The organism is Dietzia sp. IBK-p2-16D (genome assembly GCF_057773085.1).
Genome location: NZ_JBYMTL010000001.1, coordinates 803,316 through 858,536, shown reverse-complemented (window position 1 = coordinate 858,536; position 55,221 = coordinate 803,316). Strand labels below are relative to the sequence as shown.

Annotated in this window: 54 protein-coding genes and 2 tRNA genes (2 of these 56 running past the window's edge); 23 read left to right on the top strand and 33 right to left on the bottom strand. The window is 69.8% G+C overall.

The annotated features are described in order from the left end of the window. Positions 1-667: the 5' portion of a LysR family transcriptional regulator ArgP gene (locus AC3DE3_RS03970; RefSeq protein WP_488369032.1), read on the bottom strand. The gene continues 230 nt to the left of window position 1, outside the view; 667 of the gene's 897 nt are visible here — the first part of the coding sequence; the start codon lies at positions 665-667; the stop codon falls past the left edge of the window. Between the two features lie 67 nt (positions 668-734). Here AC3DE3_RS03970 and AC3DE3_RS03965 point away from each other — a divergent pair, with 67 nt between their 5' ends. Then, positions 735-1,352 carry a LysE/ArgO family amino acid transporter gene (locus tag AC3DE3_RS03965; RefSeq protein WP_488369031.1) on the top strand — a complete coding sequence of 206 codons (618 nt, stop codon included), beginning with the start codon at positions 735-737 and terminating at the stop codon, positions 1,350-1,352. Between the two features lie 155 nt (positions 1,353-1,507). Here AC3DE3_RS03965 and AC3DE3_RS03960 read toward each other — a convergent pair whose 3' ends face one another. From AC3DE3_RS03960 to glmU, 4 genes are all read right to left on the bottom strand, one after another. Beyond that, on the bottom strand, positions 1,508-2,140 hold the full coding sequence (locus tag AC3DE3_RS03960; protein WP_260488238.1) for a 50S ribosomal protein L25/general stress protein Ctc: 633 nt from the start codon (positions 2,138-2,140) through the stop codon (positions 1,508-1,510). A 236-nt stretch (positions 2,141-2,376) separates the two neighbouring features. Further along, on the bottom strand, positions 2,377-2,718 hold the full coding sequence (gene arsC / locus AC3DE3_RS03955; RefSeq protein ID WP_260489158.1) for an arsenate reductase (glutaredoxin): 342 nt from the start codon (positions 2,716-2,718) through the stop codon (positions 2,377-2,379). Between the two features lie 19 nt (positions 2,719-2,737). Next, complete coding sequence (locus tag AC3DE3_RS03950; RefSeq protein WP_260488236.1) at positions 2,738-3,715, bottom strand: ribose-phosphate diphosphokinase; 978 nt, start codon at positions 3,713-3,715, stop codon at positions 2,738-2,740. After that, positions 3,712-5,208 (bottom strand): bifunctional UDP-N-acetylglucosamine diphosphorylase/glucosamine-1-phosphate N-acetyltransferase GlmU, encoded by a 1,497-nt coding sequence (glmU, locus tag AC3DE3_RS03945; RefSeq protein WP_488369030.1) that lies wholly within the window; start codon positions 5,206-5,208, stop codon positions 3,712-3,714. The genes AC3DE3_RS03950 and glmU overlap by 4 nt, the downstream gene beginning before the upstream one ends. Before the next feature lie 143 nt (positions 5,209-5,351). Between glmU and AC3DE3_RS03940 the strand changes: the two genes are divergently transcribed. After that, entirely contained in the window at positions 5,352-6,635 is a 1,284-nt protein-coding gene (locus AC3DE3_RS03940) for an MFS transporter (RefSeq protein ID WP_260489157.1), read from the top strand. On the opposite strand, the gene AC3DE3_RS03935 is transcribed toward AC3DE3_RS03940, so the two are convergent. Next, positions 6,632-7,243, bottom strand: a complete 612-nt coding sequence (locus AC3DE3_RS03935; protein ID WP_260488232.1) for a flavodoxin family protein — start codon at positions 7,241-7,243, stop codon at positions 6,632-6,634. The two genes, AC3DE3_RS03940 and AC3DE3_RS03935, sit on opposite strands and share 4 nt — an antisense overlap. Positions 7,244-7,378: 135 nt before the next feature. On the opposite strand from AC3DE3_RS03935, the gene AC3DE3_RS03930 reads away from it, so the two are divergent. Then, entirely contained in the window at positions 7,379-9,184 is a 1,806-nt protein-coding gene (locus AC3DE3_RS03930) for a thiamine pyrophosphate-requiring protein (protein WP_488369029.1), read from the top strand. Then, positions 9,181-9,351, top strand: a complete 171-nt coding sequence (locus tag AC3DE3_RS03925) for a hypothetical protein (protein WP_260488230.1) — start codon at positions 9,181-9,183, stop codon at positions 9,349-9,351. Before AC3DE3_RS03930 ends, AC3DE3_RS03925 begins: the two co-directional genes overlap by 4 nt. Here AC3DE3_RS03925 and AC3DE3_RS03920 read toward each other — a convergent pair. Next, a tRNA-Gln gene (locus AC3DE3_RS03920) sits at positions 9,352-9,423 on the bottom strand. It abuts the gene before it with no gap. A gap of 116 nt (positions 9,424-9,539) precedes the next feature. Then, positions 9,540-11,402 (bottom strand): FAD-dependent oxidoreductase, encoded by a 1,863-nt coding sequence (locus tag AC3DE3_RS03915; protein ID WP_488369028.1) that lies wholly within the window; start codon positions 11,400-11,402, stop codon positions 9,540-9,542. 177 nt (positions 11,403-11,579) lie between these two features. On the opposite strand from AC3DE3_RS03915, the gene AC3DE3_RS03910 reads away from it, so the two are divergent. Further along, the gene (locus AC3DE3_RS03910; protein WP_488369027.1) at positions 11,580-12,251 is read left to right on the top strand and encodes a TetR/AcrR family transcriptional regulator; all 672 of its coding nucleotides are present in this window, start codon (positions 11,580-11,582) and stop codon (positions 12,249-12,251) included. A gap of 83 nt (positions 12,252-12,334) precedes the next feature. Here the strand turns inward: AC3DE3_RS03910 and AC3DE3_RS03905 are convergent, their stop codons facing one another. Continuing rightward, complete coding sequence (locus tag AC3DE3_RS03905; protein WP_488369026.1) at positions 12,335-12,901, bottom strand: HdeD family acid-resistance protein; 567 nt, start codon at positions 12,899-12,901, stop codon at positions 12,335-12,337. 115 nt (positions 12,902-13,016) lie between these two features. Here AC3DE3_RS03905 and AC3DE3_RS03900 point away from each other — a divergent pair, with 115 nt between their 5' ends. Continuing rightward, positions 13,017-13,682, top strand: a complete 666-nt coding sequence (locus tag AC3DE3_RS03900; protein ID WP_488369025.1) for a TetR/AcrR family transcriptional regulator — start codon at positions 13,017-13,019, stop codon at positions 13,680-13,682. Positions 13,683-13,695: 13 nt separating this feature from the next. Here the strand turns inward: AC3DE3_RS03900 and AC3DE3_RS03895 are convergent, their stop codons facing one another. The 5 genes from AC3DE3_RS03895 to AC3DE3_RS03875 form a co-directional block, all read right to left on the bottom strand. Next, positions 13,696-14,268 carry a class I SAM-dependent methyltransferase gene (locus AC3DE3_RS03895; protein WP_488369024.1) on the bottom strand — a complete coding sequence of 191 codons (573 nt, stop codon included), beginning with the start codon at positions 14,266-14,268 and terminating at the stop codon, positions 13,696-13,698. Next, on the bottom strand, positions 14,265-15,056 hold the full coding sequence (locus tag AC3DE3_RS03890; RefSeq protein WP_488369110.1) for a PIG-L deacetylase family protein: 792 nt from the start codon (positions 15,054-15,056) through the stop codon (positions 14,265-14,267). Before AC3DE3_RS03890 ends, AC3DE3_RS03895 begins: the two co-directional genes overlap by 4 nt. Next, complete coding sequence (locus AC3DE3_RS03885) at positions 15,050-16,060, bottom strand: acyl-CoA dehydrogenase family protein (RefSeq protein WP_488369109.1); 1,011 nt, start codon at positions 16,058-16,060, stop codon at positions 15,050-15,052. The genes AC3DE3_RS03890 and AC3DE3_RS03885 overlap by 7 nt, the downstream gene beginning before the upstream one ends. A gap of 62 nt (positions 16,061-16,122) precedes the next feature. Continuing rightward, positions 16,123-16,851, bottom strand: a complete 729-nt coding sequence (locus tag AC3DE3_RS03880; RefSeq protein WP_488369023.1) for a glycosyltransferase family 2 protein — start codon at positions 16,849-16,851, stop codon at positions 16,123-16,125. Positions 16,852-16,857: 6 nt separating this feature from the next. Continuing rightward, entirely contained in the window at positions 16,858-17,505 is a 648-nt protein-coding gene (locus AC3DE3_RS03875) for a vitamin K epoxide reductase family protein (RefSeq protein WP_260488215.1), read from the bottom strand. A gap of 129 nt (positions 17,506-17,634) precedes the next feature. On the opposite strand from AC3DE3_RS03875, the gene mfd reads away from it, so the two are divergent. The 4 genes from mfd (at position 17,635) to AC3DE3_RS03855 (ending at position 24,582) form a co-directional block, all read left to right on the top strand. Next, positions 17,635-21,327: a transcription-repair coupling factor gene (mfd, locus tag AC3DE3_RS03870; RefSeq protein WP_488369022.1), complete on the top strand. Its 3,693-nt coding sequence runs from the start codon at positions 17,635-17,637 to the stop codon at positions 21,325-21,327. Then, positions 21,324-22,283, top strand: coding sequence for a MazG nucleotide pyrophosphohydrolase domain-containing protein (locus tag AC3DE3_RS03865; protein ID WP_488369021.1), 960 nt, complete (start codon positions 21,324-21,326; stop codon positions 22,281-22,283). The genes mfd and AC3DE3_RS03865 overlap by 4 nt, the downstream gene beginning before the upstream one ends. A gap of 464 nt (positions 22,284-22,747) precedes the next feature. Then, a complete protein-coding gene (locus tag AC3DE3_RS03860) occupies positions 22,748-24,430 on the top strand; it encodes a sodium:solute symporter family protein (protein ID WP_488369020.1) in 1,683 nt (560 codons plus the stop codon). 20 nt (positions 24,431-24,450) lie between these two features. Next, entirely contained in the window at positions 24,451-24,582 is a 132-nt protein-coding gene (locus tag AC3DE3_RS03855; RefSeq protein ID WP_260488209.1) for a putative transporter small subunit, read from the top strand. A 76-nt stretch (positions 24,583-24,658) separates the two neighbouring features. Here the strand turns inward: AC3DE3_RS03855 and AC3DE3_RS03850 are convergent, their stop codons facing one another. The 9 genes from AC3DE3_RS03850 to AC3DE3_RS03810 form a co-directional block, all read right to left on the bottom strand. Then, positions 24,659-26,005, bottom strand: coding sequence for an alpha-hydroxy-acid oxidizing protein (locus tag AC3DE3_RS03850; protein WP_488369019.1), 1,347 nt, complete (start codon positions 26,003-26,005; stop codon positions 24,659-24,661). A 14-nt stretch (positions 26,006-26,019) separates the two neighbouring features. Then, on the bottom strand, positions 26,020-26,640 hold the full coding sequence (locus AC3DE3_RS03845) for a GNAT family N-acetyltransferase (RefSeq protein ID WP_488369018.1): 621 nt from the start codon (positions 26,638-26,640) through the stop codon (positions 26,020-26,022). A 90-nt stretch (positions 26,641-26,730) separates the two neighbouring features. Continuing rightward, complete coding sequence (locus AC3DE3_RS03840) at positions 26,731-27,378, bottom strand: CueP family metal-binding protein (RefSeq protein ID WP_488369017.1); 648 nt, start codon at positions 27,376-27,378, stop codon at positions 26,731-26,733. 44 nt (positions 27,379-27,422) lie between these two features. After that, positions 27,423-28,085 (bottom strand): DUF305 domain-containing protein, encoded by a 663-nt coding sequence (locus AC3DE3_RS03835; protein WP_488369016.1) that lies wholly within the window; start codon positions 28,083-28,085, stop codon positions 27,423-27,425. Positions 28,086-28,121: 36 nt separating this feature from the next. Beyond that, positions 28,122-28,562 carry a hypothetical protein gene (locus AC3DE3_RS03830; protein WP_488369015.1) on the bottom strand — a complete coding sequence of 147 codons (441 nt, stop codon included), beginning with the start codon at positions 28,560-28,562 and terminating at the stop codon, positions 28,122-28,124. Then, positions 28,559-29,233 carry a hypothetical protein gene (locus AC3DE3_RS03825; protein WP_488369014.1) on the bottom strand — a complete coding sequence of 225 codons (675 nt, stop codon included), beginning with the start codon at positions 29,231-29,233 and terminating at the stop codon, positions 28,559-28,561. Before AC3DE3_RS03825 ends, AC3DE3_RS03830 begins: the two co-directional genes overlap by 4 nt. 99 nt (positions 29,234-29,332) lie before the next feature. Beyond that, positions 29,333-31,336: a heavy metal translocating P-type ATPase gene (locus AC3DE3_RS03820; protein ID WP_488369108.1), complete on the bottom strand. Its 2,004-nt coding sequence runs from the start codon at positions 31,334-31,336 to the stop codon at positions 29,333-29,335. After that, a complete protein-coding gene (cmtR, locus tag AC3DE3_RS03815; RefSeq protein WP_488369013.1) occupies positions 31,333-31,674 on the bottom strand; it encodes a Cd(II)/Pb(II)-sensing metalloregulatory transcriptional regulator CmtR in 342 nt (113 codons plus the stop codon). The genes AC3DE3_RS03820 and cmtR overlap by 4 nt, the downstream gene beginning before the upstream one ends. Before the next feature lie 205 nt (positions 31,675-31,879). After that, complete coding sequence (locus AC3DE3_RS03810) at positions 31,880-33,109, bottom strand: oxygenase MpaB family protein (protein ID WP_488369012.1); 1,230 nt, start codon at positions 33,107-33,109, stop codon at positions 31,880-31,882. Between the two features lie 45 nt (positions 33,110-33,154). On the opposite strand from AC3DE3_RS03810, the gene AC3DE3_RS03805 reads away from it, so the two are divergent. From AC3DE3_RS03805 to AC3DE3_RS03790, 4 genes are all read left to right on the top strand, one after another. Beyond that, a complete protein-coding gene (locus AC3DE3_RS03805) occupies positions 33,155-33,748 on the top strand; it encodes a TetR/AcrR family transcriptional regulator (RefSeq protein ID WP_488369011.1) in 594 nt (197 codons plus the stop codon). 92 nt (positions 33,749-33,840) lie between these two features. Beyond that, positions 33,841-34,590, top strand: coding sequence for a lytic transglycosylase domain-containing protein (locus AC3DE3_RS03800; RefSeq protein WP_488369010.1), 750 nt, complete (start codon positions 33,841-33,843; stop codon positions 34,588-34,590). A gap of 302 nt (positions 34,591-34,892) precedes the next feature. Continuing rightward, positions 34,893-36,680 carry an ABC transporter ATP-binding protein gene (locus AC3DE3_RS03795; protein ID WP_488369009.1) on the top strand — a complete coding sequence of 596 codons (1,788 nt, stop codon included), beginning with the start codon at positions 34,893-34,895 and terminating at the stop codon, positions 36,678-36,680. After that, positions 36,677-38,518: an ABC transporter ATP-binding protein gene (locus AC3DE3_RS03790; RefSeq protein ID WP_488369008.1), complete on the top strand. Its 1,842-nt coding sequence runs from the start codon at positions 36,677-36,679 to the stop codon at positions 38,516-38,518. Before AC3DE3_RS03795 ends, AC3DE3_RS03790 begins: the two co-directional genes overlap by 4 nt. Before the next feature lie 86 nt (positions 38,519-38,604). Here the strand turns inward: AC3DE3_RS03790 and AC3DE3_RS03785 are convergent, their stop codons facing one another. Next, entirely contained in the window at positions 38,605-39,306 is a 702-nt protein-coding gene (locus tag AC3DE3_RS03785) for a hypothetical protein (protein ID WP_488369007.1), read from the bottom strand. A 56-nt stretch (positions 39,307-39,362) separates the two neighbouring features. On the opposite strand from AC3DE3_RS03785, the gene AC3DE3_RS03780 reads away from it, so the two are divergent. Then, positions 39,363-40,616: an alpha/beta hydrolase gene (locus AC3DE3_RS03780; RefSeq protein WP_488369006.1), complete on the top strand. Its 1,254-nt coding sequence runs from the start codon at positions 39,363-39,365 to the stop codon at positions 40,614-40,616. A gap of 22 nt (positions 40,617-40,638) precedes the next feature. On the opposite strand, the gene AC3DE3_RS03775 is transcribed toward AC3DE3_RS03780, so the two are convergent. Then, positions 40,639-41,487, bottom strand: coding sequence for a hypothetical protein (locus tag AC3DE3_RS03775; RefSeq protein ID WP_488369005.1), 849 nt, complete (start codon positions 41,485-41,487; stop codon positions 40,639-40,641). A gap of 160 nt (positions 41,488-41,647) precedes the next feature. On the opposite strand from AC3DE3_RS03775, the gene AC3DE3_RS03770 reads away from it, so the two are divergent. Beyond that, positions 41,648-42,160, top strand: coding sequence for a hypothetical protein (locus tag AC3DE3_RS03770; RefSeq protein WP_488369004.1), 513 nt, complete (start codon positions 41,648-41,650; stop codon positions 42,158-42,160). Here the strand turns inward: AC3DE3_RS03770 and AC3DE3_RS03765 are convergent. The 4 genes from AC3DE3_RS03765 to AC3DE3_RS03750 form a co-directional block, all read right to left on the bottom strand. Beyond that, positions 42,151-43,050 (bottom strand): alpha/beta fold hydrolase, encoded by a 900-nt coding sequence (locus tag AC3DE3_RS03765; RefSeq protein WP_488369003.1) that lies wholly within the window; start codon positions 43,048-43,050, stop codon positions 42,151-42,153. The genes AC3DE3_RS03770 and AC3DE3_RS03765 overlap by 10 nt on opposite strands. Further along, complete coding sequence (locus AC3DE3_RS03760; RefSeq protein WP_132061785.1) at positions 43,047-43,442, bottom strand: hypothetical protein; 396 nt, start codon at positions 43,440-43,442, stop codon at positions 43,047-43,049. Before AC3DE3_RS03760 ends, AC3DE3_RS03765 begins: the two co-directional genes overlap by 4 nt. A 747-nt stretch (positions 43,443-44,189) precedes the next feature. After that, on the bottom strand, positions 44,190-44,480 hold the full coding sequence (locus AC3DE3_RS03755; protein ID WP_488369002.1) for a ScoMcrA-related endonuclease: 291 nt from the start codon (positions 44,478-44,480) through the stop codon (positions 44,190-44,192). 195 nt (positions 44,481-44,675) lie between these two features. Further along, on the bottom strand, positions 44,676-46,256 hold the full coding sequence (locus AC3DE3_RS03750; protein ID WP_488369001.1) for a DEAD/DEAH box helicase family protein: 1,581 nt from the start codon (positions 46,254-46,256) through the stop codon (positions 44,676-44,678). A gap of 454 nt (positions 46,257-46,710) precedes the next feature. Here AC3DE3_RS03750 and AC3DE3_RS03745 point away from each other — a divergent pair, with 454 nt between their 5' ends. From AC3DE3_RS03745 to AC3DE3_RS03715, 7 genes are all read left to right on the top strand, one after another. Next, positions 46,711-47,001 (top strand): type II toxin-antitoxin system ParD family antitoxin, encoded by a 291-nt coding sequence (locus AC3DE3_RS03745; RefSeq protein ID WP_488369107.1) that lies wholly within the window; start codon positions 46,711-46,713, stop codon positions 46,999-47,001. After that, a complete protein-coding gene (locus AC3DE3_RS03740; RefSeq protein ID WP_488369000.1) occupies positions 47,001-47,360 on the top strand; it encodes a type II toxin-antitoxin system RelE/ParE family toxin in 360 nt (119 codons plus the stop codon). The genes AC3DE3_RS03745 and AC3DE3_RS03740 overlap by 1 nt, the downstream gene beginning before the upstream one ends. A gap of 250 nt (positions 47,361-47,610) precedes the next feature. Further along, the gene (eno, locus tag AC3DE3_RS03735; RefSeq protein ID WP_488368999.1) at positions 47,611-48,888 is read left to right on the top strand and encodes a phosphopyruvate hydratase; all 1,278 of its coding nucleotides are present in this window, start codon (positions 47,611-47,613) and stop codon (positions 48,886-48,888) included. A gap of 63 nt (positions 48,889-48,951) precedes the next feature. After that, positions 48,952-49,857, top strand: a complete 906-nt coding sequence (locus AC3DE3_RS03730) for an FtsB family cell division protein (RefSeq protein WP_488368998.1) — start codon at positions 48,952-48,954, stop codon at positions 49,855-49,857. Beyond that, positions 49,854-50,405: a DUF501 domain-containing protein gene (locus AC3DE3_RS03725; protein WP_488368997.1), complete on the top strand. Its 552-nt coding sequence runs from the start codon at positions 49,854-49,856 to the stop codon at positions 50,403-50,405. Before AC3DE3_RS03730 ends, AC3DE3_RS03725 begins: the two co-directional genes overlap by 4 nt. After that, complete coding sequence (locus AC3DE3_RS03720) at positions 50,402-51,403, top strand: Ppx/GppA phosphatase family protein (protein ID WP_488368996.1); 1,002 nt, start codon at positions 50,402-50,404, stop codon at positions 51,401-51,403. The genes AC3DE3_RS03725 and AC3DE3_RS03720 overlap by 4 nt, the downstream gene beginning before the upstream one ends. Positions 51,404-51,413: 10 nt before the next feature. Further along, a tRNA-Leu gene (locus tag AC3DE3_RS03715) sits at positions 51,414-51,487 on the top strand. A 30-nt stretch (positions 51,488-51,517) separates the two neighbouring features. Here AC3DE3_RS03715 and AC3DE3_RS03710 read toward each other — a convergent pair. The 4 genes from AC3DE3_RS03710 to AC3DE3_RS03695 all read right to left on the bottom strand — a co-directional run. Next, complete coding sequence (locus tag AC3DE3_RS03710) at positions 51,518-52,699, bottom strand: nuclease-related domain-containing protein (protein WP_488368995.1); 1,182 nt, start codon at positions 52,697-52,699, stop codon at positions 51,518-51,520. Positions 52,700-52,822: 123 nt separating this feature from the next. Further along, positions 52,823-54,088, bottom strand: coding sequence for an ADP-ribosylglycohydrolase family protein (locus AC3DE3_RS03705; protein WP_488368994.1), 1,266 nt, complete (start codon positions 54,086-54,088; stop codon positions 52,823-52,825). 68 nt (positions 54,089-54,156) lie between these two features. Continuing rightward, positions 54,157-54,642 (bottom strand): T3SS (YopN, CesT) and YbjN peptide-binding chaperone 1, encoded by a 486-nt coding sequence (locus AC3DE3_RS03700; protein ID WP_488368993.1) that lies wholly within the window; start codon positions 54,640-54,642, stop codon positions 54,157-54,159. Positions 54,643-54,719: 77 nt separating this feature from the next. Next, positions 54,720-55,221: the final stretch of a DEAD/DEAH box helicase gene (locus tag AC3DE3_RS03695; RefSeq protein WP_488368992.1), read on the bottom strand. The gene runs 4,172 nt beyond the window's last position; only the last 502 of its 4,674 coding nucleotides appear in the window; its start codon lies off the right edge, out of view; it ends in the stop codon at positions 54,720-54,722.

The following is a 55,221-nucleotide window of genomic DNA, read 5'->3' as shown; positions in this document are numbered from 1 at the left end:
TGAAGTGCCGTGGCCCGGTGGGCTCGCGGCGGGCCAGGCGACGGTAGTGGTGGTTCTGGTGGCCGTCGCTGCGGTCGAAGTCGACGATGGGGGCCCGCCCGAGCGCGGCGGTGGTCGAGCCGCCCCTCAGGTGCCGGGAGACGAAGCCCGGGCTGGCGCAGGCCAGGTACCGCATGGAGCCCAGGGGCTGCGACCGGCATCCCTGCACCGGGCGGGACTGGCTGGTCACTGCGGCCATCACCTCTCCGCGGCGCAGCAACTCGCTGGACAGTGACTCGTCCTCACGGCGGATGTCGAAGACCACCCGGCCGGCCGCGTGGACCTCGGTCATGGCATCGAGGAACCACGTCGCCAGGGAATCGGAGTTGCACGCCACAGCCAGCACCACGTGTTCCTGGGTGGACGCGGAGACGTCGAGTTCACCGGCGAGTGACTCCTCCAGGTGGAGCATCTGCCGTGCGGTGCGCAGGACTATCTCGCCGGAGTCGGTGGCCGAGATCGGGCGCTCGCGACGGACGAGGATCCGTCCCGCCGACTCCTCGAGGGCGCGGATCCGCTGGGACACCGCGGACTGGGTGATGTGCAGGTGGGCTGCGGCGGCCTCGAACGACCCGAGGTCCACCACGGCGACGAGGGTCCGGAGGTGACCGAGTTGGAGAGTGTTCATAAGTGCAACTAATGCTAGAGCAGAAAGTGTAGTCGCACTACTGAATCGGGCGACCTAATCTGAACAGGTGACCACTACCTCGACTCTTCTCATGGGCGTCGGGATGGGCCTCGGGCTCATCGCCGCCGTCGGCGCGCAGAACGCCTACGTCCTCCAGCGATCGATTCGCGGAGACGTGGCGATGGTGCCGATCGTCGCGTTCTGCGTGGTGTCCGAGGCGGCGCTCATCCTGCTCGGGGTGGCCGGGGTGGGTGTGCTCATCGAGTCCGCGCCCGCGGCGATCACCGTGATGAAGTGGATCGGCGTCGTGTTCCTGCTGGCGTACGGGGTCTTCGCCGCCTCCCGCGCGATCCGCCCCGGTGACGGACTACAGGTCGACGGCAGCGCCCGAGTGCCGTCGACGCTCGGTGCGGTGGCGGCCTGCGCGGCCTTCACCTGGCTCAACCCGCACGCCTACCTCGACTGCGTGGTGTTCCTCGGCACGCTCGCCAATCAGCAGGGGGCCGACCTGCGCTGGGTATTCGCGGCGGGGGCCTTCATCGCGGGCGTGATGTGGTTCTCGCTCATCGGCTTCGGGGGGAAGGCGTTGAGGGGTCTGTTCGCCAAGCCGGGAGCGTGGCGGGTGCTCGACGGCGGAATCGCCGTGATGATGCTGGTGCTGGCGCTGGGTCTCATCCGCGGCTGACCCCGATACGCGCGTGATCCCGATGCGCGAGCGGCCACGGGGGCATGGTCTTTCAGGAAATACGGGACGGGCCCGGGATGACACTGTGGTCGTCCCGGGCCCGTGGCCGGTCGCCGCCGTTCAGGCGGCATGCGCGTGCTGTACGCGCGGGAGGATCAGGCCTCCTCGGCGGCCTTCGCGGCGTCCTCGGCAGCCTCGCCCTGGGGCGCGGACTCCTCGTCGGACTCAAGGTCGGACTCGGACGGCGCCTCGATGACGTTGACCAGCAGGGTCTCCGGATCGGAGACCAGGGTCGCGCCGGAGGGCAGCGTGATGTCCGCGGCGGTGAACTGGGTGCCGGCCTCGACACCGGAGAGCGAGAGCTCGAACTCCTCGGGGATGTCGGTCGCCTCGACCTCGATCTCGATGTAGTCGGCGTCCGTCGTGACCAGGGTGCCGGGGGCGGCCTCACCGGTGAGGACGACGTAGACCTCGACGACGACCTTCTCGCCCTTCTTCACCACGAGCAGGTCGGTGTGCTCGATGATGCGGGTCAGCGGGTGCACGTCGATCTGCTTGGGCAGCGCGAGCTGCTCCTCGCCCTCGATGTCGAGGGTGAGCAGGGAGTTGGTGCCGTGCGCACGGAGCACGGCGGCGAACTCGAGCGCGTCGAGCAGGAGGTGGCGGGGCTCGGTGTGGTGGCCGTACAGCACCGCCGGCACCTGGCCCTCACGACGGGCGCGGCGGGCGGAGCCCTTGCCGAACTCGGTGCGGGTGGAGGTCTTGAGGTTGTTGATTTCCTTGGCCATGACTGCCTTTTCGTCGGAGTGGGAGAGCGTGCCGCTCTACGAGTGGTACCTCCTCGGCGATCGAGACGATCGCCGAGGCCGGTCCACCGGGACCACGCCGACAATGATCGCGTCGATAACGGAGTGGCCCGGGTTGATGCGGGTCCTCCCTCGCCGAGATGACCCGACCAGCCTAGCGGTGCGGGGTGCGGCGCCCAAAATCGCCCGACCCGCCGGCCCGGGTGTGGAGCGGCGGGTCAGAGGATCTCCTCGACCGCCGCCGTGGGGCGCGCGAGGCGGGTGCCCTTGTCGGTGACGACGAAAGGCCGCTCGATCAGGCGGGGGTGGGCCACCATCGCGGCGAGCAGTTCATCATCGGAGGCGTCGATGAGTCCGAGTTCGGTGAACTCGGCCTCCTTGACGCGCACCGCCTCCCGCACCGTCAGGCCGGCGTCGGCGATGAGGGTGCGCAGCTGCTCGACGTCCGGGGGAGTGTCGAGGTACTTGATGATCGTCGGCTCCACGCCCCGCTCGCGCAGTAGTTCCAGCGCCTGCCGGGACTTGGAGCAGCGGGGATTGTGGTAGATGGTGGCGCCCACCGCCCGGTCCGCGGACATGCTAGGCGGAGCCGTTGAAGAGGCTGGTCACCGAGCCGTTCTCGAACACCTCGTGGATGGTCCGGGCCAGCAGCGGCGCGATGGACAGCACGGTGAGGTTCTCGAACCGCTTCTCCGGCGGGATGGGCAGCGTGTCGGTGGTGATGACCTCCTTGGCCCCGCAGGTGGCGAGACGCTCGGCGGCCGGGTCGGAGAAGATGCCGTGGGTGGTGGCGATGATGACGTCACCGGCACCGGCGTCCTTGAGCACCTTGACGGCGCCGGCGATGGTTCCACCGGTGTCGATCATGTCGTCCATGAGGACGCAGGTCTTGCCCTCGACGTCACCGACCACGCGGTTGGACTTGACCTGGTTGGGCACGTTGGGATCGCGGGTCTTGTGGACGAACGCGAGCGGGGCGCCGTCGAGGGCGTCGGCCCACTTCTCGCCCACCTTGACGCGGCCGGCGTCGGGGGAGACCACGACGATGTTGTCCGTCCCGTAGTGCTGACGGACGTAGTCCGACAGCTGCCCCTGGGCGTGCATGTGGTCGACCGGGCCGTCGAAGAAGCCCTGGATCTGATCGGTGTGCAGGTCGACCGTGATGATGCGGTCGGCGCCGGCGGCCTTGAGCAGGTCCGCGATGAGACGGGCGGAGATGGGCTCACGGCCCCGGTGCTTCTTGTCCTGCCGCGCGTACGGGTAGAACGGCAGGACGGCGGTGATCCGCTTGGCGCTTCCCCGCTTGAGCGCGTCGATCATGATGAGCTGCTCCATGATCCACTTGTTCAGCGGCGCCGGGGCGCTCTGCAGCACGAACGCGTCGCAGCCACGGACGGACTGCTCGAAGCGGACGAAGATCTCGCCGTTGGCGAAGTCGCGCGCGGTCTGCGGGGTGACCTCGACGCCCAGTTCGGCGGCGACCTGCTCGGAGAGCTCGGGGTGTGCACGCCCCGCGAAAAACATCAGGTTCTTCTGGTTGTCGATCCAGTCGCTCACGTCGTGAGTCCGTCCTTCTGGGAGTCGTTCCGGGCACGACGGGCGGCCTCCGCCGAACCGGAATCCGGCCGGTTCTCGATCACCCAGTCGTCGATGTTCCTCTGCCGTCCACCCGAGACCGCGAGGGCGCCGGGAGGGACGTCATCCTTGATCACGGTACCCGCGCCCGAGTAGGCCCCGTCTCCGACGGTCACCGGCGCGACGAACATGGTGTCCGAACCGGTGCGGCAGTGATCGCCGATCACTGTACGGTTCTTGGTCACGCCGTCGTAATTGACGAACACGCTCGATGCCCCGATGTTGGTGTGCTCGCCGATCTGTGCGTCGCCAACATAGGTGAGGTGCGGAACCTTGGTGTGGGCACCGATCATCGACTTCTTGACCTCGACGAACGTCCCGATCTTGCTGTGCTCGCCCAGGTCCGCCTCGGGCCGCAGGTACGCGAACGGGCCGACTTCGGCGCCAGCCCCGATTGTGGCGCTCACCGCATGTGAACGCACGACCGTCGCGCCCTCGCCGACCACCGTGTCCCGGAGCGTGGTGTCCGGTCCCACGGTCACACCGTCGTCGAGTTCGGTGGCGCCCTCCAGGTGGGTGCCCGGCAGAATCGTGACGTCACGGCCCGTCCGGACGCCCACGTCGAGCCACGTACCGGACGGGTCGACGATCGTCGCCCCCGCCCGCATCGCCGACTCACAGAGGCGACGATTCATCTCGCCGGCCAGTGCCGCCAGCTGCACGCGATCGTTGACACCCGCGACCAGATCGGGGTCCTCGACGCGGTGACCGCGGATGAGGCCGTTGTCCCGCCGGGCGAGCTGGATGACGTCGGTCAGGTACAGCTCGCCCTGCGAGTTGTCGGTGCCCAGCTGCCCGAGCTTGTCCCGCAGGACTCGGGCGTCGAAGGCGTAGATGCCGGAGTTGACCTCGTCGATCGCCCGCTCGTCCTCCGAGGCGTCCTTGTGCTCGACGATCCTGAGCACCTCGCCGTCGTCGTTCCTCACGATGCGGCCGTACCCCGTGGGGTCGGGCGCGGTCGACGTCAACACGGTGACCGCGGCGCGGGGGCGCATGTCGTGGCGCGTCACCACCTCGCGCAGGGTGTCGGCGTCGAGCAGGGGGATGTCCGAGGTGGTCACCAGGACGGTTCCGGAGAATCCGTCGGGCAGTGCCGACATCCCGGCCGCGACCGCGTCGCCCGTGCCGTTCTGCTCCTCCTGCACGGCGGTGGAGACCGGCACACCGAGCTCGGCCGACAACTCGTCGACCGCGGCCGAGACCTGCTCGCGCTGATGACCGACGACCACGACTATCGCGTCCGGCTCGAGCCCGGCCGCGGCGTGGAGTGCGTGGCCGAGCATCGTCCGCCCGCATACCCGGTGCAGCATCTTGGGGGTCGCGCTCTTCATCCGGGTGCCGGATCCGGCGGCCAGGACGATGACCGCGGTCTGTGCATGTTCGGGCGCTGAACGGTCGGTCTCGGGTGTGGTCATCAAATCTCCTCGGGCGTGGCAGCGCCGTGTGGGGGATGGGGGTCAACGTCTGTGCAATTGCAGCACTGTCTGTCCGAGGATAGAGGGTGACTCCGACGAATCGAACCGTCCCGGACCGGGGTAGCGTGCCCGGCGTGTCAGTTCTGAGGCGCCAGCTGGCGGATACCCGTCCCCTCCGGTCGCCGGATTTCCGCAGACTGTGGCTCGCGAACATCGTCACGGTGATCGGGGCGCAGCTGTCGATCGTCGCGGTGCCCCAGCAGGTCTTCGAGATCACCCGCAGCTCGGCGTATGTGGGGCTCACCGGCGTGTTCGCGCTGGTGCCCCTCGTCGTGTTCGGCCTGTGGGGCGGCGCGCTGGCCGACGCACTCGACCGGCGTCGCCTGCTCATGGTCACCACCACCGGGCTGATCGCCACCTCGCTGCTGTTCTGGGCGCAGGCCGCGGCGGGCAACCGGAACGTGTGGGTGGTGATGGCGCTGTTGTCGGTCCAGCAGGCGTTCTTCGCCGTCAACCAGCCCACCCGTTCGGCGATCATCCCGAGGATCGTCCCCTCCGACCAGCTGGCCTCCGCCTCGGCCCTGAACATGACGGTGATGCAGTTCGGGGCGATCGTCGGGCCCCTGTCCGCGGGGATCCTCATCCCGGTCCTGGGCCTGTCGACGATGTACCTGTTCACCGCGGTCGCGCTGCTCGCCACCCTGTACGCGGTGTTCCGGCTCCCCCCGCAGCCGGTCGAGGGGGAGCGGGGGTCGGTGGGGCTGAGGTCGGTGATCGACGGGTTCGCCTACCTGGCCACCCGCCGCATCCTGCTGGCCTCGTTCCTCGTGGACGTCATCGCGATGGTCTTCGGCATGCCGAGGGCGCTGTTCCCACAGATCGCCACCGAGTCGTTCGGCGACCCCGCGACGGGCGGCACCGCCCTCGGGCTGCTGTTCGCCGCGATGAGCGTGGGCGCCGTGGCCGGCGGGGTGTTCTCCGGCTGGATCCCGCGCGTGCGCAGGCAGGGCCTGGCGGTGCTGGTGTGCGTGGCGCTGTGGGGCCTGGCGATGGTGGCGTTCGGCGTGTTCGTGGCGGCGGCCTCGCCCGGCGGCTCGGCCTGGTGGCTGTGGCTCGCCCTCGCCGCGCTCGCGTTCGGCGGAGCGGTCGACATGGTCTCGGCGGCATTCCGGCAGGCCATCCTGCTGGACTCGGCCACCGATGAGATGCGCGGCCGGCTGCAGGGCGTGTTCATCGTGGTGGTGGCGGGCGGTCCGCGGATCGGCGACGTGGCCCACGGCGTGGCCGCGGCGTCTGTCGGTACGGCGGTCGCCGCGTCCGGCGGTGGCGTACTGGTGGTGATCGGCGTGGTGATCTGCGCGGTCGCCTTCCCGGCGTTCCTGCGCTACACCGTCCGCAGCGCGGTCGAGCGCGGCACGAAGGGTTAGACCGCCGGGTACTGCTCGCCCCGCAGGAGCCGCGCCAGGTGCACCGCGTTGGACGACAGCGTGGTGATGGTCGAGGCCACGGCCGACGGCGTCTCCGCGAGATCCTTGTAGTCCACCGGGTTCATGGCCTCGTTGTTCCAGTAGGTGCAGCCCTGCGCCGGGATGGTGAACCCGATGTCGTTCAGGCCCTGGAACATGTCGGCGACGATCTTGTGCGCGCCGTCCTCGTTACCCACCACTGCGACCACGGCGACTTTGCCGAACATCGCCGGACGGCCCTCGTCGTCGGTCGCCGACAGCTGCGCGTCGAGACGCTCCAGCACCCGCTGCGCGATGCTGGACGGATTGCCGAGCCAGGTCGGCGTGGACAGCACGAGGATGTCGGCGGTTCGGACCTTGTCGAGGATGGCGGGCCACTCGTCGCCGTCGCCCATGTCGTCGTCGACCCCCGGACGGACGTCGTGATCCGCGACCCGGACGGTTTCCCCGCCCACGCCGTGACCGGCGAGCTCGTCGAGGACCTGGCGGGCGATGAGGTCGCTGCTCGACTCGGCCGGCGAGGCCTTGAGCGAGCACACGAGCGCGAGCGCCTTCAGATCGGTCTCCATGCCGCGGACGATAGATCCGCCCCGTCCGCCGGACAACCGCTGGCGCGGGCCCGCGCCGCCGTGACCGGTGGAGACCCGCGGGTGCGGCCCCTACGGTGAGGGCCACTACGGCTGACGAGCGGAAGGGGCACGCGTATGACCACGGACAGGACGGTGGCCGACCTCGTCGTCGAACGATTGGTGGCGTGGGACGTCGAACGGATCTACGGCTACGCCGGGGACGGCAACAACCCGCTGCTCGGGGCGCTGCAGCGCTCCGAGATCGCCCCGGTCTTCGGGCGGGCGCGGCACGAGGAGTCGGCGGCGTTCATGGCCGTCGCCGACGCCAAGTACTCGGGCGCGGTCGGGGTGGTGACCTCGACGCAGGGCCCGGGCGCGATCCACCTGCTCAACGGCCTCTACGACGCCAAACTCGACAGCGTGCCCGTCGTGGCGCTCGTCGCGCAGCAGCACACCAGCGTGCTCGGGTCGGGCTACCAGCAGGAGATCAACCTCGGCAACGTCCTCGCGGATGTCGCGGGCCCGTATCTTCAGACGGTCGCGTCGGCCGAGCAGGCGCCCATGGTGATCGACCGGGCGTTCCGCTCCGCGCTGACGCACCGGACGCCCGTCGTCGTCATCCTTCCCCACGACGTGCAGAACGCGGAGGCGCCGGAACTGGGCGAGGACCTCGATCAGGAACACGGGGTGGTGGTCACCGCGCCCGAGTGGACCCACGGGGTCACCGTGCCCCGCGACGACGACGTGGCGCGCGCCGTGGAGGTGCTCGACGCGGGGGAGCGGATCGCGATCCTCGCCGGGCGCGGCGTGGCCGGTGCGCAGGCCGAACTGATGGAACTCGCCGAGCGCCTGGACGCAGGCGTGACGATGAGCCTGTTGGGGAAGCCCTACGTGGACGAGTCCTCGCCGTTGGTGGGCGGGACCATGGGCCATCTGGGGACGACGGCGAGCGCGCGCATCCTCCAGAACTGCGACACCCTGCTGATCGTCGGGTCGAACGACCCGTGGACCGAGTTCTACCCGGAGCCCGGGCGGGCGCGGGCGGTGCAGATCGACCTGGACCCGGTGCACCTGGCGAACCGGTATCCGATCGAGGTCGGCATGGTGGGCGACGCCGCGGCGGCGCTGCGTGAGCTCACCGCGCGCGTGTCCGAGCGGGACCGCTCCGGCTGGCGCGGCGAGGTGGAGAAGTGGGTGGGACAGTGGCGGGAGATCTCCCGCGAGCGCGCCGAACTGCCCGCCCGGGGGGTGAACCCCGAGCTGGTCGCGCGGCGGCTTGCCGACCACCTGCCCCACGACGCGCGCCTCGCGGTGGACGTGGGCAGCAGCGTCTACCACTACGTACGGCAGATGGACCTGCCGACGTCCGTGCCCGCCCACCTGTCGTCGACGTTGGCGTCGATGGGGTGCGGGATCCCGTATGCGATCGCCGCCAAGGCCACCGCGCCCGCCAAACCGGTCGCGGTCCTGGCCGGGGACGGGGCGATCCAGATGCTGGGGATCAACGAGCTCATCACCGTGTCCGAGGCGTGGCCGAGCTGGGAGGACCCCACGATGGTGATCGTGGTGCTCAGCAACCGGGACCTGGCGGAGGTGAGCTGGGAACAACGCGAGAGCGAGTCGCAGCCCCGGTTCGCGCGGTCGCAGGACGTGCCGCCGTTTGACATGGCCGGCTACGCGGAACTGCTGGGGTTGCGTGGGGTGCGGGTGGAGGAGCCCGACCAGCTCGTGCCCGCCCTCGAGGCGGGGTTCCTCGCGGATCGACCGACCGTGATCGACGTGATCACCGACCCGGACGTCCCGCTGCTGCCGCCGTTCCCGCACGGCCGGGAGTTGCTGGAGTCGATGCGTACGGGTCTGCGCGCGGAGGGTGCCGATGGTGAGCACGGCCTCGAACTGTTGGAGACCTATGTCCGGATGGAGGAGGAGCGGTACTCGTGACGGGGATGAACGGACCCGGTCGACCGGAGCAGGACCCGACCTTCCCGCCCGACGACGAGGTGAAGCGCTCGCCGCGGCGCGCTCGGCAGCCGGCATTGACGGCGTTCGCGCTCATTGCGATCCTGCTGCTGGTGTTGGCGCTGGGGATCTTCGGCGGGATCTTCTAGCTCCCCCGCCAGGACTCGAACCTGAAATGCCTGAACCAAAATCAGGAGTGTTGCCGATTACACCACGGGGGAACGGCCCGCGAACGGGCCGTCACCAGTCTGGCACATGAGGTCGGGCCCACCGATGCGTACCTGCGCACCGTTGGGCCCAACCTTCTGCGAGCAGCGACAATCGCCGCCGCGCGGGGTTACGCGGTCTGCGGGTCGGAAGCGGCTCCGGGGGTCGTCGGCGTCGCTGCCGCGATCTTGCCGGCGAGGTGCCCGAACACCAGGCCGAGCGAGATGGTGCCGCCGGCTCCGGCGTAGAAGCCCTTCGTGGGAGCGCCACCGGCGTTACCGGCCGAGTACAGGCCCGGAACAACAGCACCGGACGTGGTGATCACGCGACCGGAGGCATCGGTGACGGGACCGCCGACCGTGCCCAGTGCCGAGGCGTGCACCTTCACCGCGTAGAACGGGCCCTTCTCCAGCGGGCCGAGCGTCGACGAGCGGGGCGAGGAGAGCACCGGCTTCATGAACTTGGCCAGCGGCCCGACGAGTGCCTTACGGACCGCCTCGGCGTCGTTGCGCTGTGCGACCTTTTTCGCGGCGCGGTTGACGATCGGCGCGACTCCCAGGGCGAGCGCGATCTGGGCCTTCATGGTCGCGGCCGGGGCGAACGACCCGGAGGAGAAGCGACCGAGGAACGGCTTGTAGTCACCGAAGTACCGGTCGAACAGCGCCTCGCCGCGGCCGAACCACGGATCGCGACCCGCGGCGGCCTCGGGGTTGAACTCGTCGACCGTCTTGAGCAGGCCGACCTCGTCCACGCCGATCTTCTTCGCCAGCGCGGACAGCGAGGCCGCCTGGTGGATGTACTCGGGGACCTCGCCGCCGGGCACCGAGCCGAAGAGGCCGTACTTGTCCCAGAAGTTCTGGTCGAAGACGAAGTACGCCGGGTCGTTACTGCCGCCTGTCTCGTCGTTGGTCGCGCGCATGGCGCCGCCGAACTGGTCGTAGGACAGGGCCTCGTTGGCGAAACGCTTGCCGGCGGAGTTCACGATGATCGAGTGGGGCAGCGAACGCTCACCCAGCAGGAGCCGCGCGAACGCCACGCCGTCCAGGGTCTCGCCCGGGATCTGCACACCGGGCATCCACCAGGCGGCGTCCATCGTGGTGAGCTCGGCGCCGACCTCCTTGGCCAGCTGCACGGCGATGCCGTTGTGGCCCTTGGGGGAGACGTGCGTGCCCAGTGGCCCGTCCAGATACTCGGTGGCGAGCTCGTCGGAGGTCTCGAAGCCGCCCGAGGCGATGATCACGCCGTTGTTGGCGCGCACCGTGTGCTCGGTGCCGTCAGCCGAGATGACCAGGCCGGTGACCGCGCCGTTCTCGATCAACAGTCGCTCGGCCGGGGCCTGGACGCGCACCTCGACACCGGCGACCAGCCCGGCCTCGAGCAGCGCACCCACGAGCGCGGGGCCGGCCATCCAGGAGGCGTCGGTCGTGAGACCGGCCAGCGCCCAGAACGGCATCGGGTTCTTGGCCATACCCGAGGTCAGCGCCGGGCGGACGTACTGCGCGGCCTCGCCGAGGCCCTCGGCGTTGTACGGCCCGGGGAACAGGGCGCGGCCGACGGAGGCACCGGGGATGTCCGAGTGGTAGTCGGGCCAGATCACGGGGATCCAGCCGAACTTGGTGTTGGCCTCGATGTAGCGGGCGACCTTGGGGCCCTCTTGGAGGAAGGTCTCGATGACCTCGTGGTCGAGCGTCTCGCCGCGACCGTCACCGTAGATGTAGGTGCGGGCGTCATCGAGGGAGTCGTCCACCCCGAGTTCCTTGGTCGAATATCCGTGGGCGGGGATCCAGGCGGCGCCGGCCGAGACGCCGGTCGCGCCGCCGACGATCTCGAGGGACTCCACGACCAGCACGCTCGCGCCGTCCCTGGCGGCGGTCAACGCCGCGGTGAGGCCGGCGCCGCCGGAGCCGATCACCACGATGTCCACGGTCGAGGGGACTCCGTGCTCGGTCACGGTGCCGATGGTGCCGCGATGTCCGGGCTGTCGAATTGCCATTGTTCGCTCCTTCGCCTCAAGTTGGTGATGCGTCAACAATGATACATGCGTTCGGGTGCCGACGGGGTCGGTGAGCCGCCGAACGGGGGGAGCGTGATCGAGAGGTGGTTATTCTCGGGTCATCGGAAAAAGGGGTGGGACATGACGGGCGTGGGCGTACCGGCACCGAGGACCAGGATGTCTGCTGCCAAGCGGCGGCAGCAGCTGGTGGAGGTCGGTCGGCGGATCTTCGCGGAGAACGGGTACGACGCCGCGACCGTCGAGGACATCGCCGCGGCGGCGGGCGTGTCCAAGCCGGTGGTCTACGAGCACTTCGGCGGCAAGGAGGGTCTCTACGCGGTCGTGTGTGACCGAGAGCTCGCCTACCTCGGTGCGGAGATCACCGAGGCGCTGCAGGGTGAGGGGTCGCGGCGGCGCATCGAGCGCGCGGCGATGGCGCTGCTGCGCTACGTCGAGGAACGCACGGACGGCTTCCGCATCCTGGTGCGCGAATCGTCCCCGGTGGGCGGGGGCTCGTATTCGACCCTGCTCAACGACGCCACCGCGAGCGTGACCTACATCCTCGAGGAGGAGTTCGTCGCCCGTGGGTTCGACCCCATCACCACCAGCGTGTACGCGCAGGCCCTGGTCGGGATGGTCTCCGGTACCGCCCAGTGGTGGCTCGACGCCCGCACGCCGCCCAAGGAAGAGGTCGCCGCGCACATCGTCAACCTCTGTTTCAACGGGCTCTCGCATCTCGATCCCTCGCCGACGCTGGAGGTCGACGTCCTCGAGAAGTACAGCGTGCCGAGCCAGCTCGGTGGCACGCCGCAGGGTCGCGACATGCGCCCGGGGCCCGGAAGCCCGTAGTAGGTCGCACGGTCACATGGCAAAAGGGCCGGGCGTCGCACTTGGGACGCCCGGCCCTTGCCGGTGGATGAGGGCGGCGCGGTTCAGGCTGCGACGGCTACCCGGCGCTTGAGCCGGTCGGAGTCGGCACGGAGTCGGAACGCCACCGCGACCATGACCACGCCCACGGCGAGACCGAACCAGCCGGCGAAGGTGACGAACGTGCCGATCGCCGCGGGGCCCACGATGCCCACTCCGAGCCCGACCATGGCCAGGACGATGCCGAGGGCCACCATGACCCACTGGTCGGGGATCGCCGAGCGCAGCGTGTGCGCGCCGAAGGCGACGAGGGCGCCGGAGGCGACCAGCCAGGCGGCGAAGAGCAGGGTCAGCGCGGTCGCCGAGATGCCGGGCCAGAACAGCACGACCAGCCCGAGGATCACGAAGCCGGCGCCGGCGAGGACGATCCCGCCGCGGCCGGGGGCGCGGTCCGGCATCGCGAGGCCGGTGGTCATGGTCATCGCGCCGTCGCCGATGGCGAACGCGGCGACGAGGAACACCGCGAGCGTCATGGTCGTGGCAGGCGAGACCAGCGCGGTCGCGCCGAGGCTTATCGCCAGAGCTCCGCGGACGAGTTGGACCCACCAGTTCCGGGTCAACGATTCGATCATTTCTCCACTCTTCCTGTGCTGGCGGCGGTCGCCGCACGGTACTGTAGTGATCACTACAGTAAGTCTGGGGCGGGGAGTTCGCAATGAGTCGCCGGACACAGGAACGAGGGATCGGATGGCTGAGAAATCGACCGGGACCACGGGCAGGCGCACCCGGGCCAAAGGGAGGGAGTCCCGGCGCAGGATCATCGACGCCGCTGCCGCTGTCGCCGGTGAACGCGGGTACGAGGGAACCTCGATCGCACAGGTGAGCAAGGAGAGCGGGCTCCCCGCGAGCTCGATCTACTGGCACTTCGCGGACAAGGACGCACTGCTGGCGGCCGTGGTGGAGGAGAGCGTCGAACTCTGGCTGGGTCAGGTGACCCGCGGGGAAGGCGAGGACCTGCGGGAGCGCGTGACCGCCTTCTGCCTGGGGGTGGCCAGGACGTTCCGCGACTCGCCCGACTTCCTCCGCCTGTGTCTGATGCTGGCGCTGGAGCGCAGGCCCGTGGAGCCGGCCGCCCGCGGCATCTACCTCCGCCTGCGCCGGGAGGCTCTCGACCGCATCGCGGCGGAACTGTGCCGGGTCCGGCCGGGGCTGCCGGAGGGGGACGCCCGGGTGCTCGCGACGTACGCCCTCGCCGGCGGGGACGGAATCTTCCTCGCATCCCTGACCGGGGACGCGGACGTCCGGGAGTTGTTCCGGCTGCACACCGAGGCGATAGTGCATCTCGTCACTCGAGCGGAGGCCGAGGCCAAGGCTGAGGCGTTGGCTCCGGAGCCGCAGCCGGAGCCGGACTAGCTGCAGCCGGCAATCAGGCGCGGCGGAAGACCTCCAGGAGGAATCCCTCCTCGCGGTGGTGGACGATCCGGGTGAGGTCGGTGCGGCGCGCGAGCGCTGCGTGAACGTCCTCGCCGTGGCAGGCGTGGTCGTCCGAATGCCCCAGCCAGTGGCAGGCCACGACGGTCCCACCGGGTTCGGTCAGCCGCAGCATGGACGTGAGCAGGTCGTCGAGCCCGTCGACCGGTGTGTAGTAGAGGAACTCCGAGAGGACGAGAAGGTCGCAGGACCGTCGCGGCCACGGATCCAGCGCGTCGGCGGTGCGGATGTGGACGTGGTCCAGCCCCGCACGCTCAACGCGTCGGCGGGCCTGCCCGGCGGCGGTCTCGACGACGTCCACCGCGTGCACCTCGTCGCACCGCCCGGCGAGCATCTCGGTGAGCACCCCCACCGAGCAGGCGGGCTCGAAGCCCACGCGGTACCGCTGCTCGGGAAGCGAGGCGACGAGCAGTCGGTAGCGCCGCAGTTCGTACCAGGAGCCGGCGAAGTCCCAGGGGTCTGCCGACCCGGAGTACATCTCCTCGAAGTAACGGCCGGGGGTGCTCACCAGAACACCGTCTCCTCGCGGGTAACCAGGCGATCGAGGATCCAGTCGGGAAGGATGGCCTCGTCCCCCGGCTGATCCGAGAGCGGGGCGATCTGGGTGACGAACTCGCCGACGGCCGCCTGTTTGGCGGCGAACTCGGACTCCGTCAGGACGACGCGGCGTCTCCGGTCCCAGGGCACCCGCGGATCTCCCGGCTCGGCCCAGTGCCAGGTCCACACCGGGTACTCGAGCAACCGCGCCCCGGTGGCGGCGCAGGCCTCGGCGGCCGCGCGACCGGAGGCCTCGTGGTCCGGGTGGCCGTCTCCGCGCCAGGTGCTCAGCACGACGCAGTTCGGTCCGGGGGCCCCACCGACGGCCTCCGCGATCGCCTCCGCCAGCCGAGCCTCGTGCGCATGGACCCCGCCGTCTGGCAGTCCGACCCGCACCGGCTCGGGCAGGCCCAGTACGGCACAGGCGCGGCGGCTCTCGGAGACCCGCAGCGCCGCGAGCTGCGCGGGCGTCACGGTGGGGGAGTCGGGGTGCGAGGCGTCGCCGTCGGTGACGGCCACGATCGCCACCTCCACCCCGGCCGCGGCGAACCGGGTGGCGGTGACACCGACGCCGAGGATCTCGTCATCGGGGTGGGGCGCGACCACGACCAGCCGCCGGGTCCCGGCGGGAACGGTCAGCTCCGGATCCGGGGCCCGCGCGCCGAGCCAGGCGTCCCAGCTCGCGTGGGGAGTGCCCCGGTCGCCAGGTCCGATGCCGGCCCACTGAGTGGAACCGGCCGCCGCGGGACCCGTCACCACGCCCACCCGCCGTGGGTACGGGCGGTGGCGCCCAGCCCGGCGAGGTCGTGCTCGGCGTGGAACTGCCGGATGTACACCTGGGCGTCGGACACGTTCTGCGCGTGACGGGGGTCCATCGCGAGGGGCGCCGGGCCGAGTGCCCGGCCGACGCGCCGGATTGTCTCGTCGACCGCGGACTCGACCATCGCGCGGACCCGCACGGCCCGGTGGCGCGCGGCGGTGAGGTCGGCGTCGGGCCCGTCGCGATCGATCTCCGCGGCGGCCGCGTCCAGCGCCCACGAGGCCCCGCCCAGGGCCACGTCCACGCCTCCGAGGTGGGCCAGGGTGTGAGGGTCGACGTCGGGCCGGGTCGCCCTCGCGAGCAGCGGCCGCGCCACGGCGATCCCGGCGCCCAGCCAGCAGGCGGCCACCCCGATACCGCCGTGCCAGAACCCGGGCCGGTCGAGGTAGGAGCGACGGTTGCCGACGGCGCGGGCCGGCACGTCGGTGAACTCGACGGCGGTGGTGCGGCTGCCCGCCATCCCCGGGTTCGCCCAGCCGTCCGCCCGGGGGGCGACACCGGGGTGACGCAGATCCACGGCGAATAGGCAGGGCTCGTCGTCGTCGCGGTCGAGGGCGGTGACCAGGGCGTGCGTGCACACGTCGCCGCCGGAGCACCAGCTCTTCACCCCGTCGAGCACCCACCCGTCACCCGGGGCGCGGCCCGAGCCGTCACCCGGGGCGCGGCCCGAGCCGTCGCCCGGGCGTCGGGCGGTGAGCACCGGCATCGGCGGCTCGGCGGCCCACACGCCCCACAGTTCGTCGCGCCCCACGCGGGTGCCCTCGATCTCGGCGAGGATCGCGTCGGCGTCCGCGTGGGCTTCGACGAGGCGTCCGGCGGCGATGTCGTGGGTGCACATCGCGGTGAGCTCGGCCCACCGCGTGCGGGTGTCGCCACGGGCGGGCAGGGGCAGGTCGGCGCGACCCTCGCGAATCCACGCGCGGGCGAGGTCGGCGGACCCCATGGTGCCGGTGGGCGCGGGGGAGGCGGTGGGCGCGGAGGACGTGGTGGAGCCGTCGGTCGAGCTCATGGCGCAAGGGTCCCTTCGATGGCGGCGAGGTGGGCGGCGAATCCGTCGGGGGCTCGCCCGGACCGGCGGGACGAGGTCGTCACGGGCGCGGCGGTCGACCACGCCACCGTCAGACCGGCGTCCTGCGCACGCCCGACCAGGCGGACGTCCTCGTGGACGGGGAGCGGGTCGAAGCCGCCCAGCCGGTGGTAGGCCTCGCTGGAGAGGCCGATGTTGGCGCCGTGGATGTGCCGGTGGCCGGGGCCCGGGTGGTAGCCCTCGAGGTAGCGCAACCGGGTGGCGGGGGCCCAGCCCGACCAGGCGTCGACCTCGACCAGACCGGCCACGACGTCGGCGCCGGCGCGGGCCAATGCCAGCTGGTCGGTGAGCCACGAGCGGGGCACACGCGAGTCGGCGTCGGTGGTCGCGTACCAGCGCCGCGTGCGGGGCGCCGCTGGCAACGACGACGAGGGCGACGACGATGAGGGCGACGACGGCGAGGAACACCGCAGCGAGTCGAACCCGCGCGCCCGGGCGATGCCGACGTTGCGGGCGCTCGTCCGCACGAGACGGGCCCGCCCCCGCGCGATCTCCTCGGTGGCGTCGCTGCAGGAGTCCAGCACGACCGTGACGGTCACCGGGACCGGGGTGGCGGCGATGCAGTCCGCGAGCGCGTCGAGACAGCCCGCGAGCAGGTCCTGCTCATCGTGGGCGGGGATCACCACGTCGATCCCGGTGTACTCCACGGCCGGTCAGAGGTTGGCGAAGAAGTCGGCCCAGTAGAAGTCCCAAAAGGCCCACAGGATCACACCCGCCACCGCCAGGTACCAGACCACCACGGGCACCAGGTGCCATCGCTGCAGTGCGCGCACCCAGCCCGCGCGCGTGACCTTCGCCAGCACGTGCAGCAGCGTGTACCAGAACATGGGGATGGTCACGGCCCACACGACCATGCACCACGGGCACAGCACCTGGATGGAAAAGATCGACTGGAACGCGAGCCAGTGAACGAAGACCGCGGCGAACGTCAGTCCGAGCAGCGCGCCCACCCAGTACCAGCGGGGGAACCGCACCCCGGAGGCGGCGGCGACGCCGATCGCGATGACGATGCCGTACCCGACGAGCCCGATGAAGGGGTTGGGGAACCCGAACGCCTCGCCCTGGGCGGAGTTGATGACGCTCTTGCAGCTCATGAGGATGGAGAAGTTGCACGCCGGCGTGTACTCCGGGTTCTCCAGCAGCCGGATCTTGTCCAGGCTGAGCTGGAACGAGGCGACCAGCGCGATCGCCGAACCGATCGCCAGGAGCACGCCGATCCACCGGTCGGTGAAGACCCTTGCGCCGATCGTGTCGTGGGCGGTGTCGGTCTCGACGTGCTCGGCGTCTGTGGTCTCGCGCATAGGCACAGGCTACCGGGGCGGGTGCGCGGTTAGAGTGGAGGATCTGCGGCCCTTCAGGTGTGCGTCCCACCACCCGTGCGCTCCGCACACCCCGGCTCGACGAACCCCCTACCCGGAGGATCCACACGCGTGACCACCACCGCCCCCGCCACCACTCCCACGACCGCCGCCCTGTCCGGTCTGGCGGGTGCGGTCCTGGCCAACCCGGCGCTGGCCGACCTGCGCGACGGTCTGGACCGGGACACCGCGGTGGTGCGCGCCCCGGAGGCGCTGCGGCCCTTCCTCGTCGCCGCGTTGGCGCAGCGCACCCCCTTGTTGGTGGTGACCGCCACGGAGCGTGAGTGTGAGGAGCTGGCCGACGAGCTGTCGGGGCTGTACGACGACGAGGTCGCGCAGTTCCCGAGCTGGGAGACCTTGCCCCATGAGCGTCTCTCGCCGGCGGCGGACACGATCGGTCGCCGGCTCGAGGTGCTGAACTCGGTGTTGTCCGGGCGGCCCCCGGGGATCGTCGTGGCGGCGGCGCGGTCGGTGGTGCAGCCGATCTCGCCCGGGGCGGCCCGCCGGGAGCCGGTGCGGCTGGCCAAGGGCGCCGAGGTCGACCCCACCGAGCTCATGGCGCGCCTGGCCGAGTTCGCGTACCTGCGCGAGGACATGGTGGCCCGGCGCGGCGACGTGGCGGTGCGCGGCGGCATCGTGGACGTCTTCCCGACCACCGCGGACCACCCGCTTCGGATCGAGTTCGACGGCGACACCATCGCCGAGATCCGCGAGTTCTCCGTGGCCGACCAGCGCTCGCTCCCGGACGGCGAGGTCGAGTCCGCGGTGTTGTTCCCGTGCCGCGAGCTGCTGCTCGACGACGCCGTGCGGGCGAAGGCGGGGGAGCTGGCCGCCGAGCACCGCGCCAACCCGACGCTCGCCGAGCTGCTGGACTCACTGGCCGAGGGCATCCCGCGCGACGGTATGGAGGCACTGACCTCGGTGCTCGTGCCGGAGGACATGACGACCCTGCCGATGCTCATGCCCTCGGGCACCCGCGTGGTGGTGTGCGACCCGGACAAGGTCCGCCGCCGCGCCGCCGACCTGGCCTCCGCCGGCCGGGAGTTCCTCGAGGCCTCGTGGACCGCCGCCACTATGGGCGGCGACGCCCCCGTGGACAGCGAGACGCTGGACCTGTCCGGGTCGGGCTACCGCACCTTCTCCGCCGTCCGCTCCGAGGCCACCGAGGCGGGCCGCGCCTGGTGGCAGCTGGTCCCGCCCGGATTCCTCACCGACCCCGAGGACGGACTGGTGGTCACCGTCCCCGCCGGCGACCCGCCCGCCCCTCGTGGCAAGGACTCGGAGATGGAGGCCATGTTCGTCCGGCTCCGGGCCCTGGTCGGCGGCGGCGGACGGGCCGCGATGGTCGTGCCCGGCCACGGCACCGTCACCCGGATCCTGGAACGCCTCTCGGAGGCCGAGGTCCCCGCCACGGCCGCGACGGCGGGATCCGAACCCGCCGCCGGACTGGTGTCGGTCTACGAGGCCGTCCTGCACGGCGGGTTCTCGCTCTCCACCGGCGCTGGCGCTGCCGGGGGCACTGTCGCCGCCGGGGTGGCGGACGACCTCGTCGTCGTCTCCGAAACGGACCTCACCGGCAACCGCCTCGGCTCCACCACCCGCCCCAAGGCGCGCCACTCCAAGCGGCGCAACCAGGTCGACCCGCTGGCGCTGAAGGCCGGCGACTGGGTGGTGCACGACCAGCACGGCATCGGCAAGTTCGTGGAGATGGTCGAGCGCCAGGTGCGCGGCGGCGACGGCTCCTCACGCCGCGAGTACCTGGTCATCGAGTACGCGCCCGGCAAGCGCGGCGCGGCCGGGGACCGGCTCTACGTGCCCATGGAGTCGCTCGGTCAGCTCAGCCGGTACGTCGGCGGCGAGGCCCCGACGCTGTCCAAGATGGGCGGCGCCGACTGGCAGAACACCAAGCGCAAGGCCCGCAAGGCGGTCCGCGAGATCGCCACCGAGCTGGTGCAGCTCTACGCCAAGAGGCAGTCCGCGCCCGGGCGCGCCTTCGGCCCCGACACCCCGTGGCAGCGCGAGATGGAGGACGCGTTCCCCTTCACCGAGACCGTCGACCAGCTCACCGCGATCGAGGACGTCAAGCACGACATGGAGAAGACCGCCCCCATGGACCGCGTGGTGGTGGGCGACGTCGGCTACGGCAAGACCGAGGTCGCCGTGCGCGCCGCGTTCAAGGCGGTGCAGGACGGCACCCAGGTCGCGGTGCTCGTGCCGACCACGCTGCTCGCGCAGCAGCACCTGGCCACGTTCACCGAGCGCATGACCGGTTTCCCCGTCACCATCAAGGGACTCAGCCGCTTCACCTCCGACGCCGAGGCCAAGCAGACGCTCAAGGGCCTCGCCGACGGCACGGTGGACGTGGTGATCGGCACGCACCGGCTCCTCGCGACCGGGGTGCAGTGGAAGAACCTGGGCCTGGTGATCGTGGACGAGGAGCAGCGCTTCGGCGTCGAGCACAAGGAGCACATCACCTCCCTGCGCACGCACGTGGACGTGCTCACCATGTCCGCCACCCCGATCCCGCGCACGCTCGAGATGTCGCTCGCCGGCATCCGCGAGATGAGCCAGATCCTCACCCCGCCGGAAGAGCGGCTGCCCGTGCTGACGTACGTGGGCGCGTACTCGGACAAGCACGTCGCCGCCGCGATCCGGCGCGAGCTGCTGCGCGAGGGGCAGATCTTCTACGTCCACAACCGCGTGCGGACCATCGACTCCACGGCGGCGAGGATCCGCGACCTGGTGCCCGAGGCCCGCGTCGTGGTGGCGCACGGGCAGATGGGGGAGGAGCAACTCGAGCAGACCGTCGGCGGCTTCTGGAACCGCGACTACGACGTGCTGGTGTGTACGACCATCGTCGAGACCGGCCTGGACATCTCCAACGCCAACACCCTCATCGTGGACCGCTCCGACCAGCTGGGTCTGTCGCAGATGCACCAGCTGCGCGGACGCGTCGGCCGGTCCCGGGAGCGCGGGTACGCCTACTTCCTCTACGACCCGGAGAAGCCGCTCACCGAGACCGCCTACGACCGACTGGCTACCATCGCCCAGAACAATGACCTCGGTGCCGGTATGGCCGTGGCCATGAAGGACCTCGAGCTGCGTGGCGCCGGCAACGTGTTGGGTGCCGAGCAGTCGGGTCACATCGCGGGCGTCGGGTTCGACCTCTACATCCGTCTCGTGGGCGAGGCCGTGGAGGCCTACCGTGCGGTGGCCGACGGCGAGACGGTGGAGGTCGAGGAGGAACTCGGGGAGATCCGGATCGAGCTGCCAGTGGACGCCTACATCCCGGTCGAATACGTCGACGGCGACCGACTGCGGCTGGAGGCCTACCGCAAGCTCTCGCAGGCTCGGGAGGCCGCGGACATCGACGCCGTGGTCGAGGAACTGCTCGACCGCTACGGACCGCTGCCCGTCGAGGCCCGTCGCGTGGTGTCCGTCTCGCGGCTGCGGCTGGTCGCGCAGAAGTACCGGGTCCGCGAGATCGTGCTCGCCGGGTCCCGCCTGCGCGTGGGCCCGCTCGACCTGCTGGACTCCCAGCAGATGCGGCTCAAGCGCATGTACCCCGCCGCCCAGTACCGGGCCACGCAGAAGACCGTGCTGCTCCCGCTGCCCAAGGCCGCCGGCGCGCGTGCGGGTGCCGGTGGGGAGAAGGCGCGCGACGACGAGATGCTGCAGTACGCCGCCGACTTCCTCACGGCGATGGCCGGGGATCCGGAGGGGTCGAACCCGGTGATCCAGCCCGAGACGGCGCCGGCGCGATGAGCTCCGGCGCTTCGGCCCGCGACGCCCACCCCGACCCCCACCGCGACGCCCACCTTCCCCATCGAGAAGACGGTTCCGCACAAGGCCACTCGGCAGATGCGCGCGAAACTGTCTTCTCGACGGCGTCGGGCGCTCGGGGGGGCGCCGCCGGCGATCGCCTGGCCGAGGCCGTCGAGGTGATGGCCCGCATCCGCCGCGACGGCGAGTGGGAGTCCGCCCAGACCCACGCCTCCCTCCTGCCGTACCTGCTCGAGGAGTCGTGGGAGCTGGTCGACGCGGTGGCCGACGGTGACCGCGACGAGCTGGTCTCCGAGCTGGGCGACCTGCTGCTGCAGGTGCTGTTCCACGCGGCGATCGGGGCGGAGCGGGACTCCGAGCCGTTCGACGTGCACGACGTGGCCGGGGCGCTGCTCGACAAGCTCCGCCGCCGGGCTCCGTACTGGTTCACCGACGAGCCCGGCAGTGAGCCCGGTCGTGGGCCCGGGGCTGCGCCCGGCAGTGCGCCCGGCAACGGGTCCGGGTCCCTCAATGCGGCGGAGCAGGACCGTCTGTGGCAGCAGGCCAAGGCCGCCGAGCGCGCAGGCCGCCCGCCGCGCGGTGTGGTCGAGGGCATCTCCTGGGACATGCCCGCCCTGGCGCTGGGGCAGAAGGTGCTGGAGCGTGTCCGCTCGGCCGGGATCCCCGACGATCTCGTTCCCGCCGGGATGCGGGTCGTCCACGTGGACCCCACGGGGTTGTTCCGCGCTCGCGGGGACGACGCGGACGATTCGGGTTCCGCGGAGGTCGAGTACCGGAAAGTGGTCCGGCGGTTCGCGAGCGCCGTCAGTGCAGCCGAATCGCGTCTATCGGGGCCCGTGGACGCCGCGACCGCCGATGACTGGCGCGAGGCATGGCGTTCGGCCCACTCCGCCCAGGCCGTTCACGACACCGCCGAGTCCGGGCACGACGTCAGCTAGGCCGGGCGCTCAGCTCCTCCTGCCCCATCGGTGACCTCTTCCTTAAGTTGACGCGTCTCTGCGTCCCGGTGCGCCGACGAGCCGAGGCCGTGTACCGGAGTTTCCCGACCGGGTATCTCGCCTGCCCAGAGGCGGTATTTGTTGCACTTCGGTGAGAATTGTTGGGTGTGCGCGGGTGGCCTGGAGATTTCTACAACGCAGCCTGAGTGCGGGACGGGATTTGGCGCTTCCCTCCATCGGCACCCCAGAAATCCGGGCGAGATCTCGGCACATCGGTTGCCGTCTTTGGAGCTCTCCGACAACCGCCCTCCCCAGGAGGATTCTCAGTTTCCGCCCAGACTTCTCTATGGTGGGAACGTTGGTCTGACAAAAGAAGAGGGAAAGGGGCAGAAAGGTTGCTTGAAACCACCGCATTGAGCGCGACCGCTGTCGTGCTACTTCTACTGTTGTTCTACGGCGGAACCATGTTCGGTTCCATGCGGATCGCGCAGAAGGACGAGAACGCCGACGACTTCATGACCGCCGGTCACAAGATCGGGTTCGGCATGTCGGCGGCATCGATGACCGCCACGTGGATCTGGGCGTCATCCATGTACGCCTCGGTCAACTCGGGCTACCTCTACGGCATCTCGGGGCCGATCCACTACGGGCTCTGGGGTGCCCTGATGATCCTGTTCATCTACCCCTTCGGGCGACGCATCCGGAAGGTCGCGCCCCAGGCGCACACCCTCGCGGAGGTCATGTTCGCCCGCCACGGCCGGTCCTCCCAGCTCATGCTGGCCGGATCCAACATCCTCGGCTCCGTCATCTCGCTGACGTCGAACTTCATCGCCGGCGGCGCGCTGATCTCCATGCTCAGCCCGTTCAGCTTCATCCAGGGCGTGATCGTGATCGCCGGCGGCGTCCTGCTCTACACCCTGTGGTCGGGTTTCCGTGCCTCGGTGCTGACGGACTTCGGCCAGGTGCTGGCGATGCTCGGCGCGGTGATCATCATCGTGCCGGCGATGTTCTTCTTCCTCGGCGGCATCGAGTTGTTCGAGTCCGGCGCCCAGAACCTCACGCCGCAGCAGCAGTCGTTCTTCTCCTCCGATGCGTTCCTCAACCAGGGCGCCCCGTACATCGCGGCCGTGCTGGCCTACGCCATCGGTAACCAGACCATCGCGCAGCGACTGTTCGCGGTGCGTGAGGACCTCATCAAGCCGACGTTCATCACGGCGACCATCGGCTACGGCGCCACGATCATCGGTATCGGCATGGTGGGTGTGCTGGCGCTGTACGCGGGCATCGATCCCTCCGACGGCGACCCGAACAACCTGCTCCCGCAGGTCGCCGCCGAGTACCTGCCGGGCGTGCTCGTCGCCGTCTTCTTCATCATGATCATCGGCTCGCTGTCCTCGACGGCGGACTCGGATCTGGCGGCCATGTCCTCGATCGCGATGACCGACATGTACGGCCAGAGCCTGCGTGGCCGGGGCAGGATCCCCAACCCGCGCACGATGCTCATCATCGGCCGCGTCACCATGATCCTGGCGACCGTGGCGGCGTTGATCTTCGCGAACATCCGGTTCAACATCCTGGATCTGCTGGTGTTCGTCGGTGCCCTGTGGGGTGCGCTCGTGTTCCCGGTGATCGCGAGTTTCTACTGGAAGAAGGTCACCAACTCCGCCTTCACGGTGTCGGTCCTCGTGGCGCTGGCCGTGTTCATCCCGACCCGGTTCGGGCTCGTCCCGGACACGGGTCTCCTGCCCGTCGCGATCGAGGCGCTGGCCGTGATCGGTGTGGGCGTGGTGCTGGGCCTGATGGTGTTCGGCTTCATCGGGCTGCGTCCGGCGGTGGTGGTCGCGGCGATCGCCGCGCTGGTCAGTGCGCCGTTCATCTTCGGCTTCCTGCGCGACTACGACACCCTGACGGCCTCGCTCGTGGCGTACGCGGTGAGCACGCTCGTCTGTGTGGGGATGTCGTTCCGTAGCTCGATGGAGTTCGACTTCGCCACCATCGCCCGCGACACCGCCGACTACGACACGGAGGAGGTCGCGGAGGAACTCGAGGCCGAGGCCGAGGGTGACGCCGCCGTGGTCGCCGCCGGGAGTGATCGGCGCCGACGCGATGACGACGACAACGACGACGACGACCTGGTTCGGGTCTAGGAAAGGCAGGTCAGATACTCATGACACCGATTCTTCTCACCATCTATGTGCTCATATGGCCGGTGATCGTGGCCGGCGTCCTGGCCGTGCTCGTGCGTGGCTTCGTCAAGGAGGTCGCGGAGTCCAGGCGCGACGGCGAGGCGATCATCTAGTCCGCTCACGCGCAGTCCCGAGGGGTTCGCGCGCGGGGTGAGCCCCCGGTCGGCAGTCGCCGACCGGGGGTTCATCTCATATCCGGTGCGGCTGGGCGAGGAGCGAGCTGTCGACCTCCTCCCAGGAGCTCGCCCCGCTGAGCGACATCGTGAGGTCGATCTCGGCGAGCAGGTTGTCCAGCACCTCGCCGACGCCGCGTTCACCGGCGATGGCCAGGCCGTAGATGTGGGGCCGGCCGATCGTCACGGCGTCCGCCCCGCAGGCCATGGCCTTGACGACGTCGGTGCCGTTGCGGATGCCGGAGTCGAGCAGCAGGGTCGGGTCCGGGCCGACGGCCTCGCGGATCGCCACGAGTGCGTCGAGGGTGCCGATCGATCCGTCGACCTGCCGACCTCCGTGGTTGGAGACCATGACCGCGTCGACCCCGGCGTCGAACGCCTGCCGCGCGTCATCGGGGTGCAGGACGCCCTTGAGGACGATCGGCAGTCGCGTCCGGTCCCGCAGGGTGGCCAGGTGGTCCCAGCTCAGCGCCGGGTTGGAGAACGTGTCGAGGAATGTCTGGACGGCGGCTCTGGTCTCGGGGGCGCGGAGATTCTCGCGCCACGATCCCGGGTGGTTGCGCGCCATCTCGAGAAGCGTCAGCGCCGCCTGCGGGGTGACCTTGACCGCGTCGGCGTCCGCGCCCGCCGCGGCCTCGCGCTCCACCCGCTCGGCGACAAGCTGCCGGAAACGCGGATCGGAGGTGTACTGCGCGATCCCCACCCCGCGGGTGAAGGGCAGCGATCCGAGGTCGAGGTCCCACGGCCGCCACCCGAGGGTGGTGGTGTCGAGTGTGACGACCAGGGCGCCGGCGTCGATGCCCTCGGCCCGGGCGATGAAGCTGTCGACCAGCTGCTCGTCGCTGCTCCAGTACAGCTGGAACCAGCGGGGACTGTCCTGCATCGCCGCGGCCGTGGCCTCCATGGGCGAGGAGCCCTGCGAGGAGAAGATGTACGGCAGTCCCCGCTGGGCGGCGGCCCGTCCGACAAGCAGGTCGGCGTCCCGGCGGATCATCCCGGCTGCACCGATGGGGGCGACCAGGACGGGGGCGGGGAGCTTCTGGCCGAGCACGGTGGTGGAGATGTCGCGCCGGGAGGTGGCGCGGAGCATGCGGGGAACGAGTTGCCGCCGGTCGAAGGCGTCGCGGTTGGCGGCCATGGTCTGACCGGAACCGGCACCGCCGTAGACGTAGGCCCAGGCCTTTCTCCCTCCCGGTCGGCGCAGGAGGGCGCGGCGGGCTGCGGCTTCCAGCTTCTCTGCGCTGGTGGGCACCGCGGGTGTGATGCCGGAGACGCCGGATCGGTAGATGACGTTCTGTCGCGCTCGGCCCGGATTGGCCGGGGCGGGGTCGCCTGTGAGGGGGGTCACGAAGTCTGCCGTCATACCGGCGAGCGTACTTACGCCCGGGGTTCGGCGGACGGTTCGCGCGGCCCGCGCACCATGGCGGTCGAGGACTGGCCGGGCAGGGTCGGCACGGAGCCCACCGCCTCGAATCCGAAACGCTCGTAGAGCCGACGGCTCGCCGGGGTGGTGGACTCGAGGAACGCGAGCGGGGTCGGCGACTGGTCGACGACCCGCAGGCGGTGCTCGAGCAGTGCAGATCCGACTCCCTTACCGCGGGCCTCGGGTCCGGTGCCGATATCGCGGATGTACCAGTGCGGCGCGGTGGGCCGGTAGGCCTCGATCTGGTGGGTGTGGCGGGCGCCGCGTCCGAGGGGCAGCCGACCCAGGGTCCAGCGCACAGCGCCGGAGATTCCGCGCGCGGCGGTGGCGAGGGCACCGGTGTCGGCCGGGGGCGCCCACATGATCGCGCCGACGAGGCGTCCGTCGTCCATCGCGACGTCGATCCACTGGGGGTGTCGCCGCACGCGGCGGAGGTAGTACGCGGTCAGTTTGGCGGCCCGGGTCTCGTCCTTGGGCAGCGTGACCGACCACGCGGGGTCGTCGCGGAAGGCCTCGGTGAGGATGCGGGCGATCGAGGGGGCATCGGCGCGCGTGGCCGTACGGACTGTGACCATGGGCGGTCTCCTGGGGCTGTCGCTGGGGCGGGAAGCGGGAGTGGGAGCTGGTGCTGGGAGCTGGTGCTGGGAGCTGGTGCGGGGCGGAATCTAGGTCAGGTGCGCGGTGGTCAGACAGGTGAGGTCGTCGTCACCGGTGGAGATCGGCACTTCCGAGGTCGCGCCGTCGTGCTCGATGGTGAGGGTGCCGGTGAGATCGCGGGGGAGCCACAGTCCGACGAAGCCGTTGTCGTAGACCGTGCGCGTCTCCTCGAGGATCGACTGTCCCGCGTCGTCGGTCACTGTGATGTCGACGGTCTCGCCGCCCATCTCACCGAGACAGGTGGTCAGGCTGTGGAAGAGGCAGTCATGGGTCTGGTCCCGGTACGGCGCGACGGACAGGTAGAACTCGTCGTCCGGCATCGGCAGGGTCGCGATGGAGCCGCCGGCGTTGTCGGTGAGGACGAGTTCGGTCGGCTGGACCGAGGCGACGAGCGTGGTGGGGCGCTCGGCGACGGGCATCGTGTCGAGGTGTTCGATCACCCCGCGGGCATCCATCTCGGCCAGGCCGTACTGGTCGAGGACCTCGGCCGTCACGGTCTGGCCCGCCTCGGTCTGGCCCGCCGCGGTCTGGCCCGCCGCCGTCCGGCCCGGTTCTCCCGGGTTCGACTGCGTGGAGCCGCAGGCGGCGAGGGTGAGGCAGCTCGCGGTGAGGGCTGCGGCCAGGGCGCGGCGCCGCGGGAAAGTGGTGGGGGGCATTGCCGGGTGGGCTCCTTGTCCGGTCTCGCGGTGACGGTGAGGTCTCACATCGCGGAGAGCATGTCACGCATGGTGGCGATCTCCCGCTGCTGGGTGTCGATGATCGACCGGGCCAGGTCGATGGTCGGCTGATACCCGCCGTCCGCCACCTCGCCCCGGGCCATGTCTATGGCTCCCTCGTGGTGGGCGATCATCTGCTCGAGGAACAGTCGTACGGCGTCGGTGCCCTCGGCATCGGACAACTGTTGGAGCTCGTCGGCGGAGAGCATGCCGCCCATCATCGACATGTCCTCACCCATGTTCATGCCGCCGTCGCCCTGGCTGCCGCCACCGTGACCACCGTGGCCGTCCCGCGGTCCGGTCGGCTGATCCCACTCGTCCAGCCACGCCTCCATCTGCTCGATCTCCGGGCCCTGCTCGGCCTTGATCTTCTCGGCGAGGGCGGTGACGTCATCGGGGATGTCGGGCTTGGCCAGGATGATGTCGCTCATCTCGATCGCCTGCTCGTGGTGCGGGATCATCATCCGGGAGAACATCACGTCGGCGGCGGTGGATTCCCCGGACTCCGCGCCTGTCCCGGACTCTGCGCCTGCACCGGCGGAGCTGGTGGGTGCGGTCGCCGGGTCGTCACCGCTGTCGGCGCAGGCGGTCAGGACCAGCGCGGAGGTGGCCACGGCGGAGGAGATCAGAATTCTCGTGCGGGTCATGGCTGGGTGTCCTCTCCTCGGGGATCGGTACCGTGCTCAGCCCAGGGTATGCAGAATCGCGAGACCGAGTGCCCCGCACGCGGCGGCGACGAGCAGTGAGGCGAGCGTGCCGATGATGAATCGCTCGCTGACCGCGGGATTCTCCCGGATCTCGGGATAGCGACCGAGCGCCTTGATCGCCACCACCACCGCGGCGAGCTCGAAGCGGCCGGCGAGGATGGCGGCGGTGAGGCCGACGCGTTCGAGGATCCCGATCCACATCCCGCCGCGCAGCACCTCGCGGACAGCCGGGGCGGGATCGTCGCGTCGGCGCACCACGGGCCGGCGCGAGTCACCACTCACCTCGACGGTCGGGGGTTGGGGCACCCGCGCGGAGCGCAGGACGAGCGACGCGATCGGCGAACCGAGCGCCGCGGAGGCGATCAGGCTCAGCGTCACCACGATCGCGACGAGGATCCAGTCGGGCCAGGTGCTCATCGGTCGGCCTTTCCGCGCTGGCTTCTCGCAGGGCTGCCGACTCCGCCGACGGTGGCGTCGTGTGTGCCCACGAGCAGGCGATCGAGCACCGGATAGGCGGCGCGCTCCTCCCGGATCCGCGACAGCCGCAGCGCCCCGGTGACCGAGGCGGGGGTGATGCCCAGTTCCTCGGCGGCCGCGACCTGGGTGGGGGAGCGGTCGACGGCGTCCACCACCCGCCACTGCGCCTCGGTGCGGCCGAGCACGAGCGGCGCGACGAGGGCCCACACCGCCTCGCAGTCGGCGGCCCACGCCGTCGCCGAGGTGCCGTCGTCACGTGATCCGGGGTCGCCCGTCACCCGTATCGCCACCGAGCCGGGGAGGCCCTTCGCGGCATCGACCGCGACGCGGGCCGCGAGATAGGCGTCCCCGCGACCGGCCCTGGTCCCGGAGGAGTAGGACTCGTCGTCGACCTCTCCCGCCCCGACGCCGCAGTGCCAGTCACCCTCGCGCAGTGCGACGAGCAGCGCGGACCGTACCGCGGCCGGATCCTCGAGCAGGCCCTGGACCTCGTCGCCGGCCGTGCGCTCGAACGCGGCCGCGGTCGGGACGTCCGCCAGGGCGTCGAGCAGGGCGGGTACCCGGTCGGCGCTGGTGCGGCTGCGGCGCTGGTCGATGGTCACCACGTACATAGGGCGATCGTGCCACACCGCGCGGACATAAGGTCAAAACACCTCAAACTTACAAATGAGCCGTTATTGCCTCATTTGTCTGATTGAGGCGGAGAGGCCTCACGTGCCGGCGTCCCTGCCCCTGCCCCTGCCCCCGCCACCGCGGGTGGCGGGGGGCGTGCGCGCCGCCCGCAGCCCGTTGAGGATCACGACGACCTCGGCGACCTCGTGGATGAGCACCACCGCGGCGAGACCGAGGACGCCGGTGACGGCCAGCGGGACCAGGGCCGTGATGAGGACCAGAGAGAGGACGATGTTCTGGTTGATAATCCGGCGGCCCCGCCGGGCGTGTGCGAGTGCGCGGGGCAGGAGCCGCAGGTCGGTGCCGGTGAAGGCCACGTCGGCGGACTCGATGGCGGCGTCGGATCCGGCCGCGCCCATGGCGATCCCGACGTCTGCGGTCGCGAGCGCCGGGGCGTCGTTGATGCCGTCGCCGATCATCGCCGTGGGCCGGGACCGGGCCAGTCCGGCGACCGCGTCGGCCTTGCCCGCGGGCGAGAGGTCGGCGCGGATGTCGCCGATGCCGGCCTGCGCGCCGAGAGCGGCCGCGGTGCGCGGGTTGTCTCCGGTCAGCATGCTCACGCCGATGCGGTGGTCGGCCAGGGTGGCGACGACGACGAGGGCCTCGGGCCGCAACTCGTCGCGGATGCCGATGGCGCCGATCGGGCGGCCGTCGCGGTGGACCACCACCACGGTCATGCCCTCGTGCTCGAGGGCCGTGATCTGCTCGGTGAGCTCCCCGGTGGCGAGCCGGCGCGGTGATCCCACGGTGACAAGGTGGCCGTCAACGGTGCCGCAGATCCCGTGCCCGGCGGACTCCTCGACGTGCTCGGCGTCCGCGATTCGCGGCCCGGTGACCGGCGGGTCGGCCGGGTCCCGCCGGGCCGTTCCGGCCAGGGCGGCGGAGGTGATGGCGGCGGCCAGCGGGTGGGTGCTGTGGCGCTCGACGGCCGCGGCCAGCGAGAGCACCTCGGTCTCGCCCGAGCCGGGGGCGGTGAGGACACGCACGACCGAGGGGTCGTTGCGGGTGAGGGTCCCGGTCTTGTCCATCGCGAGGTGGCGGATGGTGCCGAGCCGCTCGAACGCCGCCCCGGACTTCACGACGACACCGAACCGGCTGGCCGCACCGATCGCGGAGACGACGGTGACCGGCACCGAGATCGCCAGGGCGCAGGGCGAGGCGGCGACGAGGACGATCAGGGCCCGGGTGATCCACAGCTCCGGGTCGCCGAGCAGCGAGCCGAGGCCCGCGACGAGCAGTGCCAGAACGAGCACCCCGGGGATCAGCGGGCGGGCGATCCGGTCGGCGAGGCGGGCCCGGTCACCCTTCTCGGTCTGGGCGCGCTCGACCAGGTCGACGATCGTGGTGAGCGTGTTGTCTGTGCCCGGGGCGGTGGTGGTGAGATCGAGGAGGCCGGAGGTGTTGATCGAACCGGCGAGGACGCGGTCGCCGGGCGCGACCTCGACGGGGATCGACTCGCCCGTGACCGCGGAGGCGTCGACGCTGCTGCGGCCGCGGGCCACGATCCCGTCGGTGGCGATGCGCTCGCCCGGGGCCACGACGAGCGTCTCGTCGACACGGAGTTCGGCGGTGGGGATCTCGATGGTGTCGGCGCCCCTGCGGACGGTGGCGGTGTCCGGGACCAGCGTCAGCAGGGAGCGTAGGCCGGAGCGGGCGCGGTCCATCGCCTTGTCCTCGAGCGCCTCGGCGATGGAGTAGAGGAACGCCAGCGCTGCGGCCTCCTCGATGTAGCCGAGGATGACGGCGCCCACCGCGCTGATGGTCATGAGCAGCCCGATGCCGAGCCGGCCGCTGGTGAGCAGCCCGCGGATCGCGCCCGGGGCGAACGTCGAGCCACCGAGGAGCAGACCTATCCAGAACAGGGCCTGGCCGGCCGGTCCGGCCCCCGACCACTCCGCCCCCCACCACTCTGCGGCCAGACCTGCGATGAAGGCGAGGCCGGACGCGGCCGGGATGAGGACCGCCGGGTCCCGCCACCACGGCCGGTCCTGCTCCTCGGGCTCGCCGGGTGGGGGAGCCTCGCAGCCGCACGCGGAGGTCATGACGCCGCGCACGTGGGGCAGTCGGAGACCGGGCACTCGGCGTCGCGGTCCACGGCGAGTGTGATGTCGAGCAGCGCGGTGAGTGCGGCCTCGAGGTGCGGGTCGGCGATCTCGTAGCGCATCTGCCGTCCCTCGGGCACCGCCACGGCGATCCCGCAGTCCCGCAGGCATCCAAGGTGGTTGGAGACGTTGGGCCGGGTGAGTTCGAGGTCGCGGGCGAGGTCGGCCGGGTACCGGGGCCCCTCGAGCAGGCACAGCAGGATCCGCGACCGGGTGGGGTCGGCCATCGCCCGGCCGAGCCGATGCATCACGTCGAGGCGGGTGGCACGCGTCAGCATGCGCTGAACAGTACAGCCCACGCTGAACTGACGTTGAGTCACCAGGCGGTCGTCAGACTTCCACACCGCCATAGCCCGCCGAGGAGAGGAATTCACGCACCCGTCTCTCGTGCGATACGCGCGAAATCCTCTTTTCGGCGAGTTGGGGGCGTCAGGCGACGGCGGCGGCGGCGTCAGGCGGCGGCGGCGTCAGGCGGTGGCGGCGTCAGGCGGTGGCGGGACGGCCGATGTCGGGCCGGGAGTCGCCGAAGGTCTCCTTGCGCTCCCGGGCGCGGACCTTCTCGCCCCACGACTCGAGCCGGGCCCGGCCCCACGGCGTGCGGTAGCGCAGGGTGTTGAGCGGGACGAGGTAGGCGTGCGCCCACGGCGGGCGGACCGGTAGGCCGAACTCGTGCATCGACTCGCGGCCGAGCAGGACGGTGAGCATGCTCAGCAGCCGCTCGTGGCCGATCCGGGCCCGCAGGCGGGGCAGCGGCCCGCTGCGGTGGCGGCGTCGTTGGGACTCCACCAGGGCCTGCGTGAGCTTCGGTCCGGCCTCGGAGATGCCGGCCTGCGACAGCAGAATGTGGTAGTTGACGCGGTGACGTTCGCGCTCGCCCTCGACCAGGTAGTGGTCGGCCACGCCCATCAGCCAGCCGACGTAACGCCACATGTGCATCACCGCGTCCGAGTCCTTGCGGCTCACCGGCACGCCCAGGGTGCGCACGCCGAGCAGGACCACGGCATCGAACAGGCCGAGGGTCGAGGCCAGGTCGCTCTGGTTGATGGGCAGGCCCCACCGCTGATTGTCCCAGCGCGGCTCCATGGCGTTGTTGACCACCGCGTGCATGGCCCGCACGTGACCGGTCAGTCGCCACGCCTCGCCGCCCGGCCGCAGCCCGTCCGGGATGGACAGGGACATGGTCCAGTGGCTGGTCTCGGCCAGCCGGCGCAGCGTGGTCTCGCCGGTCAGGCCGCCGGTCGCCACCAGCAGGTCGGTGGGTCCCCCGAACCGGTAGCCGCCGATGAGGGACAGCTGCAGCAGGATGTCGGCGGCGTTCTGGCCGAAGCGCAGGTAGGCCTTCTGTCCCCGCTCGATCTTTTCCCAGTCGACCCACTCCGGGGTGTTCTCGAGGTGCGCGATGTAGTCCCGCAGGATCTGAGGCGCGTCGTCGGGCAGGCCGGCCGAGCCGGAATGCAGCGCCTCGTCGAGCTGGCGGCGGGTCACCGCGCCGGGCTCGCCGGACCGCAGCCGCATGGCGCGGGCGAGCTGATCGCCCAGATCGTCGCGCTCGAAGTAGTCGCGACCGATCCTGTCCATGAGCTTCTCGTCGAGGTGGCCCACGCCGGCGATGGGCTTGAGGGCGCGACCGAGGCGACGGCCACGTTCCTCGCCCTCGCGGAAGCGCTGCGGGTACGGCATCACGGATGTGGTCTTTTCGGGCGCAACGGTCATGACATGACTATGACGCGAGTATTTACTCGCATACAATTCGCGTTCATGAGAAGGGTGCCCAAGCAGGCCAGATCCCGCGCGATGGTGGAGCGGATAGTGGAGGCTGCTCGCGTTGTGCTCGTGCGCGACGGCTACGAGTCGTTCACCACCAACCGCGTCGCCGACGAGGCGGAGGTCAGCCCCGGCTCGCTGTACCAGTACTTCCCGGACAAGTCCGCGCTCGTCGCGGTGGTGATGGACCGCTGGTCGGCGGAGATCTCGGACCGGGTCGCGGCGTCGCTGTCCGCGACGGGTCCGGTCGACGTGAACAACCCGGCGACGGCCCGGTCGATCGCCGACGCCCTGCTCACCGCGCTCGAGGCCGACGCCGGGCTGTTGCGCATCATGTGGGAGGAGTTGCCCGCGGTGCGGCACCGGGCGGCCCAGCACGCCCTCGAGCAGCGGGTCCGCGAACTGCTCGCGGTCTACCTCGCCGCCGCCGGCGCCACGGACGGTGATCCTGCGGCGCGGGCCTGGGTGATCGTCATGGCGGTGGAGAACATCGCCGTGCGATGGGTCCTGGACCGGCCGGCCATCAGCCGGGAGGCGCTGCTCGACGAACTCACCGCGCTGGCCGGGGGCTTCGGCGGGCGCGGCTGACCCCGGCGCCGGGCTCGGCCGACCCCGGCCCGCCGGGAATCGGGGGATACCCCGACGCGCTGCCGGGCCCCGCTCGGGCAGACTTGAGCGCGATGCCCACCCTGACCCCCCGCGCCACCGCGAGTCTCGCGGGCCTGGTCGCCGTTGCCGTGTTGTCGTCGTCGTGTTCCTACGGGCCCACCCGCGAGGCGCCGACGCCCATCCCCCCGGGCATTCCGCCCGCCGCCGGTGCCCCGGTACCGACGATCGACATCAACGCGCCCGGTCGCACCTCCGACCAGCTGCGCGAGTGGGCGTCCGGCATCAACGAGCCGATGAACATCCCCGTCGCCGCACTCGCTGCCTACGGCAACGCCGCCGAGACCATGCGGCAGACCCGGCCCGAGTGCAACCTCGCGTGGACGACGCTCGCCGGGATCGGGCACGTGGAGACGCGGCACGGCCGGTACCGCGGGGCGTCATTGAGTGACGACGGCTACGCGCTCCCGCCGATCATCGGCATCAAACTCGACGGCTCGCCCGGCTTCGCCGACATCCCCGACACCGACGGCGGCGAGCTGGACGGCGACACCGAGAACGACCGGGCCGTCGGGCCGATGCAGTTCATCCCCGAATCGTGGCGCAAGTACGGCGTCGACGCCAACGGAGACGGGCGCGCCGATCCGAACCAGATCGACGACGCCGCCGTGTCCGCCGCGCGCCTGCTGTGCACCAACGGGGGAGACCTCTCGCAGGCCGAGAACTGGCAGCGGGCCGTGCTGGCCTACAACGCGTCGCGCGAGTACGTCATGGATGTGCGCGACGCGGCGGCCGCCTACTCGGTGGGGACCACGGCGCCGTAGGCGGGTGCCGCCGTCCGCGCGACGTGGCCTGCGGGCGGCGGAATCACGACGTGTGCCGTGGCCGGGCCTGGGCCGCGGATCCGCTGATCTGCGTGCGATCCACCTACCGAACCCGCTCGGTGGATCGCGATCAGATCGGCGAGGATTCGATGTCGCGCGGGGATTCCGGTGACGCGGACCGTGGGCGCGCGGGGCCCGCGGTCCTCCGGGGCATCGTGAACGCCACTCCGGCAGCGCCGCGAACTACGCTGCTGAGTCGGCCGAGTTTGCAGTAGATCACCAACGGCGGGAGCCCCACACCCATGTCAGCACCGACGTCGACGCGCCGGCGGTCCGCGGCCGTCCCGGCCGAAGCAGCTGCGCCCACCACCGCCAACGGGCTCCTGCTCCGCGCGGTCCGGCGCCGCCGGCACCTGGTGGTCCCCGGCCTGGTGCTCATGACCCTGTGGCAGCTGTGCGAGGCGCTGGTGCCCATCGCGATCGGCGTGATCGTCGACGTCGCGATCATCCCGCTCGACCGGTGGGCCCTGCTGTGGTCTGTGGTCGGGCTCATAGCGCTGTTCACCGTGCTCAGCCTCGGCTACCGGTTCGGCGCCCGGATGAGCAACCGGGCCCTGCAGGAGGAGGCGCACGATCTGCGGGTCGAGGTGACGCGGGTGCCGCTGACCCGGCGGCGCGCGATGGACGGTGCGAGCTCCGGTGACGTGCTCTCGGTGTGCTCGGCCGACGCCGACGTGGCCGCGCTCGTCTTCCGGCAGATCGCGCTGGGCGGGTCGGCGGTGATCAGCATCGTGGGGATCTCGGTCTACCTGCTGTGGACCGACTGGCTGGTCGGGCTCATCGTGCTCATCGGCGTCCCGCTCAGCCTGGTGTTGGTGGCCATGCCCAGCCGCGCCATCTCCCGGCACAGCACCGCCCAGCAGGCCGCGATCGGGCGGGCGAGCAGCCGCGCGACCGACATCATGGCGGGCCTGCGCGTGCTCAAGGCCGGCGGCGGGGAGCGCTGGGCCGCTGAGCAGTACCGCACGGCGTCCGAGGAGGCGGCCGCGGCGGGGATCGTCACCGCCGAGCGGACGGGGCGGGTCCAGGGGATCGGTTCGCTCGGCATGGCCGTGGTCCTGGCGCTGGTACTGATGGCCGCCGGCTACCGCGTCCTGGCGGGGGAGATGGAGATCGGCACGCTCGTCTCCGTGGTGGGCGTGGCCGTCTTCTTTGAGGAGCCGGTCCGGATGATCACCCAGATGGTGTCGATCTCCGCCCGGTCCCACGGCGCGGCGCAGCGGCTCGTCGACCTGCTGGGGTCGGCGCCGGTCGACGACTCCGGCGACGCGGTCCCCTCCGGGGCGCGGTTGGAGGTGCGCGGGCTGGCACTGCCCGACGGTCGCCCGCTCGACCTGGAGGTGGCCGAGGGGGAGGTCGTCGCACTCGTGGCCGATCAGCCCGCCGCCGCGAACGCTGTCACCCTGGCGATCGCCGGGCACGGCGACGGGGCCGACGCCGTCCTGGTGGGCGGGCACCGACGCAGTCACCTGGCACCCGCCATCGCCGAGCATCTCGTCGCCGCGCCGCACCGCGTGGACCTGTTCGTCGGCACCATCCGTTCCAACATCGCGATGAAGCACGGTGGCCCCGGGCACGACGACGACGAGCTCGGTGAGTCCGGCGCCGGTGGCGAGGCCGCCACCCCGATCTCCCATGAGGTCCTGCGCGCCTCGGCCGTCGCGGAAATCATCGAGCACCTGCCCGACGGGCTCGACCACGCGGTGCAGGAGGGCGGGCGGAACCTCTCCGGCGGTCAGCGGCAGCGGATCGCGCTCGCCCGAGCCCTCCACGTCGACCCGGACGTCCTCGTTCTCCACGAACCGACCAGTGCCGTCGACGCCGTCACCGAGTGGGAGATCGCCCAGGCCGTCCGCCGACTGCGGACGAGTCGGCCGCGGCAGGCCACGCTGATCGTCACGTCGTCGCCGCCGTTCCTCGCGACCGCCGACCGGGTCGTCCACCTGCCCCGCAGCGGCGAGACACGCACGGGCACCCACCTCGAGCTGCGCGAGGCGTCGGCCTCCTACCGGACGGCGGTCGACCGATGAGCACCACCGAGACGGGGACGACCCGCGAGATGACGACCACCGCCACCGCCACCGCCGCGGACGGCCCGGACGGCTCGGGCGCGGCGGGGTCCTCCGGCGCGTTGCCGCTGGCGACGGGCCGCGAGTCCCTGGCTGTCCTGTGGCCGCTGCTCCGGCAGCGGCGGGGATACCTGGCGCTGGTGTGCCTGGCCGGGCTGATCGTATCCGTGGCGGGCCTCGTCGCGCCGTGGGTGATCGGCCGGCTCGTCGATGACCTGCCCGGCAGCGAGGACTACACAGCGGTGTGGATCGGCGCGGGCGCGATCGCCGTGGCCGGCGTCGTGGGCGCCGGTTGCACCTGGGCCGGCCAGGCGTGGCTCGCCCGGCTCACCGAACCGACCGTCGCACGCCTGCGCGAGATGGTGATGGACCGCTCCCTGCGCCTGGGCGCGGCGCAGATGGAGACGACCGAGACCGGTGACCTCGTCTCCCGCGTCGCCGAAGACGCCCGCGAGATCAGCCAGGCCGCGACCGCCGTGATCCCGCTCGTCGTGCAGTCGGCGTTCACGGTGATCGTGTCCGGGGTGGGGCTGGCCACGGTCGACTGGCGGCTCGGGCTGGTGGGGCTGCTCGCGCTGCCGATGTACTGGACGACCCTGCGCTGGTACCTGCCCCGGTCCGGCCCCATCTATGCCGCCGAGCGCGCCGCCTTCGGCACCCGGGCCAGCCGTCTCCTCGGCGGGATCTCCGGGTCCCGGACCCTGCACGCCTACGACGCCCAGGACTCCGAGCTGGAGCGGATCACCGCCGCGTCCGCCCGCGCCCGGGACCTGTCCATCCAGGTGTTCCACTTCGTCACCCGCGCCTTCAGCCGCAACAACCGCGCCGAGGTCACCGTCCTCGGGCTGCTGCTGGTCGTGGGGTTCTTCCTCGTGGACTCCGGCGCCATCACCGCCGGTGCCGTGACGACCGCCGCGTTGCTGTTCCATCGGCTGTTCAACCCGATCGGTGCGCTGGTCGGCATGGTCGATCAGGTCCAGTCCGCCGGGGCCTCGCTGGTGCGGATGGTCGGAGTCATCACCATGCCCGTGCCCGAGCGCACCGCCGCGCTGCACTCCACCGCCGCCGGGGCCGGCCCGCTCGAGCTCACCGGCATCACGCACACCTATGGAGAGGGCGCTCCCGCTCTGATCGACGTGGACCTCACGGTCGCGCCGGGCGAGGTGGTCGCGGTGGTCGGATCCACGGGCGCCGGCAAGAGCACGCTCGCGCTGGTCGCCGCCGGCTCGGTGGTTCCGACGCGGGGGAGCGCGCGACTGGGCGGTGTCCCGCTGACCGACGTGGACCCGGTCGCGCTGCGGCGCCGCGTCACGATGGTCTCGCAAGAAGTGCACACCTTCGCGACCACCGTGGTCGAGAACGTCCGCGCGCCCCGGCCCGAGGCCGGCCTCGCCGAGGTGCGCGCCGCGCTGGAGACCGTCGGCGCGGACTGGGTCGACGACCTGCCCGACGGTATCGACACCCTCATCGGTGAAGGCGGACATGCGCTCGACCCCATGCAGAGCCAGATGATCGCCCTGGCCCGCGTCGAGCTGGCCGACCCGGACGTGGTGATCCTCGACGAGGCCACGGCCGAGGCCGGGTCCGCCGGCGCCCGCCGCCTCGACGCGGCCGCCGCAGCGGTGCTCCGCGACCGGGCCGGTCTGGTGGTGGCGCACCGGCTGAGCCAGGCGGCGGCCGCCGACAGGATCCTGGTGATGGACCACGGCCGGGTCGTCGAATCCGGCACGCACGACGAGCTGCTCCGGGCGGACGGGCGGTACGCCGAGCTCAGCCGGGCGTGGTTCGGGGGCGCGTGACGTAGGCGTGCGTCGGTGGCGTCAGCGACAACGACAACGACGACAACGACGACGACGAGGGCGATCGTTCGAACCGGTCGGCGTCCTCAGAGCCCGCGGCACAGCGCGAGGAGCCGCCGGGCGGTGAGGACGGCGAACACCGACCAGGGCAGCAGCGAGGCGAGGGCGAAGGCGAGCCCGACCGTCCCGACGTTCGACGGCACCGCCATGAGGACCGCGGCCGCGAGACCCCACACCGCGGTGGCGCGACTGAACACGGTGCTGCGGTAGATGAGGATGCCGAAGATGAGCAGGGCGGCGAAGTTGAGGACGTAGTAGACGTCGAAGGCGGTGCCCGTCCACGTGGCGAGCATGCCCTCCCCGGTCGCCAGCAGCGCCGCCTCACCGGCGGGGCCGGCCTCCGCGTAGGCGCGGGCCAGGTGGAGCATCTCGATCGGGCGGGGAGAGGACATGTAGGCCGCCATCCCGATCCCGCCCAGCCCCAGCGCGATCACGACCGCGGACCGGCTGTCCCGCCACAGCACGACCGCCAGAGCGGCGTAGAGCAGGAGGGTCAGCAGATTGCTCACCGGGTAGAGCAGGTCCAGCATGAGCAACCCCGCGACCGGATTGTCGACCAGCACGCGGAAGAAGCCCTCGACGGTGTCCGGGGGGGGCCAGAGGAGGTAGACGACGATCTGCACCGCGATGAGCCCCACGCTGGCCAACGCCGCCCACGCGCCAGTCCGGACGAGACCACGCCATTGCCGGACGTCCGCGCGGACTGCGGCATCGTCGATCGGCGTCATCGCGGGCATCCACTCTGTCGGACTCGTACTCTTGAAGTGTAGGCGGAGGAGTCATCGTGACCAGTCGCACGCGGGAACCGAAAGGCCGGGCCCACGCGTGGGTCACCGCGGCCGCTGTGGTCGTCGCCGTCGTCGTCTTCCTCCCCGTCCTGCTGTTGCCCCTCACCACCTCGGTCCCGATCTGGGCGTGGCTTCCTCTGCTCGGGCTCGGCGTGGCCGCGCTGGTCTGGCTTGTCGTCGGGCGCCGACGGCGATGGGTCAGGCCGGCCGCGGTGGCGGTGGTGGCGCTCGCCGCGATCGGGGCGGTCGTCGCCTCGCAGACGCTCGCGGTGACGCCGCCGATCACCGGGCCGGACGGCGATCCGGTGCCCGGCAGCATCGCGTCGATGGAGAAGGTGGAGCTGGGCGGCAGCGAGCAGTGGATCACCATCCGCGGCCATGACGAGTCCAATCCGGTCCTGCTCAACCTCGGGATGGGCGGGCCGGGTGGCGGGGGGTTCTTCAACTCGAGCGAGTTCCGGCCGCTGGAGGAGCACTTCACGGTGGTGAACTGGGATGAGCCGGGGACGGGTAAGTCGTACGGTGCCGTGCCGTTTGACGAGCTCAACCGGGAGCGGTTCGTGGATGACGCCACCGCCCTCACCAACCACCTCCGCGAGCGGTTCGGGCAGGACAAAATCTACCTCTACGGGGTCTCGTGGTCGAGCATCATCGGCATCTGGCTGGTGCAGGAGCATCCCGAGCTCTTCCACGCGTTCATCAGCAGCGGTCAGATGGTCAACACAGGCGAGAACGACCGGATGGGATACGAGCTGGCGCTGGCGCACCTGGAGGAGCAGGGGGAGACCGGGCGAGCGGAGAAGCTCCGCGAGAACGGGCCTCCGCCGTACCGCGGCGACGCGGTGGTGTGGCCGTACGTGGACTTCCTCGACGTGCTCAACGAGATCATGGGGGTTCCCCGCTACACGCTGGTCGTGCCGCTGCTCGGGTTCCTCGTGCCCGAGTACGGCTACGTCGACACGATCAACCACACCCGCGGTCTGATCAACTCGTTCAACGCCGTCTATCCGCAGCTGGAAAACCTGGACTTCGTCGAACAGGCCCCGGTGCTCGAGGTGCCGGTGTTCTTCTTCGTCGGCCGCCACGACGTCAACGCGATGCCGAGCCTGGTGGAGGAGTACGTCGACGTGCTCGAGGCGCCGGAGAAGGAACTGATCTGGCTCGAGGGTGCGCACGGGCTCGGCAGCGCGGCGAACAAGGATGTCTTCGTCGACGTGATGCTCGACCGGGTGCGGCCCCTGTCGCAGTAGGCGGCTTAAGCGGCTCCGGGCGTCACGCCTTTACGCGGCTCGGGGGAGCGGTCGCAGGCTTGCCCATCGAGTGCACCAACCTCCAGAGGACCACCGCCGACGCGAGGGCGACGGTGCCGATCGGAACGACAACGGGCCACCCGGGGTCCTCGCCTCGAGCCTGCGCGACGAAGGGCGTGACGAGGATCGGCAGGCTGGTCAGGATCAGCCAGACCAGCGACCCCGGGGCCGCGGCGACACCCAGCCGGCGACCTCGGAGGAGGAGCACGCCCACCACGCAGACTGCCGGGAGGAAGAACGCCAGGTCCAGCACGTGGACCGGATTGGTGGGGACCTCCCAGGCGGTCGCGCTGGTCGAACCCCTCCCGCTGAGCAGGTCGGGCACGATCTCGCTCAGCCACAGCAGAGCGAACGACAGCGGGACGACGACGAGGAACCACCCCGACACCCGCACCGCGGTGCCGCTGGGACGAGTCGCAGAGACCGAACCGGCGAGGGCGACCAGACTCCCGGCGAGGGCGAAGACGGCCATCCCGAGCACCGCCACCCAGAGCAGGAACAGCGGACCGAAGTGGATGGAGAACGCGTAGATCGCGTAGTTGTAGACGGTGAAGGCCAGGAAGCCGACGAGGCAGAGCCCCGACGTGACCGCGCCCCTCCGGGCCGCCGCGGCGAGGACGACCGTGAACGGTGCGACGACGACCAGGTTCACCAGATCCTGGGCGAGGACGGCGACGACGAGCTCGGTGGTCTCGTCCCCGTAGAAACGCTCCGAATTGAGTAGGCCGAGAATGCTGCCCGCTGCGGACAGGACCGCCGCCGAGACCGCGAGCCAGGTCCACAGTGCCGGTAGCCGATGCGGCTGGTTCATGGGCAGACCCTTCCGATGATCGTGCGGGGTCCGGTGACGTCAGTCCAGCTCGTCGCGGCTGTTTCTCACTCGATCCTCATCATCCACCGCGCCTGCCGGGAGCACAATGAGGTCCAGTCAGCCGACCCGCTCGTGCAGGCAATTCGGAAGGAGCGCCGCTGTGACCTCCAAGCGCCCATGGGCCGCGTATTCGCTCACCGCCGGGATCGCGTTCTGGACGGTGATGGCGTTCGGGGGCAGCGTCGGCCTGAGCTTCTCGCCCGACGGGTCCACCATGGGCTTCGATACCGCCTGGCTGCAGAACACGCCCTTCGGCGACTACTTCCTCCCGGGCGTGATCCTCGGACTCCTCGGCGTGTGCGGAGCCGTGCTCACCGCGCTCCTGGTCCGAGGCCTGCGCGCGTCGTCGCGGCGGGGGAGGCGTCGGGGCGGCCCCTCGAGCTGGCAGTGGTACTTCGCTGTTGCCGTGACACTCGCCCAGCTCGGGTGGATGGTCGGCGAGATCGCCCTCATGTGGACCCCCGTCGCAGCGCTCTCGTCGGAGCAGAAGACGTTTTTCTACGGGTTCTGGTGGGTGTTCGGCCTGCTGAGCGTCGCGAACCTCGGGTTGGTGTTCGCGCGGCCCACTCGCCGCATCCTCGGAGGCCCTGGCGGACGGGGACGTCAGACCTGACCCACGCCACCGAGCCGCAGGAGATCCGCGAGAATCTCCGGGGCCTTCTGGATGAGGGAGAGGTGCCCTTCGCCCTCGACCACGTGCGCCTGCGCGCCGGCGACGTTCGCCGCGAGCCATTGCGCGTGGGCGAACGGCACCATCGCGTCCAGCCGGCCCTGCCAGATCGAGACCGGAACGGTGATCTCCCGCAGGTCGAAGCCCCAGGGGCGGGTGTGGGTGAGGTCGTCGTCGCGCCATCCCACGATGCCCTGATGGCCTGCGGCGTTGACCGAGGCGGCCAGGTACCCGGCGAGCTCCCCGTTGAGCGCGGCGCGGTCCACCGGAGGGGCGAGCGCGCCGAGCCCCGCGGCGACGTCCTCGGCGCTCACGGTGAAGAACCCCGTCTGGGGCTCCAGGAACTCCTCGAGCGCCTCGACGCCCGTGAGGGCGGCCGTGTACTCCGCGACGTTCTCCTCGGCCATTCCGTCGCGGATGTCGCCGTCGTACTCGGCGGCCGGGGCGATGCCGACGCAGCACGCGGCCGCCAGACACCGCCCGGGCAGAAGCGCTGCGCAGGCGAGCGCCCGCGGTCCTCCTCCGGACCAGCCGATCGTGAGGAACTCTCCGACGCCCAGGCTGTCGAAGACTGTGGCGGTGTCGGTGGCGTCGTCGGCGACCTGCGCTGTCGTCGTCCCGTCCCCGCGCGGGGACGACGACCCGTACCCGGGGCGCGAGTAGGAGATGACCCGGAGCCCGAGGTCTGCCGCTGCGCGCTCGAGAGTCGGGAACGGCACCGCGCCCTGCGGCGTGCCGTGGTGATAGACGGGCGGGAATCCCTCGACCGGACCCGTGTCGCGCACCTCGAGGTCGCGGCCGTCCTTTGTTCGAACAATCTCGTGATGGGTCACTGTTCACCTTTCGCAAGCAGCCGCCGCATGCCACCGCGAGCGAGCATTAGTGCCACGATGAGGGCGGTCACCGCGACGAAGCCACCCAGTTGGACGGCGTCGCCGAAGGCGAGGGCGACCAGCTCCAGAACCAGGAACTTACTGCCCGGCAGCACCAACACCAGCGCGGCCACGTTCACGACGCGAACCGGGAGCGTCCTGTCCGAGCGGATGCGACCCACAAGCCCTTTCTTGACCCGCAGCACGATCTCCAGGACGACCTTGAGCAGGACCGCTGTGAGAAGCGCCAGCAGGAACGTCTCCGACAGGACCGCGGGGAAGAGCTGGATGAACACGCCCAGGACGACGAGATAGGCGAGGACATCCACGAGGTCGATGGGACGAAGCCGCACTCTGGGAGTCTATCGGCCGTGCCGTCGGGTGGTTCAGCGATATTGGGGCGAAAGTCTGGTGCCGGCCAGCAGGTCGAGGTGCAACTATCGGCCGCGGAAATGCGTCCACCCCAAGCGGGGCCGATATCGGAGAGGCGGACGAGTGCCGCCGGGGTCCGATCACGCCGGTTGTGGGAAGGACCACGTAGGTGACGACGAAGAGGGCGTTCGCTGAACCTGTCTGCGTGTCGTGACTGGCACCCGAGGACGGTGAGCGCTCAGTTGGTCATTGTCCGCGAGTTCGACGGACCGCCCGACGGATTCTGACGCCCCATGGCGCTCGATTGAGCTTGATCGGCCTGTCTTCGGATACAGAGGGCTGGGGCCAGTCCCAGTTGCCAGAACGGATGGCTGGGTACGAATGCACGGTGTGCTCGGTGGTGTTCCCGGCCCCGTCGGTGATGCGAATCGTAGAGCAGAGGTGGACGTACCACGCATTACGCGCATGCGTGATCCCGTAGGTGGACCAGTTCTTTGTGTGCTCACACACTTCGAATTCCGTGGAGGGAGGCCAGATCGCCTCTACAAGCCACGAGTCGCTGTCGGGGTCGTTTGAGTGCAGGTGCAGGTCCCCGTCGATGTCGCTGTGCAGTCCGTATGCCATCAGGGTCTCCTCGGGAATAATTGTCGCGGTGTTAAAAGTGCGCCGGATTCCCCAAGCGTGTCACCGGGCAGCCCTGCGCGGATCCGAACGGAGACGTACTCCTTTTAATCTCGCGGTCGATCAGACGTCATCACATAGCCGAGTGATTCCAGCTGCGCAGCAACCGTCGCGGCGCCACCAGAGAATTCGCTCGCCAATAGTGCGGAGCGTCCCGCGAGAAACCCATGCGCGGCACCCGCTATAGCCTTCGAGTCGTAGTGCTTTCCATCTCGAACTAAGTAATAGTCTCGTGCCTTCCCGAAGCCATACTTGTGCAAGAACGACTCACGCCCCAATCGGTCGAATTCGCCGAGCGCGGCGTCTACTGCGGGGCGGGTAATATCCGACAAGGGCATCTATGGACAGTAGCGTTCCCAGCGTAATGGGCCGGTGACTATCAGGTTTCCGAGTACTTTCAAGCCACTTCACAGGATCGCCTAAGACCGGGTGAGCTGAGCTCTCTCGGAGCGGGCCATGACGGAAACGAGTTCGGCATCGGTGAGGCGCACCGAGGCAGCTCGGTGCAGCGCGATCGAATCGGAAGCGGCGTCTTAGCCGAGCTCGTCCGCCAGTCGGACGGCGGGGATCCAGTCGATACCGAACACCCGGGCCACCTCGGAGAAGGTGGAGGCGTCCGCATCGGTGCTGGTCGCCGAGGCGATGAGACGGGACAGCATCACCGTCCCGGCCCGCTCCTCGATCGTGCCGGCCGCCGCCAGAAGCGACCAGGCGCAGACCTGATGGTTCCGGTGTGCGCGGCCCATCGTCTGCTCCGCCAGCAGCCCCGAGTAGCGGGCCTGATGGAAGAAGCCCCTGCGCGGGGCGGCGGTCGCGAACGAGCCGTCGGCGAACTGCTCTCGGGCCTGCAGGTTGATCGCGGTGGGCGTGTTGAACACCACCACCGGCGCCTCGCCCCGCTGGAACCGCATCCGCTCGGACTCGGCCTGCGGGTTCGAGCCATAGATCCGTGCGACCGGGATCCCGTCGGCCTCGAGCATCTCGGCCACAGGGTGAGCGGCGGTGGACACCATCTCGGTGGCAATCAGAACCTGGTAGCCGCGCTCGAATTCGGCCTTCGCCGCCGCGACCGTGTGCTCGACCCGGATCATCGACGCCTTCTGACGCAGCCTCACCAGTGCGGCCAGCCCGCGGGCGACGTTGTTGCCCGTCCGGGCCAGCTGCATCTCGCGTTGGAAGTCGCCCCACTCCAGCTCGTAGGCCCGCCACTGGTCCGGGGTCAGCTCCACCAGGTCCACATCAAACGGAGGCGGGCCCCACGGCGCTGACCGGGTGAGCATCAGCGGCGGCTCGTGCCGCAGCAGGATGTCGCGCACGTCGCTGATCGCGGCCTGCTGCGTCGGTAGCGAGTCCTTGGCCTCCGCGGTCCACGTCCACTTGCCGTACGAGGTCTCCAGGGGCGCGCCCCGCTCGGACAGGGCCCGCCCGAAGTCCGTCCACGCGGCCGGGGAATCGCCGTGGACCTGCGCATACAGCGACGACAGGTATCCCCATTCGCCCGGGTGATGGCCCGGGGTGGCGGTGATCGACAGCACGAACGGCGCCTTCTCGTGCGGGCCGTCCATGCGGGTCAGACGTCGCATGTAGCTGGTGCGCTTGCTGGCGTGCCGGAACTGGTGGGCCTCGTCGATCACCGCGACGTCGACCTTGAGCCGCGGGCGCCCGTTTCGCGCCATGAGTTTGCCGAGGCTGTCGGAGGACATGATGATCCACCGGAGGCCGTCATCGCCCAGCGCGGCGATGGTGCGCCGCCATGACGGGATGGTGATGCGGGCCGGCCGGTCCACAGTGACCAGGACCGTGTGTGCGCCGCGCATCTTGGCGATTGTCTTCGCCGCGGCCACCGCTACCAGGGTCTTGCCGGTGCCCACATCGTTCGCCAGGTGGACCTGCCGAAACTGCTGCTCGGCAGCCGCGACGATCGCGTCCACGTCCGCGCGTTGCTCCGGGCGCAGCATCATCGGCGCCGCGGTCGCACCCGGGCCCTCGCTGCCGTTGAGTTCGTCCCCCAACCACCGCAGGTAGGAGTAGGGCTTGCTGGCGTAGGCCTCAAGTGCGCTCGGCAGGGTGGTTCCGACGTAGGCGTGCGCGGTGAGCGACTTGTAATAGGTCACCCCGGCCGGCGTACCGCCGTCGAGCCCTCCCCACGGGAGCTCCAGCAGCCACACCCTTTGGCCGGGAGGGATCGACGGAACCGCCGGCGCCGCACTAGCGCGCTTCTTGGTCGGCTTCGCCCGGGTGGAGCTCGCCTTCTTTGCTGCCGTCGACCGCGAGGAACTCGTTTTGCGCCTGGTCGTGGCCTTGCGCGAGGACCGGGCCGCCATCAGATGCCGTCCCGGTTGCGGGCGGTGATGAGGGCGGGTGAGTCCACTGAGTCCTCCTGGGTGGTCCTGGCGGGGTCGGGCTCACTCTAGGGGCCGGGTACGTCACCGACGGCGTTCGCTGGCGCCTGAGAACGACGACGACAGGGGCCCGCCTCCAGTTCTCTGGCCGTACCCGGTTCGGGTTGATCGCAGCCCCTCGCAGGGAGCGCCAAGTTGGCATATTCTGCCAACAGGGGTGATAAGCATGCCAACGCGGAATGTTGTTCTCGGCCAGCAGCAACACGAGTTAGTCGATCAGCTGGTGGCATCCGGGCGATACCAGAACGCCAGCGAGGTATTGCGCGAAGGGCTTCGGCTGCTGGAGCGGCGCGACGCTGAGGACGCCGCCAGGCTCGCCGCGTTACGTGCAGCTGCCGATCGAGGGTGGGCTGACGTGGCGGAGGGGCGCTACGTGGACGTCGACGATGCGGACCTTGACGACGCTATCGCGGACATCGGCGCACGAGCTGTGGCCGACGGTCGGTCACCTGGGTGATGGCGACGTTCCGCCTCACAGAGAGCGCGCGCGAGGACATCGGGTTGATTCTGTTGTGGTCGTACGAGCAGTTCGGTGAACAAGCCCAGAAGCGGTATGAAGCGCTGATCGTCGCGGCTATCAGAGATGCAGCCACCGCCTCCGACGATCCCGGTCTGGTCAAGCGTCCCGAGCTCGGTGACGGAGTCGTGTCGTGGCACCTGTCGAACAGTCGATACCGGTCGAGTGGCGGGCGGGTGAACCGGCCTCGGCACTTTCTGATCTGCCGTCTCGACCCGGGCATGCTCGTGGTGGGCAGGGTCCTCCACGACGCAATGGACGTGGGCCAGCACGTCGATCCTGCTCACGTGTGGAGCTGAGCGAAGGCAACTGGGGAGAGGTACGCGCGCGGAATGGACCACACCGGACGAGTACCCGGGCCGGCGGCGTACATAGGGGACGCGCAACCCCGGAGGGGGCGAAGGCCGGCCAGGCGGGGGCGGGGTGAGCGCCCCCGGCCCAGCCTCGGCCCGCCCTCTGGACCGACGTGGAACAATAGCCAGCGGACTGCGCCCGCCTAGCGGCGCCGGCCACGCACACGAACCCACGAACTTCCCCCAAGGAGCACAGATGGCGCTTATCGAGCAGGTCGGAGCCCGGGAGATCCTCGATTCGCGAGGCAACCCCACCGTCGAGGTGGAGGTGCTTCTGGACGACGGCTCGTTCGGCCGCGCCGCCGTGCCGTCCGGTGCATCCACCGGCGCCCACGAGGCCGTGGAGCTGCGCGATGAGGACGATCGCTACCTGGGCAAGGGCGTCACCAAGGCCGTCGAGGCCGTGCTGGACGTTCTCGCCCCCGCCGTCATCGGCATCCCCGCCGAGGACCAGCGCGTCGTGGACGAGGCCCTCCTCGACGCCGACGGCACCCCCAACAAGTCGACCGTCGGCGCCAACGCCGTCCTCGGCGTCTCGCTGGCCGTCGCCCGCGCCGCCGCCGAGTCCTCGGGCCTCGAGCTTTACCGCTTCATCGGTGGCGCCAACGCCCACGTGCTGCCCGTGCCGATGATGAACATCCTCAACGGTGGCGCCCATGCCGACTCCGGCGTCGACGTCCAGGAGTTCATGATCGCCCCCATCGGCGCGCCCACCTTCCGCGAGGCCCTGCGCATGGGCACCGAGGTGTACCACCACCTCAAGGCCGTCCTCAAGGACAAGGGCCTGTCCACCGGCCTCGGCGACGAGGGCGGGTTCGCCCCCTCCGTGGACTCCACCAAGGCCGCGCTGGACCTCATCGTGGAGGCCATCGGCAAGGCCGGCTACGAGCTGGGCACCGACGTGGCGCTCGCGCTGGACGTGGCGGCCACCGAGTTCTTCAAGGACGGGAAGTACCACTTCGAGGGCAAGCAGCTCTCCGCCGCCGAGATGGCCGACGTCTACGCCGAGCTCGTCAACAAGTACGCGCTCGTCTCGATCGAGGACCCGCTCGACGAGGACGACTGGGACGGCTGGAAGACCCTGACCGACATGATCGGCGACAAGGTCCAGCTGGTCGGCGACGACCTCTTCGTCACCAACCCCCAGCGCCTGGCCGAGGGCATCGAGAAGGGCCTGGCCAACGCCCTGCTGGTCAAGGTCAACCAGATCGGCACGCTCACCGAGACGCTGGACGCCGTGGACCTGGCCCACCGCAACCGCTACACCTCGATGATGTCGCACCGCTCGGGCGAGACCGAGGACACGACCATCGCCGACCTCGCCGTGGCCTGCAACTGTGGCCAGATCAAGACCGGCGCCCCGGCCCGCTCCGAGCGCGTGGCCAAGTACAACCAGCTGCTGCGCATCGAGGAGATGCTCGGCGACGCCGCCCGGTACGCGGGCGCCGAGGCGTTCCCGCGCTTCTCCGCCTGACGGCACCAGCACCGCCCGTCGGCAGTTCACCGCTGACGGGCACGTAGTCGGAAAGGAAGGCGCATGGCTCGCCCGCCCCGCCCCTCGGACCGCCGGGGAGACGCACGCGATCGCGCGTCGTCCCGGCGGCCCGGGGAGGCGTCGGGCGCCATCCGTCGCCGTGCGAACGGGACGGGCCGGGGGACCGCGGCGGACCGGGGGAGTAGCACCGGCCGCGGCCCGGGTGCTACCGGCCGCGACGGGGTCGACGGGCAGGCCGGGGCCGATCAGCCCGCCGACCCCACCCGCCGGGAGACGCCCCGCCGGCGGACGCCGAGCCGCGAACGGGACCGGCCCGTCCCGGCCTCTGCCCGCTCCGGCCGGGTCGGCACCACCGCGCATCCGGAGGCCCACCGCCTCACCACGCGCACGGACCTGTCCGACACCCTGCTGGGCCCGCGGAACTACACCCCGCGGCGGATCGGACTCCTCGCCGTCGTCGCCATCATCTTGCTCGTCACAGTGTCGTTCCCGTTGCGCAATCACTACCAATTCCTGCGCGACGAGAAGACCGTGGCGCAGGAGAGGGCCGCGCTGGAGGCGACGATCGCCGAGCTCGAGGCCGAGGAGCAGATGCTCTCCGACCCGGCGTACATCGAGCAGCAGGCCCGCATCCGCTTTGGCGCCGTGAAGCCGGGGGAGACCCCGTACCGCGTGTCCATGGTCGACCCGGTCGAGCAGGCCGTGGCCGAGCAGAAGGCCGCCGAGCTGGCGGCGCAGCCGTGGCAGACGCGCGTGTGGAACTCCATCGCCGAGCCCGCCGACCCGATCATGCCGGAGGATTCGACGGTGCTCCAGGGCACGTCCATCCCCGGTGGCCCCGACACCCCGCCGGTGCCGGTCGTGCCCGGCGTGCCCGGCGCCGACGACCCCGCCGCCCCCATCCCGGGCGGCGTCCAAGATCAATCACAGGAGGACCCCCCAGCGTGAGCGCCGAGCAGAGCGTGACCAGCGAAGACCTCGACGCGATCCAGGCCCAGCTGGGTCGGCCGCCGCGGGGCGTGCTGGAGGTGTCCTACCGCAGCCCCGACGGCCAGCCCGGGGTGGTCAAGACCGCGCCGCGGCTGGAGGACGGCACGCCGTTCCCCACGCTGTACTACCTCACCGATCCGCGGCTCACCGCCGAGGCGAGTCGGCAGGAGTCCGCGGGGATCATGAGGGGGATGACGACGAGGTTGGCCCAGGAGCCCGAGCTGGCCGCCAACTACGTGCAGGCGCACGAGCGGTATCTCGCCAAGCGGAACGCGATCGAGGACCTGGGCACGGACTTCAGCGGTGGCGGCATGCCCGAGCGCGTCAAGTGCCTGCACGTGCTCATGGCGTATGCGCTGGCCGAGGGGCCAGGCGTGGTGTGGCTGGGCGATGAGTCCGTGGCGCTGGCCTGCGAGGCCGGGCTGCGCGGCACGGCGCTGCCTTCGGATTGGCCGAACCCCGAGGAGCTGGGCGTGCCCGACTACCTCGCGATGGACGAGCAGTGAGCTCCGCCCGTACGGCTGGCGACGGCGCCGTGCGCGTGGGTGCCGTGGACTGCGGCACCAACTCCATCCGCCTGCTCGTGGCCGAGGGTGTGCCCGGCCGAGCCGGGCTCACGGATGTGGTGCGCGAGATGCGGATCATCCGCTTGGGCGAGGGCGTAGACGCCACCGGGCGGATCTCTGCCGGGGCGATCTCCCGCTGCCGAACCGCGCTGACCGACTACACCACAACCATGAAGGATCTGGGCGTGCAGGCCGTGCGCATGGCGGCCACCTCCGCCACCCGCGATGCCGCCAACAAGACCGAGTTCTTTGACATGACCGCCGAGGTGCTGGGGGAGCACTTCCCCGGCGCGTCGGCCGAGGTGATCAGCGGGCAGACGGAGGCGCAGCTGACGTTCGCCGGCGGTGTGGTGGATCTGGCCCCGCGTGAGGGCCCGTTCGTGGTGGCGGACCTGGGCGGCGGGTCGACGGAGATCGTGGTCGGTGACTACGACGACGGCGAGGTGCGCATCCTCGGGGCCAAGAGCCTGGACATTGGATGCGTACGGATCACGGAGCGCACCCTGCACTCGGACCCGCCGACGGCCGACGAGGTCGCCGAGGCCCGGAGTGTGATCGCCGAGGCGCTGGAGAGCGCCTCTGATCTTCCGCTGGGCCGGGCGAAGCGCTTCGTGGGCGTGGCCGGCACCTTCACCACGCTCTCGGCGCTGGCACAGGGGATGGCCGAATACGACTCGGCTGCCCTGCACAACTCGGTCATTCCGATGGGCCAACTGAAGGACGTATGCGACCGCTTGGTCGGCTCCCCGGTCGCCGAGCGCCGCGGTCTGGGACCGATGCACCCGGGCCGCGCCGATGTGATCGGGGGAGGGGCGCTGGTGGCCTCAGCTCTGTGTGATGTGATGGCAGAGCGCGTCGGGTTGTCGGAGATCACTGTGAGTGAGAAGGACATCCTGGATGGCATCGCGATGTCGGTGCTGACCCGCCAGGCTGGCTGACGCTGGCTGAGCCCCCATAGCCCAATTGGCAGAGGCAGACGGCTTAAAACCGTCAAAGTGTCGGTTCGAGTCCGACTGGGGGCACTGATCGGGACTGCGTTGTGTTGCAGGGGCTTACGTAGCGCCCCTGTCGCGGATGTATTGCGGAAGGCGCTTTGAAAGCGATTCCACTGTGCAGTGATGGATGTACGCGGACACCCCCTTCAGCGGGCCCTCTCCGCCGGGATGGTGTTCCTGAAGCAGCTTCTTAATCCACGTCGTAAAGTCCTGGGTGTTCATCAGTCGAGGTCGATTATCTGGTTCTGGATCCCCGATGATATTGATCGGTTGACCGTCATTCGTGGAGTGAACTACGACTGCCGACTTCACTGTGATGCCAGATCGGAGATCGGTAGAGATCGTCTCGGTAGCTTCACCGAGATAGTTCGCTCGCCCGGGCTTGCTGGAGGTCGGGTACTGCTCGATGCATTTTCCGACCCAGGCATAGTCGGCGGCGGTGTAGTGCTTTGAATCGACGTACACCACAAGGTCCGCAAAGACGATCGCATGGTCGATGTCCCAGCCCTCGTCGTCTTTAACCTTCAGTCCATTGAAGAGCGTGATTCCGGGGAAGTCCTCCGAAAGCGACCTCACAATTTCAGCGGTCTTCTTCTCTCCTGCTGCACCAGACAGCGCGGCCCCGCGCCCCATGTGCGTATCAATAGCTGAAAGTAGACCCTCGCCAGGGATTCCGTACTCTTGGAAATTCTCGGCGTGCCGTGTGAATCTGCCCTTGCTCTCTAGCTCGCCTTGTTTGTCCCCGAAGCGGTTCGCCCACGGCGACTGCGAGCCGAAAATCTGTTTTCTCCTTGAGGCGGCCTTCTGCTCCCCCCAAAATCTCAGATCGTCTTGGTGGCTGTCTCTCAGGATGTAACCAGGGCCGACCATTCCGCCTGCAACTAGGAGAAAAAGAAGGAAGTAGCCGAAGATTTCCCATGCGCCCGGCCAAGGCATTGTAAAGGCGAGTCCGATGGCCACAAGAATCGACAGTCCGAAGGAGATTCCAGCGATACCTGCGGCGATGGCACATGCAACGAATACCAGCAGGATCAGAATGAATCGGAAGACCACTTCAATGATCCGGCTCCAGAGCGGATCATCTGATGTCGCAGTGGACCAGAGGTCCGTAATTCCGCCAACAATAAAGAAGATAAAGAAGAGGGCAAGCGCTCCGCCGCCGATAATCATCAAGCTCGAGCCGAGCACGTTCTTCCATGTGCGCCAGGAAATCTCTTTGTTGGTCGTGTCGTTTGTCATGTGCGCCTTCTTGCAATTGCTTGTTCTGGCCTGTGGATGGGAAAGTCGGGTGCTGGCAGTAGAGCATGAAGTCTGAGTTGTGCAGCAGTCGCCACTTCGCCGCTCTTAAACCGGGCACTCTTCCTATTCGGTCCCCGCGGGACCGACTTCGGCGGCGTCGGTGAGCTCTCGGTGATATCGGGCTTCGAATCGTGGTTGCAGGTCGACTGTCTTCCAGAACTCTGGGTGGTCGTGCGCTGCGCCGATGAGAGCGCCGGCAAGGGTGGCGATTGAGTCGGAGTCGCCATTACTGGTGGCAGCCCAACCGATGGCTTCAACGGCGTCGAGTCGCCCGGCGTAGTTGAGGTCAGCTACCAACAGTCCGAGCGCAGTGGCGGTGGCGGCGTCCCAGCCCTCGCCGACACCGGCACAGGGATCTCCGAGCCAGCCTGTTGACGACAAGCTCTCGGACAACTTGTGACTTGCGGCCGCAAACGCGTCCGCCAGCGTTGGCCCGCGGCGTCCCGGCTCGTCTCCCAGGGCAGAGCTGAGATACGCGTGCGGGTCACGGGTGAGGAGCGAGAGGACTTGATTGAGGAACCGGTCATCACGCCAGTTGGAGGGAAGCTCAGATCTCAGCGTTCGGATACTGTTGTTTGCCTGTTCCAGAAGTGCCGTGTCACCCGCCGCGGAGAAGGCATCGCAGAGTAGCAGGGCAGAAAGCGCCGCTTTGGGATGGTGATGGGTGACTACAGCTTGGAGAACGGCAAGCCCCCTTCGGGTCTCGAGGGGAGCAAAGGCCGCGGGAGCAAGTCGCATTACCGCGCCGCATCCGGCGGAATTCTGGGCCCCGCCGTCGTTCCAGTGCTGACCACGCGCGATAGCTCGGAGGGATTTCATACAGGTGACTCCGGGGGCCCGGTTATTGTCCGGGTCGTGCGACCACGCTATGAAGTGCTTCAGGAGGACTTCGGCAACGCTGTTGATGTCTGAAAGGTCCGGGGATTCGTGCAGCGCGGCGTGCGTCGCGAGCAACATTTGCGTGTCATCGGAGACGACCCAGTCCCCTTTGGGTGGGGGGACTGGCCTCGACGGCATGTTCACATATCGCGTGAACTCCACCTGGTAGCCCCATGCATCCCCGGCCGCGCCACCGACCAGAGCGTTGGCGTAACGCGTACGAGCTTCGTCATCTGACCTGACGGTATTGCTGTAGTCGATGTACTGCGCCACCTCGCCCTCGTGCCCTTCTCTGATCAACATCGCTACGGTGGCGATCGACAGCGCGGTGTCCTCGTCTAGATCCGAGACGCGCTCGAAGTAACCGGCTACCGCCTTCGGCGACTGGTCCGGATTCTCGGCCAGGTGGCGGCGAATAATGTCGACCTGAGTCGAGGTGAATCGAGCCATCGTCTACTCCTCGGTGCTGATTGGACCGCCGTACGCTAACGAACGTCAGACTAGGCGTCGGACTGCGGTTATGGTTCGATCTCAAGCCACTCGTGGGGGGTTCCGAGAGCGTGTTCGGGGATCTGCCCGGCAATGGACTTCACGTCGTTCTGGAAGCCGAAGAGCAGCTGGAGGATGGCGCCGGGAACGAAGAATGTGGCGTTGTAGTTGGTGGTTGCGGACACGATGCGGTCCTCGAACTCGAACCGGGCCGCCGAGGCGCGCGTATTGCATTCGTTGGCGATGACCAGACCTTCGACCTGGTCGGTGACGTCGGTCCGTACCCCGGTCGTGAGTTGAATGGCCGGGGCCGCCTGGTCGATGTGAACATGCACGACCATATTCTCGATAAGGAAGTTGTAGGAGCCGTCATGTTCGGTCCGCTCCCAGGCAATATCGAACTTCTCGAACAGTTCCTCGAAGATCGTCCGGAGCTCGACACCGGAATGGACTTCCTGGCAAGTGAAGTCTGATCTTGAATCGTCATCGGAGCCGTCGACGCCGATCTGGTCCATGTCTGACCCGCCCTCAGGCGGTGGTGAAGTACTCATGCCGCTACTCAATCATCGACGTCCGACAGTGCAGCATTTGATCAATTCGGTTGCAGGGCTGTTGAAGTCACCTGGTCGAAGCTCAGCATTGCATCCAGGTGTCGCAACGCGTCCTCTCGGCGGAGCTCGTCGTGGAAGCGATCGTTGAATGCATTACGCAGGCAGCCGAAGCAACTGGTCTCCGGTCCGCAGTCGCACCGGGCAACCCGTGCGTGTGCTTCTTCGAGAACGAGGTTGAAGCTCTCTGCGATGTTCTTGGACGCACCTGCACCGCCAGGGACAGTGTCGAAGATGACGATCGATCGCTGATTCTTCGAGTAGGAAAGTGTCGCGTCGATGTCGTCCCTGGAGATTTCCAAACGCTCCGATGCTCCCTCGAGGAGGGCATACATCAGAGAAAGAAGAGACGCCTTGGTGGCGTCGATCAAACCGTGAACGACGATCTCCGCAGTATCGGTCTGGTAGCGGTGCCCCAGTGAGAGGGTTTCAAAGCTGCCGCGGCACTCGGAGTCTCCGTATGTCCGGATATGCGTGGTCACACGC

Excerpts from the sequence above, each read along its gene's own strand:
- AC3DE3_RS03730 (WP_488368998.1), top strand. The coding sequence starts at position 48,952 with ATGGCTCGCCCGCCCCGCCCCTCGGACCGCCGGGGAGACGCACGCGAT.
- AC3DE3_RS03820 (WP_488369108.1), bottom strand. The coding sequence starts at position 31,336 with ATGACCTCCGCGTGCGGCTGCGAGGCTCCCCCACCCGGCGAGCCCGAG.
- AC3DE3_RS03825 (WP_488369014.1), bottom strand. The coding sequence starts at position 29,233 with ATGTACGTGGTGACCATCGACCAGCGCCGCAGCCGCACCAGCGCCGAC.
- AC3DE3_RS03885 (WP_488369109.1), bottom strand. The coding sequence starts at position 16,060 with ATGGGGTCCGCCGACCTCGCCCGCGCGTGGATTCGCGAGGGTCGCGCC.
- AC3DE3_RS03785 (WP_488369007.1), bottom strand. The coding sequence starts at position 39,306 with ATGACGCCGATCGACGATGCCGCAGTCCGCGCGGACGTCCGGCAATGG.
- AC3DE3_RS03900 (WP_488369025.1), top strand. The coding sequence starts at position 13,017 with ATGGCTGAGAAATCGACCGGGACCACGGGCAGGCGCACCCGGGCCAAA.
- AC3DE3_RS03805 (WP_488369011.1), top strand. The coding sequence starts at position 33,155 with ATGAGAAGGGTGCCCAAGCAGGCCAGATCCCGCGCGATGGTGGAGCGG.
- AC3DE3_RS03755 (WP_488369002.1), bottom strand. The coding sequence starts at position 44,480 with ATGCCCTTGTCGGATATTACCCGCCCCGCAGTAGACGCCGCGCTCGGC.
- AC3DE3_RS03800 (WP_488369010.1), top strand. The coding sequence starts at position 33,841 with ATGCCCACCCTGACCCCCCGCGCCACCGCGAGTCTCGCGGGCCTGGTC.
- AC3DE3_RS03775 (WP_488369005.1), bottom strand. The coding sequence starts at position 41,487 with ATGAACCAGCCGCATCGGCTACCGGCACTGTGGACCTGGCTCGCGGTC.
- AC3DE3_RS03835 (WP_488369016.1), bottom strand. The coding sequence starts at position 28,085 with ATGACCCGCACGAGAATTCTGATCTCCTCCGCCGTGGCCACCTCCGCG.
- AC3DE3_RS03910 (WP_488369027.1), top strand. The coding sequence starts at position 11,580 with ATGTCTGCTGCCAAGCGGCGGCAGCAGCTGGTGGAGGTCGGTCGGCGG.
- AC3DE3_RS03915 (WP_488369028.1), bottom strand. The coding sequence starts at position 11,402 with ATGGCAATTCGACAGCCCGGACATCGCGGCACCATCGGCACCGTGACC.
- AC3DE3_RS03795 (WP_488369009.1), top strand. The coding sequence starts at position 34,893 with ATGTCAGCACCGACGTCGACGCGCCGGCGGTCCGCGGCCGTCCCGGCC.
- AC3DE3_RS03860 (WP_488369020.1), top strand. The coding sequence starts at position 22,748 with ATGTTCGGTTCCATGCGGATCGCGCAGAAGGACGAGAACGCCGACGAC.
- eno (WP_488368999.1), top strand. The coding sequence starts at position 47,611 with ATGGCGCTTATCGAGCAGGTCGGAGCCCGGGAGATCCTCGATTCGCGA.
- AC3DE3_RS03960 (WP_260488238.1), bottom strand. The coding sequence starts at position 2,140 with ATGGCCAAGGAAATCAACAACCTCAAGACCTCCACCCGCACCGAGTTC.
- AC3DE3_RS03905 (WP_488369026.1), bottom strand. The coding sequence starts at position 12,901 with ATGATCGAATCGTTGACCCGGAACTGGTGGGTCCAACTCGTCCGCGGA.
- AC3DE3_RS03845 (WP_488369018.1), bottom strand. The coding sequence starts at position 26,640 with ATGGTCACAGTCCGTACGGCCACGCGCGCCGATGCCCCCTCGATCGCC.
- AC3DE3_RS03710 (WP_488368995.1), bottom strand. The coding sequence starts at position 52,699 with ATGACAAACGACACGACCAACAAAGAGATTTCCTGGCGCACATGGAAG.
- AC3DE3_RS03855 (WP_260488209.1), top strand. The coding sequence starts at position 24,451 with ATGACACCGATTCTTCTCACCATCTATGTGCTCATATGGCCGGTGATC.
- AC3DE3_RS03830 (WP_488369015.1), bottom strand. The coding sequence starts at position 28,562 with ATGAGCACCTGGCCCGACTGGATCCTCGTCGCGATCGTGGTGACGCTG.
- AC3DE3_RS03740 (WP_488369000.1), top strand. The coding sequence starts at position 47,001 with ATGGCGACGTTCCGCCTCACAGAGAGCGCGCGCGAGGACATCGGGTTG.
- cmtR (WP_488369013.1), bottom strand. The coding sequence starts at position 31,674 with ATGCTGACGCGTGCCACCCGCCTCGACGTGATGCATCGGCTCGGCCGG.
- AC3DE3_RS03930 (WP_488369029.1), top strand. The coding sequence starts at position 7,379 with ATGACCACGGACAGGACGGTGGCCGACCTCGTCGTCGAACGATTGGTG.
- AC3DE3_RS03875 (WP_260488215.1), bottom strand. The coding sequence starts at position 17,505 with ATGCGCGAGACCACAGACGCCGAGCACGTCGAGACCGACACCGCCCAC.
- AC3DE3_RS03935 (WP_260488232.1), bottom strand. The coding sequence starts at position 7,243 with ATGGAGACCGATCTGAAGGCGCTCGCGCTCGTGTGCTCGCTCAAGGCC.
- AC3DE3_RS03810 (WP_488369012.1), bottom strand. The coding sequence starts at position 33,109 with ATGACCGTTGCGCCCGAAAAGACCACATCCGTGATGCCGTACCCGCAG.
- AC3DE3_RS03850 (WP_488369019.1), bottom strand. The coding sequence starts at position 26,005 with ATGACGGCAGACTTCGTGACCCCCCTCACAGGCGACCCCGCCCCGGCC.
- glmU (WP_488369030.1), bottom strand. The coding sequence starts at position 5,208 with ATGACCACACCCGAGACCGACCGTTCAGCGCCCGAACATGCACAGACC.
- AC3DE3_RS03790 (WP_488369008.1), top strand. The coding sequence starts at position 36,677 with ATGAGCACCACCGAGACGGGGACGACCCGCGAGATGACGACCACCGCC.
- AC3DE3_RS03705 (WP_488368994.1), bottom strand. The coding sequence starts at position 54,088 with ATGGCTCGATTCACCTCGACTCAGGTCGACATTATTCGCCGCCACCTG.
- AC3DE3_RS03745 (WP_488369107.1), top strand. The coding sequence starts at position 46,711 with ATGCCAACGCGGAATGTTGTTCTCGGCCAGCAGCAACACGAGTTAGTC.
- AC3DE3_RS03700 (WP_488368993.1), bottom strand. The coding sequence starts at position 54,642 with ATGGACCAGATCGGCGTCGACGGCTCCGATGACGATTCAAGATCAGAC.
- AC3DE3_RS03840 (WP_488369017.1), bottom strand. The coding sequence starts at position 27,378 with ATGCCCCCCACCACTTTCCCGCGGCGCCGCGCCCTGGCCGCAGCCCTC.
- AC3DE3_RS03865 (WP_488369021.1), top strand. The coding sequence starts at position 21,324 with ATGAGCTCCGGCGCTTCGGCCCGCGACGCCCACCCCGACCCCCACCGC.